General features: G+C 65.5%; 48 protein-coding genes (2 of these 48 running past the window's edge). 22 read left to right on the top strand and 26 right to left on the bottom strand.

Annotated features, from left to right (window positions below):
* A protein-coding gene (locus ABIC17_RS15380; protein ID WP_354283209.1) for an ATP-binding protein crosses the window boundary here: on the bottom strand, nt 1-306 show its 5' portion. Its footprint begins 510 nt before the window's first position; only the first 306 of its 816 coding nucleotides appear in the window; it begins with the start codon at nt 304-306; its stop codon lies off the left edge, out of view.
* A gap of 253 nt (nt 307-559) precedes the next feature.
* On the opposite strand from ABIC17_RS15380, the gene ABIC17_RS15375 reads away from it, so the two are divergent.
* On the top strand, nt 560-1621 hold the full coding sequence (locus ABIC17_RS15375) for a mannose-1-phosphate guanylyltransferase/mannose-6-phosphate isomerase (protein WP_354283207.1): 1062 nt from the start codon (nt 560-562) through the stop codon (nt 1619-1621).
* A gap of 45 nt (nt 1622-1666) precedes the next feature.
* On the opposite strand, the gene ABIC17_RS15370 is transcribed toward ABIC17_RS15375, so the two are convergent.
* From ABIC17_RS15370 to groES, 3 genes are all read right to left on the bottom strand, one after another.
* A complete protein-coding gene (locus ABIC17_RS15370; protein ID WP_354283205.1) occupies nt 1667-4447 on the bottom strand; it encodes a TonB-dependent receptor in 2781 nt (926 codons plus the stop codon).
* A 255-nt stretch (nt 4448-4702) separates the two neighbouring features.
* Complete coding sequence (groL, locus tag ABIC17_RS15365) at nt 4703-6349, bottom strand: chaperonin GroEL (RefSeq protein ID WP_354283203.1); 1647 nt, start codon at nt 6347-6349, stop codon at nt 4703-4705.
* 53 nt (nt 6350-6402) lie between these two features.
* Nucleotides 6403-6690, bottom strand: coding sequence for a co-chaperone GroES (gene groES, locus ABIC17_RS15360; protein WP_010162031.1), 288 nt, complete (start codon nt 6688-6690; stop codon nt 6403-6405).
* 251 nt (nt 6691-6941) lie between these two features.
* On the opposite strand from groES, the gene sppA reads away from it, so the two are divergent.
* From sppA to ABIC17_RS15330, 6 genes are all read left to right on the top strand, one after another.
* On the top strand, nt 6942-8837 hold the full coding sequence (gene sppA, locus ABIC17_RS15355) for a signal peptide peptidase SppA (RefSeq protein ID WP_354283200.1): 1896 nt from the start codon (nt 6942-6944) through the stop codon (nt 8835-8837).
* On the top strand, nt 8834-9433 hold the full coding sequence (locus ABIC17_RS15350) for a GNAT family N-acetyltransferase (RefSeq protein ID WP_354283198.1): 600 nt from the start codon (nt 8834-8836) through the stop codon (nt 9431-9433). Before sppA ends, ABIC17_RS15350 begins: the two co-directional genes overlap by 4 nt.
* A gap of 105 nt (nt 9434-9538) precedes the next feature.
* The gene (locus tag ABIC17_RS15345; RefSeq protein ID WP_354283196.1) at nt 9539-9895 is read left to right on the top strand and encodes an endonuclease domain-containing protein; all 357 of its coding nucleotides are present in this window, start codon (nt 9539-9541) and stop codon (nt 9893-9895) included.
* 82 nt (nt 9896-9977) lie between these two features.
* Nucleotides 9978-12914 carry an isoleucine--tRNA ligase gene (ileS, locus tag ABIC17_RS15340; RefSeq protein WP_354283195.1) on the top strand — a complete coding sequence of 979 codons (2937 nt, stop codon included), beginning with the start codon at nt 9978-9980 and terminating at the stop codon, nt 12912-12914.
* Nucleotides 12911-13495, top strand: coding sequence for a signal peptidase II (lspA, locus tag ABIC17_RS15335; protein ID WP_354283193.1), 585 nt, complete (start codon nt 12911-12913; stop codon nt 13493-13495). The genes ileS and lspA overlap by 4 nt, the downstream gene beginning before the upstream one ends.
* Entirely contained in the window at nt 13488-13898 is a 411-nt protein-coding gene (locus ABIC17_RS15330) for a DUF3035 domain-containing protein (protein WP_354283191.1), read from the top strand. The genes lspA and ABIC17_RS15330 overlap by 8 nt, the downstream gene beginning before the upstream one ends.
* 165 nt (nt 13899-14063) lie before the next feature.
* Here ABIC17_RS15330 and ABIC17_RS15325 read toward each other — a convergent pair whose 3' ends face one another.
* The 4 genes from ABIC17_RS15325 to ABIC17_RS15310 all read right to left on the bottom strand — a co-directional run bounded on the left by ABIC17_RS15325 (nt 14064) and on the right by ABIC17_RS15310 (nt 18872).
* Nucleotides 14064-14855 (bottom strand): TorF family putative porin, encoded by a 792-nt coding sequence (locus ABIC17_RS15325; RefSeq protein ID WP_354283189.1) that lies wholly within the window; start codon nt 14853-14855, stop codon nt 14064-14066.
* Nucleotides 14856-15052: 197 nt separating this feature from the next.
* Nucleotides 15053-16246, bottom strand: a complete 1194-nt coding sequence (gene metC / locus ABIC17_RS15320; protein ID WP_354283187.1) for a cystathionine beta-lyase — start codon at nt 16244-16246, stop codon at nt 15053-15055.
* A 201-nt stretch (nt 16247-16447) separates the two neighbouring features.
* On the bottom strand, nt 16448-17287 hold the full coding sequence (sseA, locus tag ABIC17_RS15315; protein WP_354283185.1) for a 3-mercaptopyruvate sulfurtransferase: 840 nt from the start codon (nt 17285-17287) through the stop codon (nt 16448-16450).
* Nucleotides 17288-17318: 31 nt separating this feature from the next.
* The gene (locus tag ABIC17_RS15310) at nt 17319-18872 is read right to left on the bottom strand and encodes a cryptochrome/photolyase family protein (protein WP_354283183.1); all 1554 of its coding nucleotides are present in this window, start codon (nt 18870-18872) and stop codon (nt 17319-17321) included.
* A 29-nt stretch (nt 18873-18901) separates the two neighbouring features.
* On the opposite strand from ABIC17_RS15310, the gene queF reads away from it, so the two are divergent.
* The 3 genes from queF (at nt 18902) to ABIC17_RS15295 (ending at nt 23101) form a co-directional block, all read left to right on the top strand.
* The gene (gene queF / locus ABIC17_RS15305) at nt 18902-19348 is read left to right on the top strand and encodes a preQ(1) synthase (RefSeq protein ID WP_354283181.1); all 447 of its coding nucleotides are present in this window, start codon (nt 18902-18904) and stop codon (nt 19346-19348) included.
* A 153-nt stretch (nt 19349-19501) separates the two neighbouring features.
* The gene (locus ABIC17_RS15300; RefSeq protein WP_354283179.1) at nt 19502-21775 is read left to right on the top strand and encodes a glycosyltransferase family 4 protein; all 2274 of its coding nucleotides are present in this window, start codon (nt 19502-19504) and stop codon (nt 21773-21775) included.
* Nucleotides 21776-21820: 45 nt separating this feature from the next.
* Nucleotides 21821-23101: a glycoside hydrolase family 130 protein gene (locus ABIC17_RS15295; protein WP_354283177.1), complete on the top strand. Its 1281-nt coding sequence runs from the start codon at nt 21821-21823 to the stop codon at nt 23099-23101.
* Nucleotides 23102-23146: 45 nt separating this feature from the next.
* On the opposite strand, the gene ABIC17_RS15290 is transcribed toward ABIC17_RS15295, so the two are convergent.
* The 3 genes from ABIC17_RS15290 to ABIC17_RS15280 all read right to left on the bottom strand — a co-directional run bounded on the left by ABIC17_RS15290 (nt 23147) and on the right by ABIC17_RS15280 (nt 26022).
* On the bottom strand, nt 23147-23515 hold the full coding sequence (locus ABIC17_RS15290; protein ID WP_354283380.1) for a VOC family protein: 369 nt from the start codon (nt 23513-23515) through the stop codon (nt 23147-23149).
* A 123-nt stretch (nt 23516-23638) separates the two neighbouring features.
* A complete protein-coding gene (locus tag ABIC17_RS15285) occupies nt 23639-23851 on the bottom strand; it encodes a hypothetical protein (protein WP_354283175.1) in 213 nt (70 codons plus the stop codon).
* Nucleotides 23852-24030: 179 nt separating this feature from the next.
* Entirely contained in the window at nt 24031-26022 is a 1992-nt protein-coding gene (locus ABIC17_RS15280; protein ID WP_354283173.1) for an OPT family oligopeptide transporter, read from the bottom strand.
* Between the two features lie 105 nt (nt 26023-26127).
* Here ABIC17_RS15280 and ABIC17_RS15275 point away from each other — a divergent pair, with 105 nt between their 5' ends.
* Complete coding sequence (locus ABIC17_RS15275) at nt 26128-26973, top strand: diacylglycerol/lipid kinase family protein (protein WP_354283171.1); 846 nt, start codon at nt 26128-26130, stop codon at nt 26971-26973.
* Nucleotides 26970-27734 carry a metallophosphoesterase family protein gene (locus tag ABIC17_RS15270; protein ID WP_354283169.1) on the top strand — a complete coding sequence of 255 codons (765 nt, stop codon included), beginning with the start codon at nt 26970-26972 and terminating at the stop codon, nt 27732-27734. The genes ABIC17_RS15275 and ABIC17_RS15270 overlap by 4 nt, the downstream gene beginning before the upstream one ends.
* 128 nt (nt 27735-27862) lie before the next feature.
* Here the strand turns inward: ABIC17_RS15270 and ABIC17_RS15265 are convergent, their stop codons facing one another.
* The 4 genes from ABIC17_RS15265 to ABIC17_RS15250 all read right to left on the bottom strand — a co-directional run bounded on the left by ABIC17_RS15265 (nt 27863) and on the right by ABIC17_RS15250 (nt 31602).
* Nucleotides 27863-29137 (bottom strand): sensor histidine kinase, encoded by a 1275-nt coding sequence (locus ABIC17_RS15265; protein ID WP_354283167.1) that lies wholly within the window; start codon nt 29135-29137, stop codon nt 27863-27865.
* A gap of 238 nt (nt 29138-29375) precedes the next feature.
* Entirely contained in the window at nt 29376-29939 is a 564-nt protein-coding gene (gene rpsI, locus ABIC17_RS15260; RefSeq protein ID WP_354283165.1) for a 30S ribosomal protein S9, read from the bottom strand.
* Nucleotides 29939-30418, bottom strand: a complete 480-nt coding sequence (rplM, locus tag ABIC17_RS15255) for a 50S ribosomal protein L13 (RefSeq protein ID WP_010162051.1) — start codon at nt 30416-30418, stop codon at nt 29939-29941. The genes rpsI and rplM overlap by 1 nt, the downstream gene beginning before the upstream one ends.
* Nucleotides 30419-30564: 146 nt before the next feature.
* Nucleotides 30565-31602, bottom strand: a complete 1038-nt coding sequence (locus tag ABIC17_RS15250) for a COX15/CtaA family protein (protein WP_354283163.1) — start codon at nt 31600-31602, stop codon at nt 30565-30567.
* A 119-nt stretch (nt 31603-31721) separates the two neighbouring features.
* On the opposite strand from ABIC17_RS15250, the gene ABIC17_RS15245 reads away from it, so the two are divergent.
* Both ABIC17_RS15245 and ABIC17_RS15240 read left to right on the top strand, forming a co-directional pair.
* Entirely contained in the window at nt 31722-32114 is a 393-nt protein-coding gene (locus ABIC17_RS15245) for a MerC domain-containing protein (RefSeq protein ID WP_354283161.1), read from the top strand.
* A 65-nt stretch (nt 32115-32179) separates the two neighbouring features.
* Nucleotides 32180-32656, top strand: a complete 477-nt coding sequence (locus ABIC17_RS15240; protein WP_354283159.1) for a Fur family transcriptional regulator — start codon at nt 32180-32182, stop codon at nt 32654-32656.
* 217 nt (nt 32657-32873) lie between these two features.
* Here ABIC17_RS15240 and ABIC17_RS15235 read toward each other — a convergent pair whose 3' ends face one another.
* On the bottom strand, nt 32874-33413 hold the full coding sequence (locus ABIC17_RS15235) for a GNAT family N-acetyltransferase (protein ID WP_354283157.1): 540 nt from the start codon (nt 33411-33413) through the stop codon (nt 32874-32876).
* Between the two features lie 108 nt (nt 33414-33521).
* Between ABIC17_RS15235 and dxs the strand changes: the two genes are divergently transcribed.
* Nucleotides 33522-35447 (top strand): 1-deoxy-D-xylulose-5-phosphate synthase, encoded by a 1926-nt coding sequence (gene dxs, locus ABIC17_RS15230; RefSeq protein ID WP_354283155.1) that lies wholly within the window; start codon nt 33522-33524, stop codon nt 35445-35447.
* Between the two features lie 195 nt (nt 35448-35642).
* Nucleotides 35643-36338 carry a DUF6629 family protein gene (locus ABIC17_RS15225; RefSeq protein ID WP_354283153.1) on the top strand — a complete coding sequence of 232 codons (696 nt, stop codon included), beginning with the start codon at nt 35643-35645 and terminating at the stop codon, nt 36336-36338.
* 298 nt (nt 36339-36636) lie between these two features.
* Here ABIC17_RS15225 and ABIC17_RS15220 read toward each other — a convergent pair whose 3' ends face one another.
* The 3 genes from ABIC17_RS15220 to ABIC17_RS15210 form a co-directional block, all read right to left on the bottom strand.
* The gene (locus tag ABIC17_RS15220; RefSeq protein WP_354283151.1) at nt 36637-37701 is read right to left on the bottom strand and encodes a ribonucleotide-diphosphate reductase subunit beta; all 1065 of its coding nucleotides are present in this window, start codon (nt 37699-37701) and stop codon (nt 36637-36639) included.
* A 44-nt stretch (nt 37702-37745) separates the two neighbouring features.
* Nucleotides 37746-38708, bottom strand: coding sequence for an acyltransferase family protein (locus ABIC17_RS15215; RefSeq protein WP_354283378.1), 963 nt, complete (start codon nt 38706-38708; stop codon nt 37746-37748).
* Nucleotides 38709-38770: 62 nt separating this feature from the next.
* Complete coding sequence (locus ABIC17_RS15210) at nt 38771-38968, bottom strand: hypothetical protein (protein ID WP_354283149.1); 198 nt, start codon at nt 38966-38968, stop codon at nt 38771-38773.
* Nucleotides 38969-39042: 74 nt separating this feature from the next.
* Between ABIC17_RS15210 and ABIC17_RS15205 the strand changes: the two genes are divergently transcribed.
* A complete protein-coding gene (locus ABIC17_RS15205; RefSeq protein ID WP_354283147.1) occupies nt 39043-39303 on the top strand; it encodes a DUF2171 domain-containing protein in 261 nt (86 codons plus the stop codon).
* Between the two features lie 53 nt (nt 39304-39356).
* Here the strand turns inward: ABIC17_RS15205 and ABIC17_RS15200 are convergent, their stop codons facing one another.
* Nucleotides 39357-40058 carry a class I SAM-dependent methyltransferase gene (locus ABIC17_RS15200; RefSeq protein ID WP_354283145.1) on the bottom strand — a complete coding sequence of 234 codons (702 nt, stop codon included), beginning with the start codon at nt 40056-40058 and terminating at the stop codon, nt 39357-39359.
* 624 nt (nt 40059-40682) lie between these two features.
* On the opposite strand from ABIC17_RS15200, the gene ABIC17_RS15195 reads away from it, so the two are divergent.
* Nucleotides 40683-41390 carry a hypothetical protein gene (locus ABIC17_RS15195; protein ID WP_354283143.1) on the top strand — a complete coding sequence of 236 codons (708 nt, stop codon included), beginning with the start codon at nt 40683-40685 and terminating at the stop codon, nt 41388-41390.
* 26 nt (nt 41391-41416) lie between these two features.
* On the opposite strand, the gene ABIC17_RS15190 is transcribed toward ABIC17_RS15195, so the two are convergent.
* Nucleotides 41417-43570 (bottom strand): hybrid sensor histidine kinase/response regulator, encoded by a 2154-nt coding sequence (locus tag ABIC17_RS15190; protein ID WP_354283141.1) that lies wholly within the window; start codon nt 43568-43570, stop codon nt 41417-41419.
* Between ABIC17_RS15190 and ABIC17_RS15185 the strand changes: the two genes are divergently transcribed.
* Nucleotides 43557-44453, top strand: a complete 897-nt coding sequence (locus ABIC17_RS15185) for an exonuclease domain-containing protein (protein ID WP_354283139.1) — start codon at nt 43557-43559, stop codon at nt 44451-44453. The two genes, ABIC17_RS15190 and ABIC17_RS15185, sit on opposite strands and share 14 nt — an antisense overlap.
* Nucleotides 44454-44516: 63 nt before the next feature.
* On the opposite strand, the gene ABIC17_RS15180 is transcribed toward ABIC17_RS15185, so the two are convergent.
* The 3 genes from ABIC17_RS15180 to ABIC17_RS15170 form a co-directional block, all read right to left on the bottom strand.
* Nucleotides 44517-46460, bottom strand: coding sequence for a ribonucleoside-diphosphate reductase subunit alpha (locus tag ABIC17_RS15180; RefSeq protein ID WP_354283137.1), 1944 nt, complete (start codon nt 46458-46460; stop codon nt 44517-44519).
* 411 nt (nt 46461-46871) lie between these two features.
* Nucleotides 46872-48254, bottom strand: coding sequence for a sensor histidine kinase (locus ABIC17_RS15175; protein ID WP_354283135.1), 1383 nt, complete (start codon nt 48252-48254; stop codon nt 46872-46874).
* A 169-nt stretch (nt 48255-48423) separates the two neighbouring features.
* Nucleotides 48424-49083, bottom strand: coding sequence for a response regulator (locus ABIC17_RS15170; protein ID WP_354283133.1), 660 nt, complete (start codon nt 49081-49083; stop codon nt 48424-48426).
* Nucleotides 49084-49233: 150 nt separating this feature from the next.
* On the opposite strand from ABIC17_RS15170, the gene ABIC17_RS15165 reads away from it, so the two are divergent.
* The gene (locus ABIC17_RS15165) at nt 49234-49872 is read left to right on the top strand and encodes a hypothetical protein (protein ID WP_354283131.1); all 639 of its coding nucleotides are present in this window, start codon (nt 49234-49236) and stop codon (nt 49870-49872) included.
* A 62-nt stretch (nt 49873-49934) separates the two neighbouring features.
* Here the strand turns inward: ABIC17_RS15165 and ABIC17_RS15160 are convergent, their stop codons facing one another.
* On the bottom strand, nt 49935-52583 hold the full coding sequence (locus tag ABIC17_RS15160; RefSeq protein ID WP_354283129.1) for a putative bifunctional diguanylate cyclase/phosphodiesterase: 2649 nt from the start codon (nt 52581-52583) through the stop codon (nt 49935-49937).
* 137 nt (nt 52584-52720) lie between these two features.
* Here ABIC17_RS15160 and ABIC17_RS15155 point away from each other — a divergent pair, with 137 nt between their 5' ends.
* On the top strand, nt 52721-54244 hold the full coding sequence (locus ABIC17_RS15155) for a fumarate hydratase (protein ID WP_354283127.1): 1524 nt from the start codon (nt 52721-52723) through the stop codon (nt 54242-54244).
* Between the two features lie 536 nt (nt 54245-54780).
* Here the strand turns inward: ABIC17_RS15155 and topA are convergent.
* The gene (gene topA, locus ABIC17_RS15150) at nt 54781-57429 is read right to left on the bottom strand and encodes a type I DNA topoisomerase (protein ID WP_354283125.1); all 2649 of its coding nucleotides are present in this window, start codon (nt 57427-57429) and stop codon (nt 54781-54783) included.
* 106 nt (nt 57430-57535) lie between these two features.
* Here topA and ABIC17_RS15145 point away from each other — a divergent pair, with 106 nt between their 5' ends.
* On the top strand, nt 57536-57671 hold the 5' portion of the coding sequence (locus ABIC17_RS15145) for a hypothetical protein (protein WP_354283123.1). Its footprint extends 131 nt past the window's final position; 136 of the gene's 267 nt are visible here — the first part of the coding sequence; its start codon is at nt 57536-57538; its stop codon lies off the right edge, out of view.

Genomic DNA, 57671 nt, shown 5'->3' with positions numbered 1-57671 from the left:
AGCGGCCTGCACCGCTCCGGTCACGCTCTTGACCAGCGCGGACTTGCCCGACCCGCGCGCGCCCCACAGCAGGACGTCGTGTGCGGCGGCACCGTCCGCCAGACGCTCCGCCGTTGCGAGCAGCGCGGCCTTTTGAGCATCGATGCCATGCAGCCGGTCGAGCGGCAGCGGGCGAAACGCACGCACCGGTTCGAGCGCCACGCCACGCCAGACATAAGCCTGGTGCGCGGACGGATCCGCCGACTCTGCCTGGGGCGGGGACAGGCGTTCGAGCGCGGCGGCGATACGGGCGAGCGGTTTGGTCATCGCCGGAGTGCTACACGCCGCGGCGGGGTATCGCCAGCAGGAGCACGGCATTGGGGATTGTAATGCCCGAACAGTCTGATGATCTTGCGGATACCCTGCTTGCCTCGACGGAAGCCCGACAGGGACTCTGTCGGCGATGGAGGCCGATCTGGCGGAAATCGACAAAGAAGGGTTGAAGGCGGGAGCCCGCGCGGGCATCGCGGGTTATCAGATGTAAGCGCGCGTTATAGCGAGCGGAGAAGAGGAATTTTGTATGTCGCAGTCCACGTCGATCGTTCCGGTTATCCTGTCGGGCGGATCGGGGACTAGACTGTGGCCGATGTCGACGCCCGAGATGCCCAAGCAGATGCTGGCACTGACGGCGGACGAAACGATGCTCCAGCTGACTGCGCTGCGCGCACAGGGGGAGACGTTCGCCGCGCCGATCGTCGTGGCGAATGCACGCCATGTGGACATGGTGGAAGCACAGCTGGAGGCGATTTCCGCTGCACCGCAGGCGCTTATTCTCGAACCGGCCGGGCGCAACACGGCACCCGCGATCGCGTTGGCGGCGTTGGTGGCGGCAGGCGATGCGCCGCTGCTCGTGACGCCGTCGGACCACGTGATCCTCGACGTGCCCGCCTTTCATGCGGCGATCCAGGCGGCGTTGCCGCTGGTCGAGCAGGGGTGGCTGGTGACCTTCGGGATCGATCCGCAAGCGCCTGAGACGGGCTATGGCTGGATCCGTATCGGCGAGGAGATTTCGGGGGGCGTCCACCGCGTCGCCAACTTCGTCGAAAAGCCGCCGCGTGATGCCGCCGAGGCAATGCTGGCGGCGGGCGATCACGCCTGGAACGGCGGGATCTTCCTGTTCCGCGCCGATGCGTATCTCGCCGCACTCGCGACCCACGCGCCCGAGATGCTCGCCGCCTGCGAGAAGGCGATGACGAGCGCGCGCCGCGAGGGAACGCGCGTGTTCCCCGATGCGGCGGCGTTCGCTGCGGCACCGTCCGATTCGATCGATTATGCGGTGATGGAAAAGGCCGAGCGCGTCGCGGTCGTCCCCGTCAGCATGGGGTGGAGCGATCTCGGCAGCTGGGATGCGCTCCACGAAATCAGCGAGCGCGATGCCGACGGCAACGCGCACGGTGGGCAGGGCGACGGCGAAGTCATCGCGATCGACACGAAGAACTGCCTGGTCCGCAGCGACGGCGCGCGGATCGCGCTGGTCGGGGTCGAGGACCTGATCGTCGTCGCCAGCGGCAAGGACATCCTGATCCTCCCGCGCGGGCGGAGCCAGGAGGTCAAGGCGCTGATCGAGGCGATGAAGCGCTGATACGAAAGCGATCCCCCCGCCGCGGGTGCGGCGGGGGGATGGGCATCAGAAGGCCAGCTGGACGCCGACGCGGAAGCTCTGGCGATACCGTTCGTTCTCGATCACCTGGGTCTTGACCGCCTGATACCGGCGCCAAGGGGAATCGAGCAGATTGCTCGCCTCGACGAACAGCGTGTACGCCTTGACCGGCGAGAAGCCGATCCGCGCGTCGAGTGAGTTGTTCTCACCCGTATATTGATCGGTCGCGATCGAATCCCCCAGCGTGTCGAGATAGGCCGATCGATAGGTATAGGCGAGCCGCGCGGTCAGGCCGTATTTCTCGTAGAAGATCTGCGCGGTGCCGATGTATTTCGACTGAAGAAAGTTGGGCACCTTGTCCGCGCGATTGGGGACGCCGCGCGCGGACCCGTCGGTATAGGTGAAGTTGCCCGACACGCCGAGGCCATCGAGCGGCGATGGCAGGAAGTGCAGCTGGGTCTGCAGGTTCGCCTCGACCCCGTAGAGCTCGGCGCTCTGCGCGTTGATCGGCTGCGTCACCAGCGCGTTGCTGAAGGTGACGCCGCCGAACGTCCCCGCGCGGTTGACCCCTGCGGTAAAGATCGGATCGTCGAGATGCTTGTAGAAGGCGGCGACCGACAGAATGCCCTGGCCCGGCAGGTAATATTCCGCCGACAGATCCCCCGCGACCGCCTTGTACGGCTTGAGCGCGGGGTTGCCGAGCGCGACCACGCCCTTGTTGTTCGTCGTGTCCGATACGCTCGTATAAGGCGCGAGATCGGCATAATTGGGCCGGCCGATCGCGGTGGTCGCTGCCGCACGCAGCACCAGCCTGTCGGTCGCGTCGAAGCGGACGTTCAGGTCGGGGAAGGCGTCGGTGTAGCGCCGCGTATTGACGACGTTGAAGCCCTGGCTCGCGGTCGAGGCGGTGGTGAAGGACTTGCCCTTGTACGTGCCGTCGGTGTGCTCGACCCGGACGCCCGGGATGATGGTGAGCGCGTCGAGTTTGAACGTGCCCATGACGTAACCGGCGAAGACCTTCTCGCTGAGGTCGTAATCGTTGACCAATGAGTTGGCGAGGCTGCCCGCCGCGTCGAGCGTCCGTGCGCCGGGGTTGGTGACGGTGTAATAGGTCTGCGCGCGATCGTAATCGATCCGCGGACCGACCGCATAGCGACCGTCGTAGATCGTGCTGCCATCATTGGTCGACGCGCCGGTCGTCGAAAGATTGCCCGCGGTCAGATTATACTGCTGGAAATCGCGGTTGTTGGTCTTGTCGGTCTGCTGGAACTTGCCGCCGAGCTTGATCGTGCTGTCGCTGCCGAGCCCGATCGGGACGGTCAAATCGGCGCGGCCCTGGTACAGATCCTCCGCAGCGCGACGCCGGTCGTAATTGACGCGGTAGCCGCTGAAGAGGGCGGGGTTGGTCGGCGTCGCATTGGCGGTGTTGACGGTGAACAAAGGATCGCTGCGATCGAGCGACAGGCCGGTAAGCGCGGTGCTGCCGGTGCGGAACGAATATTCCGAGCGGAGCGGATCCTTCTTGAGCGCCTTGCTGTAGGTGCCGCTGACTTCGAGCTGTGACCCGCCGAACCCGAACTTGCCGCCCAACTGGCCGGTAAAGGTCGAATCGTCCTCGTTGCGCAGCCGCAGGAAGCGCGTCCCGCGCGAACTGAACGTGCCCCCCGCCGCGACCGTCGCGGTCTGCGGGATCTCGATGCGGAACTGGTCGCGCGTTTCGTGATCCTTGAACGCCGAATAGAGCGTGCGGAGATAGACACTGGTGGTCGCGTTCGGGCGCCAGTCAAAATTGCCGACCGCGCCGTAGCGGGTGCGCGTGAGGTTGTAATCGCGGACGCGGAAATCGTCGGGGACCGCGACGCCGTTGACCGTCTTCCAGTTGGACGATCCCTGGAAATTCTCGGATTCGATCGGGCGGCGCGAATAGTTGGCCGACAGCACGACCCCGAAGGTCTTGTCCGCGCCGAAGCGCGAGCCAGCGGTGATGTCGCCCTCATACGGGCTGCGGCTGTTGAGGTTGTTGTAGCCGTTGACCAGCCGCGCGTTGGCGAACGCCTTGGTCCGGTCGAATGCGGTCAGCGTGTCGATGTCGACTTGTCCGGCGATCGCATTGGCGTCGCGATCGGGGGTGAGCGATTTGATGACGGTGACCGAGCCGATCAGCGACGACGGGATATCGTCGAGCTTGACCTGGCGTCCCTCGGGCTCGGGGGCAGGCGCAGTCTGGCCGTTGATCGTCACGTTGGCGAGGTTGGGGTTGGCGCCGCGGATGATGACGTAGCGGCCTTCACCCTGATCGTTGGCGACCGAGATGCCGGGCAGGCGGCGGACCGCTTCGGCGACATTCTGGTCGGGCAGCTTGCCGACGTCGTTGGCATTGAGCGTATCCTGGATGACATTCGACGTGCGCTTCGCTTGCAGCGCGCGGCGGTCGGCGGCACGCTGGCCGGTAACGACGATGTCGTTGCCCGCGGGGTCGGCGATCGGCGCGTCGAGCCGGAATTCCACGACGGTCGGGGCATCGCTCGACACCGCCGCGCGCGTGGCGCGGGGGTAGCCCACGTAGCGGAAGGTCAGCTCGACCGGGCCGGCGGGAAGATCGCGCAGGACGAACATGCCGTCGTCGTCGGCGACCGCGCTGCGGTCGCCTGCCGTGACGGTTGCGCCCGGAAGCGCGTTGCCCGTCGCGGGATCGACGACGCGCCCGGCGATGTCTGCGGCAAAGGCCGTGGTTGCGGTCGAAGCGAGCAGGGCAGCACAAAGCGCCGCCCGTGGCGCGCACGTGCGCGCCCGGAAGTTTCCGAACATTAGCGATTTCCCCTGACAAAGGCCGGGGGTTCCCGGTCCTTCGTGATCCTGGCGCGCTACCCGATGTTCATGACGGCAGCGTGACGGTCGGGCGGATCACGTGGGAATCGTGCGCCTTTCCTGTTCCATACGAAAAGGGCCGGGGGATTGCTCCCCCGGCCCTTCGCGTTGGTCCAGCAGATGGTGGCCGGGCAGGTCCGGTTTCTCCGGATCCGTCGGGCCTGCGTGGCTTTCGCCGACGCAGGCCCTGTCGGATCAGAAGTCCATGCCGCCCATGCCGCCCATGCCGCCGCCGCCGCCCATGGGCATGGCGGGCTTGTCTTCCGGCATTTCCGACACGGCCGCTTCGGTCGTGATGAGGAGGCCTGCGACCGATGCTGCATTCTGCAGCGCGGTGCGGACGACCTTGGTCGGATCGATCACGCCGGCAGCGACGAGGTTCTCGTACGTGTCGGTCGCAGCGTTGAAGCCCATCGTGGTGTCGTTGCCGTCGAGCAGCTTGCCCGAGACGACGGCGCCGTCATGGCCCGCGTTGCTGGCGATCTGGCGAACCAGCGCGGTCAGCGACTTGCGGACGATGTCGATCCCGCGGGTCTGGTCTTCGTTCGCGCCGGTCAGGTTCTCGATCGCCTTGGTTGCGTACAGCAGAGCCGTACCGCCGCCGGGGACGATGCCTTCTTCGACGGCTGCGCGGGTTGCATGCAGCGCGTCGTCGACGCGGTCCTTGCGCTCCTTGACTTCGACTTCCGACGAACCGCCGACCTTGATGACAGCAACGCCGCCAGCAAGCTTCGCGAGACGCTCCTGGAGCTTCTCCTTGTCGTAGTCCGAGGTCGTGTTCTCGATCTGCTGACGGATCGCATCGGTGCGGCCCTTGATCGACTCATGGTCACCAGCGCCATCAACGATGACGGTGTTGTCCTTGTCGATCGTGACGCGCTTGGCGGTGCCGAGCATGCCGAGCGTGACCGACTCGAGCTTGATGCCGAGGTCTTCCGAGATCATCTCGCCCTTGGTCAGGATCGCGATATCCTCGAGCATCGCCTTGCGACGATCGCCGAAGCCGGGAGCCTTGACCGCTGCGACCTTGAGGCCGCCGCGCAGCTTGTTGACGACGAGCGTGGCGAGCGCCTCACCCTCGATGTCTTCCGCGATGATCAGGAGTGGACGACCCGACTGAACGACCGCTTCCAGGATCGGGAGCATCGCCTGCAGGTTCGACAGCTTCTTCTCGTGGATCAGGATGTAGGGATCCTGAAGCTCGACCGACATCTTCTCGGGGTTGGTGATGAAGTAGGGCGAGAGGTAGCCACGGTCGAACTGCATGCCTTCGACGACGTCGAGCTCGAATTCGAGACCCTTGGCTTCCTCGACGGTGATCACGCCTTCCTTGCCGACCTTCTCCATCGCTTCCGCGATCTTCTCGCCGACTTCCTTGTCGCCGTTGGCGGAGATGATGCCGACCTGGGCGACTTCATGCGAACCCGAAACCGGCTTCGAACGCGCCTGGAGATCCTTGACGACTTCGACGACCGCGAGGTCGATACCGCGCTTGAGGTCCATCGGGTTCATGCCGGCCGCGACCGACTTCATGCCTTCGCGAACGATCGCCTGGGCGAGAACCGTTGCGGTGGTCGTGCCGTCGCCAGCGATGTCGTTGGTCTTCGACGCGACTTCGCGCAGCATCTGCGCGCCCATGTTCTCGAACTTGTCCTTGAGCTCGATTTCCTTGGCGACGGTGACGCCGTCCTTGGTGATGCGCGGGGCACCGAAGCTCTTGTCGATCACGACGTTGCGGCCCTTTGGCCCCAGCGTGACCTTGACCGCGTCGGCGAGAATATCAACGCCGCGGAGAATGCGCTCGCGGGCGTCACGCCCGAATTTTACGTCCTTGGATGCCATGGTGGGCTACCCTTTCAGAAGTTGAAGATAGTGAAGGTCGTTTACGGAAAGACTCAGGCAACGATGCCGAGAATGTCCGATTCCTTCATGATCAGAAGGTCTTCGCCGTCGATCTTGATTTCGGTGCCGGACCATTTGCCGAACAGCACCTTGTCGCCGGCCTTGACTTCGAGCGGGTGGATTTCACCGGCTTCGTTACGCGCGCCAGTGCCGGCGGCGACGACTTCGCCTTCCTGCGGCTTTTCCTTGGCGGTTTCCGGGATGATGATCCCGCCTGCGGTCTTCTCTTCTGCCTCTACGCGGCGGACGAGGACGCGGTCGTGCAACGGACGAAAGTTCATGCGCGGAGTCCCTTATCTTGTGAACAGCTGTTGGCACTCGCCATCGGTGAGTGCCAGCACACCGCATATGCGTACGCCACCCGGCATCGTCAATACGGGCGATCCGCGATTCTCTGGTCAGCCGGTCCTATTCACAGGCAGGCCGAACCGCCCCGCAAAAGCTGTGTTGCGCCGCTAACACGCATTTACTCCGCCCGGGGGCTGCTCTAGCTGTACGCAGGATTTTTCCGCATTTGCAGGGAGCGGCGCAGGTGAAACTCGTTCGAGGCGCTTGGAAGTTACTGGTCGGGATCAAGGACGCGCTGGTGCTGGTCGCCATGCTGCTGTTCTTCGGCCTGTTATTCGGCCTGCTCGCGGCAAAACCCAATACGGGCGCGGTCAAGGACGGCGCGCTGGTGCTCAAGCTCGACGGCCCGATCGTCGAGCAGCCGTCGCCCGGCGATCCGTTCGCGACCCTCGGCGGCGGTGGGTCGACCCCCGAATATCGCCTGCGTGACGTGGTGCGTGCGCTCGACAAGGCGGCGAAGGACGACCGCGTCAAGACCGTGGTGCTCGATCTCGACTCGTTCGCGGGCGGCTATCCCGCCGCGCTGACCGAAGTCGGCGATGCGCTGCGCCGCGTGCGCGACGGTTCCGATGGGAAGGGGGGCAAGCCGGTGCTCGCCTACGCAACCGCTTATACCGACGGCGGATATCGCCTCGCCGCGAACGCCAGCGAGATCTGGATGAGCCCGATGGGGGGCACGCTGTTCATGGGGCCGGGCGGAAGCCAGCTCTATTACAAGGGCCTGATCGACAAGCTCGGGGTCAACGCGCACGTCTACCGCGTCGGCAAGTACAAGTCGTTCGTCGAGCCGTACACGCGCACCGAAGCCTCGCCCGAGGCCAAGGAAGAAGTGGTCAAATTGTACCAGGTTCTGTTCCAGCAATGGCAGGAAGTGGTCGCAAAGGCGCGACCCAAGGCCAAGTTCCAGCCGTTTTTGACCACGCCTGGCGCGGTCATCACCGCGGCGCAGGGAAATATCGCCGAGGCCAACCTCCAGGCGGGGATCGTCGACAAGCTCGGCACCCGGCTCGATTTCGGCAAGCGCGTCGCGCAGCTCGCAGGCGCGCCGGGTGGCAAGGCGCCGGGGACGTTCAACACGATCAAGCTCGCCAATTACATCGCGGCGAACCCGCTGCCGACCGCAGGTGCCAAGATCGGCGTGCTGACAATCGCGGGTGACATCATCGACGGCAAGTCCAAGGCGGGCTCGGTCGGTGGCGATACGGTCGCCAAGCTGGTGCTCGAAGGTCTCGCCAAGAAGGACCTCAAGGCGCTCGTCGTCCGCGTCGATTCGCCCGGCGGCTCGGCGCTCGCGTCCGAGGACATGCGCCGCGCGATTATCGAGGCGAAGGCGCAGAAGCTGCCGATCGTCGTGTCGATGGGCAATATGGCGGCGTCGGGTGGCTATTGGGTCGCAACCGCAGGCGATGTGATCTTCGCCGAGCCGACGACGATCACTGGTTCGATCGGCATCTTCGGGATCATCCCGACCTTCGAGAATACGCTTAAGAAGATCGGCCTGACGTCGGACGGGGTGCGCACCACGCCGCTGTCGGGGCAGCCGGACATTTACGGCGGCACCACGCCCGAGACCGACACGATCTTCCAGGCGGGAATCGAGAATGGCTATCGCCAGTTCATCACGCGTGTCGCGAATGCGCGGAAGATGACGCCCGAGCGCGTCAACGAGATCGGGCAGGGACGTGTCTGGGATGGCGGAACCGCGCGGCAGCTCGGTCTGGTCGATCGCTTCGGCGGGTTGCAGGATGCCATCGACGAAGCCGCCAAGCGCGCCGGGCTGAAGCCGGGTGACGTGCACGCCGAATATCTCGAGAGGAAGCCGGGCGCGTTCGCGATGATGATCCAGCAGATCCTGTCGTCGGGTCGCGACGATGACGATGCCTCGGCAGGCGACGCGTTCACCCGGATGGCGGCGGATCGCCGCGCGGTGTTCGCACGCGCGCTGGGCGACGTGAAGCGGATCGGCACGGGCGCGGCGATCCAGGCACGCTGCCTCGAATGCGACGGCATCGGCGGGACCGCACCGCGTCCCGGCGACGCCAAGCTGCTCGATCTGGTGCTCGCACGGTTCGCGCTGTGATCGCGCCGCGGGAGGTTCCGTCGGGCGGGCCCACCCCCGTCGCGGTGCGCCCTGCGACGCTCGACGATGCGGCGGCGATCGCCGACATATACCGGCCCTATGTCGAGCGCGGGACGGTCTCGTTCGAAACCGACGCGCCCGACACCGCGACGATGTGCGCACGGATGGCCAAGTCGAACGGGCTGTACCCGTGGCTGGTCGTGACCGAGGGCGAGGGCGGGCCGGTGCGGGGGTACGCCTATGCCTCGGCGTTCCGGGATCGGCCGGCGTATCGCTACACGATCGAGACGACGGTTTATCTCGAGATCGGCACGCAGGGGCGCGGCAACGGGCGGCAATTGTACGACGCGCTGATCGACACGGTGCGCGCGCAGGGGTTCACCCATGCGATCGGCGTGATCGCCTTGCCGAACGACCATTCGATCCGGTTGCATGAGTCGGTCGGGTTCCGGCGCGCGGGGTTCTTCCGCGAGGCGGGGTATAAGGACGGGCGCTGGATCGACGTTGGGTATTGGCAGTGCGAGCTCAATCCGGCGACGATTCCGCCGTTGGAGCCTAAACCGTTCAGCGAGACGGGGATGGTGTGGAGTTGGTGAGGCTTAGGGTGTGAGGGAGTAGGCGAGAAATAGCCCCTCCCCTTCAGGGGAGGGGTCGGGGTGGGGAAGTGATGGCCACTGAAGCGGAGCTGCTGGCTCGCGCGCATGAAGATGCGGCGGAATCCTACCGAGCCTGAGGTGAGGCTTTGGCGGGCGCTTTCCAATTCGCAGCTGAATGGCCTGAAGTTTCGCCGCCAGCATGTCGTGTTCGAGGCTCAGGCAATTCTGGACTTCTTTTGTCCGGGGATCGGGCTGGGAATCGAGGTTGACGGCGATACGCACGATGGGCCTTGCGATGCCAAACGCGACGTTCGGTTGAGGGCGCTCGGCTTCACCATCATCCGCTTTGGCAATCATGACGTCATGACGAACCTCGCGGACGTTGCTGAGATGATCGCGGCCACTGCTTCCACGCTTCCCGACCGGTGGCAGCGCACTTCCCCACCCCAACCCCTCCCCTGAAGGGGAGGGGCTATAAGTGGGCGGTGCTCTTCAAGGGGAGGGGCTTTCTACGGGGCGCGCTTCAGGCTAAGCGCTCAAGCAAATGACTGATACCCCCGCACCCGCGCGCGATTACCGCGATACCGTCTTCCTGCCGAAGACCGATTTCCCGATGAAGGCGGGCCTTCCCGCTAAGGAGCCGGGGATTCTCGCGAGATGGCAGGCGATGGGGCTGTACGAGAAGGTCCGTGCCGCGCGCGCCGGCCGCGAGAAGTTCATCCTGCATGATGGCCCGCCGTACGCGAATGGCGACATGCATATCGGCCATGCGCTCAACCACATCCTCAAGGATACGGTGTGCCGGACGCAGACTTTGCTCGGCAAGGACGCGCCCTATGTGCCCGGCTGGGACTGCCACGGCCTGCCGATCGAATGGAAGGTCGAGGAGCAATATCGCGCCAAGAAGCGCAACAAGGACGAGGTCCCGCCGCGCGAATTCCGCGCCGAGTGCCGCGCCTATGCGCAGCATTGGGTCAACGTCCAGCGCGAGCAGTTGAAGCGGCTCGGGATCAACGGCGACTGGGATCACCCCTATCTGACGATGGATTTCGCCGCCGAGGCGACGATCGTCACCGAGCTGATGAAGTTCGCGGAGAGCGGCCAGCTGTATCGTGGCGCCAAGCCAGTGATGTGGTCGCCGGTCGAGAAGACCGCGCTCGCCGAGGCCGAGGTCGAATATGAGGACGTGGTGTCGACGCAGATCGACGTCGCGTTCGAGATCGTCGATGCGCCGAACGCGCCCGAGCTGGTCGGCGCGCATGCGGTGATCTGGACGACGACGCCGTGGACGATCCCGGTCAACCAGGCGCTGAGCTATGGGCCGGAGATCGAATATCTGCTGGTGCGCTTCGACGACATGGTCGAGGGGCCGCGGACGTTGCTGGTCGCGCACGATCTGCTCGAAAGCTTCGGCGCGCGGATCGGGCATCCGGTGATCCTCAAGATCGGCGACAGTGCGGGGACGGTGAGCGCGCTGCAGTCGATCAAGGGCTCGCAGCTCGAAGGCGCGACCGCGCGGCATCCGATGCATGAACTGGGCGGGTTCTTCGCCAAGCCGCGGCCGTTCCTGCCGGGCGATTTCGTCACGACCGATGCGGGCACCGGGCTCGTCCACATGTCGCCCGACCACGGCGAGGACGATTTCCTGCTGTGCAAGCAGTACGGGATCGAGCCGGTCTTCGCGGTCGATGGCGCGGGGATGTATCGCGACGACTGGGCGTGGCTCGGCGGGCAGGGCTCGGTGATCAACAAGAAGTTCGTCAGCGCGGAGGGGCCGATCTGTGCGGACCTGCGTAGCGTCGGCGCGTTGATCGCGGCGAGCGATGATTTCGCGCACAGCTATCCGCATTCGTGGCGGTCGAAGGCGAAGGTGATTTTCCGCGCTACGCCGCAATGGTTTATCCCGATGGATGCACCGCTTGATAGCCCCTCCCCCTCGGGGGAGGGGTTGGGGTGGGGCAGTCCAGCAGAGGGGGGTCTCAGTGAGACACCGGCAGAGCTCGGTCTCGGTGAGACACCCCCCACCCCCAACCCCTCCCCTGAAGGGGAGGGGCGAAACGGGCGAACGTTGCGCCAAACCGCGCTCGCCGCCATCGAGGCGACCACCTGGTATCCCCCCAAGGGTCAGAACCGCATCACCGCGATGGTCGCGGGGCGCCCGGACTGGGTGATCAGCCGCCAGCGCGCGTGGGGCGTGCCGATCACTTTGTTCGTCGATCGCAAGACCGGCCAGTATCTCGTCGACCCCGCGGTCAACGCGCGGATCATCGCCGCCGTCAGCGCCGAGGGCGTCGATGCGTGGAGCGAGGAAGCCGCGCAGGACCTGCTCGGCCCGGACTACCGGCTCGCCGATTACGAGCGCGTCACCGACATTCTCGACGTGTGGTTCGACAGCGGCTGCACGCACGCGTTCGTGCTCGACAGCGGGCGCTGGACCGACCTGCAATGGCCCGCCGACCTGTATCTCGAAGGCTCGGACCAGCATCGCGGCTGGTTCCAGTCGTCGCTGATGGAAAGCTGCGGGACGCGCGGGCGCGCGCCGTACAAGGCGGTGCTGACCCACGGGTTCACGATGGATTCGAAGGGCATGAAAATGTCCAAGAGCCTCGGCAACACGATCAACCCGCTCGACCTGATGAAGGAATCGGGCGCGGATATCCTGCGGCTGTGGGCGCTGTCGGTCGATTTCACCGAGGATCACCGGATCGGCAAGGAGATCCTGAACGGCGTTTCGGATCAGTATCGCAAGCTGCGCAACACCTTCCGCTACCTGCTCGGCGCGCTCGAAGGGTTCGACGAGGCCGAGCGGCTCCCGGTCGCGGAGATGCCCGAGCTCGAACGCTATGTGCTCCAGTTGCTCGCCGAGCTCGACGCCAAGCTGCGCGCGGCGGTCGCGGTGTATGATTTCAACAGCTACGTCCGGCTGCTGACCGAGTTCGCGCAGGAGGACCTGTCCGCCTTCTACTTCGATATCCGCAAGGATTCGCTCTATTGCGACGGGGTCGACGATCCCAAGCGGCGCGGGTGCCGGACGGTGTTCGACACGCTGTTCCACGCGCTGGTGCGCTATGCCGCGCCGGTGTTGTGCTTCACCGCCGAGGAGACGTGGCAGGCGCGCTTCCCGAGCGAGGACGAGTCGGTGCATCTGCTGGAGTGGCCCGAGCTGCCCGCGGTCGATGGCGTCGATGTCGCGCATTGGGCGCAGGTGCGCGCGCTTCGCACGCAAGTGACCGAGGCAATCGAACCGCTGCGGCGCGAGAAGATCGTGCGCTCCAGCCTCGAGGCCGAAGTCGTCGTGCCCGAGGCGCCGATGCCGGTGGAGGCGCTGGCCGAGCTGTTCATCGTCGCCAAGGTGACGACGGGCGCGGGCGTGGCGGTCAGCCGTACCGACTATGACAAATGCGGGCGCTGCTGGCGGCTGCTGCCAGACGTCACCGAGGACGGCGCGCTGTGCGATCGGTGCGCGGAGGTGGTGGCGTGAGGCTCCCGCTTGCCGGGCTGACGACCGCCGTCGTGCTGTTCGTGGTCGATCAGGCCGCGAAGCTCGGCGTGACCGAGGGGCTCAAGCTCAACGCGATGACCGACGCGCATTATGTCACGTCGTTCTTCAACCTGCGCTTCGTCGCGAACCAAGGCGTTTCGCTCGGGTTGTTGCACGCCGACACCGATACGATGCGCTGGCTGCTGGTCGCGATGACCGGGGTGATCGCGCTCGGCGTATTGGTGTGGATGTGGCGCGAGACCAACCGTTCGGAACAGGCGGCGCTCGGGCTCGTGCTGGGCGGGGCGGCGGGGAATATCCTCGATCGCATCCGGCTCGGCTATGTCGTGGATTTCGCGGATCTTCATTTCGGTAGCTGGCAGCCGTTCCTCGTGTTCAACATCGCGGATGCCGCGATCTCGATCGGCGTGGTCATCTTGTTCGCGCGCGCGCTTCTGGTACGAGAGAAGCCGGTGCGGGGGAGTCCGGTAGCGGATGCACCAGCGAAGGGGCCCGGAACGCCACCGGGTGCGACCAATTCAGGGGCAGATCAGGGCCCAACGGAGACGTTTCATGCGTAAGTCGACGATTATTCCCGCCGCGCTGGCGCTGGTGCTGCTCGCCGGGTGCGCGCACAACAAGGTCGGCCGCAGCGGTCCCGACGAATTCACGGTCGCTCGCCAGGCTCCGCTGGTGATTCCGCCCGACTTCTCGCTGACCCCGCCCAAGCCCGGCGCGGCGCGCGCGAACGACGTCAGCGCCAATGCACAGGCGCTCGACGCATTGTTCGGCGGCGTCGCGCAGCGCAGCGCGGGTGAGGCGGCGACGATCAGCCAGGCGGGGATCGACGATGACGATCCCGGCATCCGCTCGTCGGTCGGCGATCCGGGCACGACCGTGGTCGACAAGGGTACGACGACGCGCGACATCGTCTCCGCCCCCGAAGGCGACGGGCAGGCAGCACGCGCCGCGACGCCGAAGTAAGCCGGGCCTTCTTGCCGGACGAATCGAAAAGGGGGCAGCGATGCCCCCTTTTTCACGTCTGCAGGCGGCGCCCCGCAGCGGCAGCATCCCGCCCGGTGGACTCGCCCAAGGTGACCGCAGCTGCGACAAGACCTGGAACCCGGTCCCGTCGCGGCTGCCCCCCGGTCAGAACGCTACGCCGAGCGACGCGACCACGCCTCCCTTGCTGACGTTGCGCCCGCCGCCGGTCACGAACCGGGCATCGGTGTCGACATAAGAAACGCCCAGCGTCAGGACCTTGTACGTCGCCGTCGCCCCGAGCGCCCAGTCGGTATAGCCCTTCTTCCCGGTCGAGTCGGTCGCAAGCCAGCTCGGGCCGAAACTGTGCCCGACGTGCGCGATCAGGCCGATCGGGGTCTTGGGAATGCCCGCCGAGAAGTCCCCCGCGAGATACACGTTGTCGCGTTTGCGCAGCACGCCTGAAGCGCCCTGGTCGAGGGTCAACGCCTTCTGCTTGAACGCGTAATTGACCGTCACCTTCGATGTCAGCGGACCAAAGGTGTGCGAGATGTCGGCATAGGGCTCGAGGAAGTCCGAGCTGCTCATGTCGCCCGTCGGATGCGTCTTGGGATAGACGTAATAGAGCGCACCGATATCGAAGGTCGTCCCGCCGACGACTTTCTTGTAGCCGCCGATCAGATCGATTTCCTGATGCCCGGTCCCGGCGACAGTGACGTAATCGTCGACCGAGGACCCCCATACCGAGACATAGACCCCCGATTGATGCGTGACCGTGATCGACCCCTGGATCGCGGCGTTGCGGTCGGTCTGGGAAACACCGCGGAAGCGGTAGTCGCTGACGAGTGCAGCCGTCCCATTGACCGTGATCGCGGGTGGCGGGGCGGTTTCCTGCGCAAACGCAGGTGTAGCGAAAACGACGAGCACCAGCCCGCCGAGCGTCGTTGTGGAGAAGCGCATCATTTCCCTTTCGAAAATGCGACTGTCCCCGCCTGCTTCCCCCCGATCCGGCATCTGTCGGCGGTCGCAAAGCCGCCCCGCACCGATGATCGACGAGGCCGTAACAATGCCGTGATCCGCTGCGGCGCACAAGCAGGATTGCCGGATGGTTGCGCATTCGTAAGGAAATGTTGCTGTGCCGCCACAGCCGCCGGTGTTCAGCGCGTGGCGGCGAACCGTTCCAGTCCCGCCGCGAGATCCGCGATGAGATCCGCGGGGTCTTCCAGCCCGATCTGCAACCGGACCATCGGCCCGGCATCGGTGCGCTGCGTGACCGAGCGATGGCGGTGCGGATCGACCGGAATCGCGAGGCTCTCGTATCCACCCCAGCTGTAGCCGATTCCGAAATGCGCGAGCCCGTCGATCAGCGCGGCGCGTGCGGCTTCGGTGCCGCCGTCGAGGACGAACGAGAACAGGCCGGACGAGCCGCTGAAGTCGCGCTGGAAAATGGCGTGACCCGGGCAACTCGGGAGCGCCGGATGGAGCACGGTCGCGACTTCGGGCTGGTCCTGCAGCCAGCGCGCGATCTGGAGCGCGCTCTGTTCGTGCTGGCGCAGGCGGATCGCCATCGTGCGAAGCCCGCGCGAGCCGAGCCAACAGTCATCCGGACTGGCGACTTGGCCGAGCTGGAAGCTGGTGTCGCGCAGCCGCGCGAAATGGCCGGGCGCGGCGGTGACCGAGCCGAGCATCACGTCGCTGTGGCCGACGACATATTTGGTGCAGGCGAGGATCGTCAGGTCGATCCCGTGCGCGATCGCGGGGAAGAACAAGGGCGTCGCCCACGTGTTGTCGAGCAAGGTGGTGACGCCGCGGGCCTTGGCGGCGGCGACGATCGCGGGGATGTCCTGGACCTCGAAGGTCAGGCTGCCGGGGCTTTCGAGCAGGATCGCAGCGGTCGTGTCGCCGATGAAGTCCGCCATGCCCGCACCGATCAACGGATCGTAGAAGCGCGTCGTGATCCCCATCCGCGCGAGCAGCCCGGTCGCGAGCGAGCGGGTCGGGTCATAAGCGGTGTCGGGGATCAGCACTTCGTCGCCGGGGGAGAGGACCGACAGCAACGCGGCGGCAATCGCGGCGACGCCGGACGGGTAGAGGAACGTGCCTTCGGCGCCGGGTTCGAGTTCGGTCAGCGCGTCGGCGAGGCTCCACTGGGTGGGCGTGCCGCGGCGACCGTAGAACAGGCGGTGGTGGGTGTCGCGGGCGCCTGCTGCGCGGAGGTCGGCGACGGAGTCGTAGAGGATCGTCGAGGCGCGCCATACGGGGGTGTTGACGATGCCTTGGGTCCATTCCTTGCGGCGGCCTGCGCCGACGACGCGGGTGGAATCGCCCTTGGGGGTGTCGGTTTTGTTCATGGCGGTGCTCCGGCAGTGCTGGAGACTGCAAAGCGGGCGACGCGGAAGAAGGCAAGGGTGGAGCGTGGAATCTCTAAAGCCCCTCCCCTTCAGGGGAGGGGTAGGGGGTGGGGCTGTGCCTCGCAGAGAGGTGCGTTCTGCTGGACTTCCCCACCCCAACCCCTCCCCTGAAGGGGAGGGGCTTGAGGAGGAGGAGAAGCGTTACGCTGCGCCTGTCGCCTTCGGCGTCGTGCGATCGGCACCCCATTCGGACCAGCTGCCGTCATAGACCGCCGCTTCCACCCCAAGAAGATGCGCGCCGAACGCCAGCGCCGAAGCGGTAATCCCCGACCCGCACGTCGTCACCAACGGCTTGGTCAAGTCGATCCCCGCGCCCTCGAACGCGCTGCGCAAGGCGTCGCCGGTCTTCCACGTGCCGTCTTCGTTGAAGATCTGCCCGACCGGCAAGTTCCGCGACCCCGGGATATGCCCCGGATGCGTCGCGGGGCGTGGGTCGGCTTCCTCGCCGGTGAAGCGCGCGGACGAGCGCGCGTCGAGCACCTGTTCCGCGCCGCTGTCGACGTTGGCCTTCATCTGGTCGAGCGTGCGGACGCCCTTGTCGTCGGCCCAGACGGTGAAGTGCCGATGGCGCAGCTGTTCCTTGCCGCTGGCGATCTCGCGACCCTCCGCCTGCCATTTGGCGAGACCACCATCGAGGATCGCGACGTCATGCGCGCCGAAGGTGCGGAGCATGAACCACGCGCGCGCCGCAGTATGGAAAGGCGAATTGTCGTAGAGCACGATCCGGCTGCCGTCACCGAGCCCGAGCGACTGCATCCGGCTCGCGAACTTTTCGGGAGTAGGGAGCATCGAGGGCAGATCGTTCGACGTGTCCGCGATCTCGCCCAAGTCCATGAACACCGCGCCGGGAATATGCGCCGACTCATATTCGGCGGCGGCGTTGCGGTCGCCGAACCCGGCGAAATAGGTCGCGTCGACGATCCTCAGGTCGTTCGCGCCAAGTTCGTTCGCGAGCCAATCGGTGGTCACCAGCGAGTCCATGTCCCGTCTCCTTTTACGCGTTTTGGCGAGCCTAATACGCCGTCGGGGCGGCGTCGAGACGGTCGAGAAAGGCTTTCGCAGAGTCGCGGATCTCGCTTTGGGTCGCTTCGTCCATCTTCGCCCAGGTGCGATAGGGCATCGCCATGCGCGGATTGCGCGCGAGCTTGTCCTCGTGGCGGACGACGAAATCCCAGTAGAGCGCGTTGAACGGGCAGGCGTCGGGCCCGGTCCGCTGGCGGACGTCGTAGCGGCAATGCCCGCAATAATCGGACATCTTGTTGATGTACGCGCCGCTCGCGGCATAGGGTTTGGACCCGAGCAGACCGCCGTCGGCGAACTGGCTCATACCGAGCGTGTTGGGCAATTCGACCCATTCGTAGGCATCGATATAGATTTCGAGATACCACAAATGGACGAGGTGCGGATCCGCGCCGATCAGCAGCGCAAAGGTGCCCGTGACCATCAATCGCTGGATGTGATGCGCGTGCGCATTCTCGAGCGTCTGCCCGATCGACTCGGCGAGGCAGTGCATGTCGGTCTCGCCGGTCCAGTAGAAGGCGGGGAGTGCACGCGTCGCTTCGAGCGCGTTGCGGTGCGCGTAATCGGGGCCTTCGCGCCAATAGATCCCGCGGACATATTCGCGCCAGCCGATGATCTGGCGGATGAAGCCTTCCGCCGCGTTGATCGGCACCTTGCCCGCGCGATATCGCTTCTCGACCGCGCGGCACAGCGCCAGCGGATCGAGCAGCCCGACGTTGAGATAGGGCGAGAGCAGCGAGTGCCACAAGGCGGGCTCGCCGGTCAGCATCGCGTCCTGATAATCGCCGAAGCCAGCGAGCGCATGATCGAGGAACTGCTTCTGCTGGCGTTCGGCGTCGTGCGCGGTCACCGCCCAGGCAAAGCTGTCGAGGCTGCCGGGATGGTCCGCGAACCGCTCCGCGACGAGCGCCATCACCGCCTGCGTGATAGCATCGGGCGCGAAGCGTAACGGGCGCGGCATCAGCAGGTCGGCCTTTGCCGGCTTGCGATTGTCGTGGTCGAAATTCCACTGGCCGCCGACGGGGTCCTTGCCGTCCATCAGCAAACCGGTCTTGCGACGCATGTCGCGGTAGAAATACTCCATGCGCAACTGCTTGCGCTCCTCCGCCCAAGTGCCGAACTCGGCGTGGGTGGCGAGGAAGCGGTCGTCGTCGCGGATCTCGACGGGGATGCCGAACAGCGTTTCCCATGCGTCGAGCATCGCGCGCACGCGCCATTCGCCCGCTTCGGTGACGACGATCCGCACAGGGTCATGCCGCCCGACCGCGCGCGCGACTTCGCCGGTGAAGCTGCCGGTCGAATCGGGATCGTCGAGCGTGATATAGTCCACGGTCCAGCCCTCGGCGCGCAGCAGCTCGGCATGGTGGCGCATTGCGGAGAGGATGAAGGCGATCTTCTGCTTGTGGTGCCGGACGTAGGTGGTCTCGTCGGCGACCTCCATCAGCAACAGGCGCGACGTGGCGGGATCGGCACCCTGCAGCGACGACAGGCCGAGCGACAGCTGGTCGCCAAGGATCGGGATCAGCGTCAGGTGCGGCGGTTCCATTTCGGCGTGTGCTCCCCTATCTCTGGCGCATGACCCCATTACATCTTGGCCAGACGAGTGCGCTCCCCGCATCCCCAGAAGCGGCGGTGCTCGATTACGTTCCCAACCCACGTGCAGGATCGCTGTATCTGGTGCGGTTTGCGGTTCCCGAATTCACCTCGCTGTGCCCGGTGACCGGCCAGCCCGATTTCGCGCATCTGGTGATCGACTATGCGCCGGGCGACACGATCGTCGAGTCCAAATCGCTCAAATTGTTCCTAGGGGCTTTCCGCAATCATCAGGGATTTCACGAGGATTGCACGGTCGGCATCGGCCAGCGATTGTTTGACGAGATGCAGCCGCGCTGGCTGCGAATCGGAGGCTATTGGTACCCGCGTGGTGGAATCCCGATCGACGTGTTCTGGCAGTCGGGACCGCCGCCCGAACACCTCTGGCTTCCGGCGCAGGACGTTCCGGGATATCGCGGGCGCGGCTGACATGCATCATCGCGTTCAGCTCACCGCAAGATTCCACAGGGCGGGCGCGAATCTTTTGTTGCGACGCAACATTTCTGCAACCATTTATTAACTTGGCCGTTCGTTTCGTGACAGCTGAGGGAAATTCCCTCTTTCACTCTTAGGATTACGAACATGGTGCACTTGGCAGATGTCGTGACCCCGATCGATCACCTTGCACTGATCGGCAATTTCCTGCCTCGGAAATGCGGCCTTGCAACATATACGACGGACACGTTCACCGCATTGAAGGGTCGGTTTCCCGACCTCGACATCGATATCTACGCGATGGACGATCATCCCGGTCGGTACGAGTATCCGCCCGAAGTGACGCGCAGCATTCCCGACCAGGACCGTGGCGCGTATCTCGATGCAGCGCGTGCGATCGAGGCGAGCGGGGCGCAGGCGATCTGGCTGCAGCACGAATATGGCATCTTCGGCGGCGTCGCCGGCGAGCATATCCTCGCGCTGCTCGACCGCGTTTCGCTGCCGGTCATCGTCACCTTGCATACGATTCTCGAGAAGCCCGACGCGGATCAGCGCCGGGTCATGGAAGGTTTGCTGCAGCGTTGCTCGCGCGTCGTCGTGATGGCGGAACGTGGCCGCGAGATTCTCGAGCGCGTTTATGGTGCCAGTGGCCGGTCGATCGTGATGATCCCGCACGGCGTGCCGGATCGCGATTTCGTCCAGCCCGATTCGCTCAAGCCGCGCTTTGGCTGGGAAGGCCGCAAGGTCGTGCTGACCTTCGGGTTGCTCGCGCCGGGCAAGGGTATCGAAGTGATGATCGAGGCACTGCCCAAGATCGTCGCGGCGCATCCCGAGACGCTGTATACGGTGCTGGGCGCGACCCATCCGAACCTCGTCGCCTATGAGGGCGAGAAGTATCGCGACGGCCTCAAGGCGCTCGCCGAGAAGCTCGGCGTGTCGGACAACATCCAGTTCATCGATGCCTTCCTCGAGCATGACGAGCTGATCGACTATCTGCAGGCGGCCGACATCTACGCGACGCCGTATTTGAACCCGGCACAGATCACGTCGGGTACGCTCAGCTATGCGGTCGGGGTCGGCAAGGCGGTCGTATCGACGCCTTATGTCCATGCGACCGAAATCCTCGCCGACGGGCATGGTGTCATTGTCGACTTCAGCGATTCCGACGCCTTCGCGCGCGAAATCATTGCGCTGCTCGGTAACGATCGTGCCCGCACCGAATTGCAGGAGCGCGCCTATGCGCGGGGTCGCACGATGATCTGGCCGCGTCTCGCCGAAGTCGCGATGCGCGAGATCTCGGCGATGGTTGCTGCAAAGCCACGTCGGTTACATGGGTCCAGCATGTCCTACACGCCGTTGACCCCGGATTTCGCGGCGGTCGAGCGGATGAGCGATTCGACCGGCATGCTCCAGCATTCGATCTATTCGGTCCCCGATCGTCGTCACGGCTATTGCATCGATGACAATGCGCGTGCGCTGATGCTCGTCAGCCACATGCCCGAGATGGACGAGGTCCAGCGCGACAAGTGGATGACGATCTACGCATCGTTCGTCCAATATGCCTGGAACCCGGATCTGCGGCGCTTCCGCAATTTCATGAACTTCGACCGGACCTGGTGCGAGGACACGGGGTCGGAAGATTCGAACGGTCGCGCCTTGTGGTCGCTTGGTGTCACCGCGCGCGATGCGCAGTCGTCCAAGCACCGCGACTGGGCGGTGCGCATGTTCGACATGACCGCATCGATCACGATGGAGCTAGGCTCCCCGCGTGCGCATGGCTTTGCGATGCTCGGGGCGGCGGCGATGCTCGATGCGCATCCGGGCCATGCTTTGTCCAGGCAGATCCTTGCGCGTTATGGCGACGAGCTTTGCGCGCTGCTCGAAGTCGCGCGGCGGCCCGAGTGGGAATGGTTCGAGATCGTCCTCGCCTACGACAATGCGCGTCTGCCCGAGGCGTTGATCCGCGCCGGGATCGCGCTCGGTCGGCCCGAGTTCGTCAAGTGCGGCCTGACCACGCTCGACTGGATCGTCGGCAAGCAGACCTCGCCCGAGGGCCGCTTCCGCGCGGTCGGCAGCGAGAGCTTCGGTCGCGTCTATGCCGAACCGCTCCAGTTCGACCAGCAGCCGCTCGAAGCACAGGCGACGATCGACGCCTGTCATGCGGCCTATCTCGCATCGGACGATCTGCGCTGGGTAGAAGAAGCCGGGAAGGCGTATCGCTGGTATCTTGGTGGCAACGATCTCGACTTGCCGTTGGCGACGTCGCAGGATGGCGGATGTTTCGACGGATTGATGCCGACCGGATTGAACCGAAATCAGGGGGCAGAGTCGATCTTGGCGCTACAAATGGCGAATTGCACGATTTCGGGGCTGGCAAAGCGTACGGAAAGCGTGGCAGGACCCCATAGCGCCGTCGCGTAGCCTCGCTCGCGACGCCGCCGAAGGCGTTGAACGAGGCTATTACGTGTGATTGAGCTCTTCCAGCATGCCCTGCGGTTGCACGCAGATCCATCGCGAGTGGTCGTCCGGCCATTCCACCTTGCGTGGTCACGCAACGGTGGAAGCCGGACGGAGCGGATCGTAGCGGCGGTCATGTCGCTCGACGCGGCCCAGACCCGCGCCGAGCTCGAACTGGTGCTCAAGGACTTCGAGGCGCGGCACTGGCAGACGCGTCGCGTGTTTATGACCCGCTACGACGAGATCGAGGATATGCTCGGGATCGACGGCAGCGAGATCGGTGACGAGAAGCGTCAGCTGATCGGCGCCTATTTCTGCCACGAATACAGTTATGCCGCCGCCGCGCTGATGAACCCTAGTGCGGTGCCGCATTTCGATCAGTCGGGGATGCCCGCGGGATCGCAGCGCATCCTGATGTCGCTGCGCGCGGTGGGCGAGGGGCACATCTCCTCGGTCGCGTTCCGCGAAGGCATCATCACCGACGGCAATCAGCTGAAGCTCGCACCCGAGCCGCCGTTCGCGACCGCGACCGATGCGGTCGGGATCGACGAGGAAACACTCCCCGAAGGGCCGATCACGGTGTTCCGGCATCGCGACTCCACGCTGTCGGGCACGGTGATCTTCCCGATCACCGCAGCGCAGTCGAAGGGGCTCGAGGATCTCCGCCTCGTCCACTTCACGCATGACGACGGCACGGTCGAATGGCTCGGCACCTACACCGCCTATAACGGCTCGGTGATCCAGTCCGAGCTGATGCGCACCCGTGACTTCCGCGCGTTCGACCTGGTGCCGATGACCGGCCCGGCCGCACGCAACAAGGGTATGGCGCTGTTCCCGCGCAAGGTCGGCGGCAAGTATCTGATGATCGGTCGGCAGGACGGCGAGAATCTGTTCCTGCTCAAGTCCGACACGCTGACGCATTGGGACGAAGGGCAGAAGCTGCTGACCCCGGCGTTCCCGTGGGAGCTTGTGCAGATCGGCAATTGCGGGCCGCCGATCGAGCTCGACGAGGGCTGGTTGCTGCTGACGCATGGCGTGGGGGCGATGCGCAAATACGCGATCGGTGCGGTGCTGTTGGACAAGGTCGATCCGTCGAAGGTGATCGGGCGCACGCGCGAGCCGATCCTGGCGGCGGCGAACCAGGACCGCGAGGGGTATGTCCCCAACGTGGTCTACACGTGCGGCGCGATCCGGCATGGGGATACGCTGTTCGTGCCGTATGGCGTGGCGGACAGCTCGGTGGCGTTTGCGTTCATTCCGATCGGGTCGTTGCTCGAGGCGATGGCGTAAGGGTTTCCTCGGGGCGCCGGTGTGATCATTGTCGAGAGCGGACGGTCACGCCATCAAGGCTGATGGCCATCCCACTCGCACGAGCAAGCCATCCGGGCCTGCAATACCGACTTCGTAGAGTCCCCATTCGCGATGCCGGAGGAGACCGCCGGGCCGGATGACCAGATCGTCCACCCGCGCTGCTATCGCCGCAACGTCGGGCGTTCGAATGAAGACGCCGAAAGGATTGTGGGCTTCGGGAACCCGCCATTCCCCTTGGCCCGCCTGGGTCAGATGCAACTCGCAACTCCAACCCGACATGATTATATAATCTTCGGTGCCGCCAGCACGTTCAAACCCTAACCGCTCCCAAAAAGGTATTGCGGCCATAAGGTCGTTACTCGGGATGATCGCGAATGCGCCTACTGCAGGCATCTCTGTCAATTTACGCCTCCCCCGTTTCACCGCGAGGATGCCGTCGATCGACTATGTCCGCAAGAGGACGCTAGTTGAACGGTCGGTTCGAAAGATAGCTGTCGTCTGCGAAGGCAAGATCAATCAATCAGCGCCCAGTCGGATCGGTCGCGGTTCATGCGAGAACGTTTCCTGTCGGCAGGAGACAGCCTCCATGCATTCGCGAAAGACCGCAATCGCATCACTTTTCTTGGCGACAGCGTCGGGGTCTTTCGCGGCGATGTGCTCAAACAGGGCAAAGGCGACGGCGGTGTCTCCAGCAGCAGCAGCTTGCAGGCGCATATCGGGATCGAGCATGTCCAACCTTGTCGTTATGTGTGGCACACGGTGACTTCGCGCCGAGAAATGCGCAAGCGGCTCGATAGCGGGGCAAGTCGGCTGATCGTCGGTTTCGGAAGGCAAGGCGTGCGGCTTGCGCTTGTCATGGGCCACTCTTGCCGCCGGGGTTAAGGGCTAAGGTCGGGCCCCGAGGACCGTCACACCCCCTGTGCAACCACCCGCCGCATCGTCGCCCGGTACAAGATCGCAACCATCGCCGCGAACAGCACCGTGCCCCCGATCAACGCCGGCGTCGCGAACCCGGCCCCCACCACCGCGAGCGGTGCATCCGTCCCCGACCCTGCGACGACGAACGCGAACAACACGCCGAACAGGCTCTCGCCGACGATCAGCCCGGTCGCGGTGAGCACGCCGAAGCGGCGTGCGCGTTCGGGGTTGGCGGTGCGGTCGGCCCAGCGATCGTAGCACCAGCCGACCACTGCGCCGATCACCGTCGGCAGGATCACGCTCATCGGCAGGTAGATCCCGATCCCAATCGCGAGCGGCGGCAAGCGCAGCAGCTTCGCGCGGCCGAGCAGCATGTCGACCACGATCGCGACCACGCCCGCGGCGATCCCCCAGTTGAGCATCGTCCAGTTGAGGTTGCCGCCGAGCACGCCCTGCGCGAGCGTCGAGATTAGCCCTGCTTGCGGGGCGGCGAGAGCGTTCGGCCCGGCCCCCGGCGCGCCGACGAACCCGAACGCGCTGTTGAGCACGTTGAGCACCGGCGGCACCACCAACGACCCGAACACCACGCCGATGATCAGCGCGACCTGCTGCTTCCACGGCGTCGCGCCGACCAGCTGGCCGGTCTTGAGATCCTGCAGATTGTCGTTCGAGATCGTCGCGACGCCGAACACGATTCCGGTGACGATCAGCGCATAGGCGATCAGCGCCTGCGTCGTTTCCGGGGGCGTGCCGCGCCCGAACAGCCCGACCAGCATCAGCGACGAGGCGATGACCGCGAGGATGCCGATCCCCGACACCGGCGAATTGGATGCGCCGATCAGGCCCGCCATATAGCCGCACACCGCCGCGATCATCAGCCCGATGACGAGGATGAAGACGAGCGCGCCGCCGATTAGCGCAAGCGCCGCGGGCGCGAGCGGCCCGCCCGCGATCACGCTCCACAACAGCCACGCGATCGGCAGGAGCAGCGCGACCGAGCCGCCGAACACGATCCCGATCGGCAAGTCGCGCTCCTCGAGCGCGAGCGTATCGCCAGCGCCGCGCGCGCGCGATGCCGCGAGCGCCGAGCGGATCCCGCCGATGACGGGCCGCGCGATGCTGATCAGCGTCCACACCGCCGCCACGCCGATCACGCCCGCGCCGAAGAAGCGGACGTCCGAACGGAAGACGGTGTTCGCCCAGGTCTCCGCGTCACCCGCGACCGGATGGATCGCGGTGAGATAGGGCAGCAGGATCCACCAGCCGATCACCATGCCGAGCCCTTGCGCCATGCCGACCGAGATGCCGACGAGATGCCCGACTCCGAGCAGCGCGAACGACAGGCCACCGGAAATGCCGGTCGCACCGGCACCGGCACGGAACCACACCGACGCTTCGGCAAGAGCGAGCTTCATCTGCGTGAGCAGCGCGAACCCGGCGGCGGCGAGCGCATTGACGATGATGATGCGCAGCCCCGTCGCGCTTTCGGCAGCACCGGCGGCATCGCCATCCCCGCGTACGCCCGACCCGACTTGCAGCACTTCGGCGGCGGCGCGGCCTTCGGGGTACGGCAGGTCGGTATCGACGACGAGCGCACGCCGCAGCGGGACCGAGAACATCACGCCGAGGATACCCCCGGTCATCGTGATCGCCGCGGTCGTCACGAACGGGAAGCCCTGCCACCAGCCGATCATGATCAGCCCCGGCAACACGAAGATGATCGCGGCGAGCGTCCCCGCCGCGCTTGCGATCGTCTGGACGATGTTGTTTTCGAGGATGGATGCGTTCTTGAAGCCGCTCAGCACCGCCATCGAGATGACCGCCGCCGGGATCGACGTTGCGAAGGTCAGCCCGACCTTAAGCCCGAGATAGACGTTGGCGGCGGTGAACAGCAGCGTGATGAGCCCGCCGAGCAGGATTCCGCGCAGCGTGAGTTCGGTCAGCGGTGCCGCGGTCGGCACGGAAAGGCGGGCATCGTCCATGCGGCATCGTTGCACAAAGCGAGCGGGACCGGACAGGGTTTTCTGGGATTTCATGTCGGACACGGATCGACGTGACTTTTCGCGCGGTTGCGCGTTGGCGGGGGCATGAAGACACTGTGGTTCATCACCAACCCCAAATCGGGGACCGCGACGCCTGCCAAGGCGGAGGCGCTCGAAGCGATCTGCAGCGAACGCGGGCTGCATCTGGCGGGGCGGACGGCGTTTCCAAACCAGTCGCTGCCGACGCCCAGGGCGCTCGATGCTGCCGGGGTCGATACGGTGGTGCTGTTCGCGGGCGACGGCACGATCAATGCCGCAGTGACCGCCTTGCTCGAGTGGAAGGGCGCGATCCTGATCCTGCCGGGGGGGACGATGAACCTGCTCGCCAAGCTGCTCCACGGCGAGACCGATCCCGCCAGAATCATCCACGCCGCGCACGACCGGGCGCGCAGGACCGCGCTGCCGTTCATCCGCGTGGGCGAGCATCGTGCGTTCGTCGGGTTGATCCTCGGGCCAGCGGCGACATGGGTGCGCGCGCGCGAAATTGTCCGCAGCGGGAGCCTTCGTGGGCTGCTGCGGGCGCTCAAACATGCGTGGGGCAGGACGTTCGGCAAGGGGATACGTCTGGTCGGTGTGCCGGGGCTCAAGCAGGGCGCACAGGCGGTGCTGGTGCGCGCCGAGGACGACCGGCTCGATATCGCGGCGATCGATGCGCGCGACTTTCGCGGGATCACGGCGCTTGGCTGGGAATGGCTGACCGGCGACTGGGTCGCCGCATCCGAAGTGACGCAATGCCATGCCACCAGCTTCCGCACCGGCGGGCACAAGCCTGCGCTCGCTTTGTTCGACGGGGAGCCGGTCATGCTCGATCCCGGCAGCGAGGTTGGCTTGAGCCGGACTCGCGACCTGTTTCTTACCACGCTCGATCGCCAGGGGGGCCTTTCGCGATGATCCGTCTATTTCATGTGAGCGACGTTCATTTCGGGCGCGAGGATAGCGCGGCGGTGTCGTGGTTCGACGCGCTGGTCAACGCCGAGCGGCCTGATGCGGTGATCATGACGGGCGACCTTACGATGCGCGCGCGGCGAAGCGAATTCGACGCGGGGCTGGCGTGGTTGCAGCGGTTGCCCGTCCCGGTGACGGTCGAGGTCGGCAATCACGACTTGCCGTACTTCAATTTGTTCGACCGGTTCTTCCGCCCGTATCGGCGGATGGGGAAGGTCGAGAAGCTGGTCGAGCGTCCGCTCGATCTGCCGGGCGTGGCGATCGTGCCGCTGGTGACGACCGCACGTGCGCAATGGCGGCTCAACTGGTCGAAGGGCTATGTCAGCCGTGGGGCTTTGCGGCGGACGCTCGACCTGATCGCGGCGGTGCCCGAGAACCGGCTGATCTTCATCGCCGCGCACCATCCGTTGGTCGAGGCGGGGACGCATGCGTCAGCGCAAACCCGGCGCGGGCCAGAGGCTCTGGCGACGCTTGCCGCAGCGGGCGCGGATGCGGTGCTGACCGGGCATGTCCATGATCCCTTCGACATCGCGCAGGATGTCGAGGGGCGCGTGATCCGGACAATCGGCGCGGGCACTCTGTCCGAACGCACGCGGACGACCCCGCCATCGTTCAACGAGATCCGCATCGCGGACGGGCGGTTCGACGTGGTGTGCCGGACGATGTCGTCGCAGCCGGACGCGGTGCTGACGCGCGAGCGGGCCTAACGCTCTTTCGCTTCCCCGGCGAAGGCCGGGGCCCAGTCGAGGAGCGGAAGATTGCAGGCGACTGCGCACCGTTACTGCCGCCATCGCTCCTGGGCCCCGGCCTTCGCCGGGGAAGCGGTGACAGGGGGTTAGGCCTTCCGCACTTCTGCCGGGAAGGTGACGATGAAATGCGCGCCGCCGTCCGACTTGGCATCGACGCTGCCCTGGAGGCTGCGCGCCAGCGTGCGGATCAGTTGCAGGCCGAGGCTGGTCGATGACCCTGCGCGCACGTCGAACGTGTCCGGCAATCCCGCGCCGTAGTCGCGCACCGTCAGGCACACCGACTCGTCCTTCACCGTCGCGGAGACCGAAACCTTGCCGCCATCCTCGCCATAAGCATGCTTGGCCGCGTTGGTGACGAGTTCGGTGATGAGCAGCCCGACCGCGACCGCCTGGTCGGCATCGATCGAGATCGCGTCCGACGTGCAATCCAGCGTCAGCCCCGGCAATTGTCCCGACAGGCTTGCGCAGAGATCGTCGAGCAGCGCAGGCATTTCGACCCGGCCGGTGCCCTGCCGCCACAATTGGTCGTGCGTCCGCGCGATCGCGATGACGTGGCCCGATGCCTCGTTGAGCGCGCTTGATACTTCCGGCAGCGGGTTGCTGCGCGATTGCAGGTGGAGGATGCTCGACAGCATCGTCAGGCTGTTCTTGACGCGGTGGCTTGCCTCCTGGACCAGCACCTTCTGGTAATCGAGTGCCTCCGCCAGGCGTCGTTCGTTTTCCTGCCGCTCCATCGCGACGCCGAGCAGATTGGCGAAGCCTTGCAGGAACGCGATGTCGGCCGCCTCGAACTGGCCCGCGCTCGGGCTGTCGACCTCGAGCACGCCCCATGCCCCCGCGGTGGTGGAGATCAGCACGTTGATCGCGCGGCGGACGCCGTGTTCCACCATGATCTGCGGGGTGCGGAAGCGGTCCTCGCCTTCGAGATGGTTGGAGATGACCGGGGTGCCGTTGCGGAAGGCGAACCCGGCGGGGGAATTCTCGTCCGCCGCCAGACTGGCGTTGCCGATCACCCCGGTTTTCCACCCGACGCCCGCGCGGAACAGCAGGTCGTCCTGATCCGACCGATACTCCAGCACCTTGCACAGGCCGGTGCGCATTCCGTCCGCCGCCATCTCGGCGGCCCTGGTTAGCAATGCGTCATTGTCGCGGCACTGAAGCGCGAACAGCCCGAAGTCCGACAGGATCGCCTGCTGTTGGAGCCGATAGCCGAGCAACGACCCCGCCCCGACCTGCTCGATCGCCTCGGTGAAGGAGGTCGGTTCGTTCGACGTGCCCTCGGCCACCTCGACGACGTCGTCGGAAGGCCCGTCCATCAGGGCGGTCTGCGTCGTGGCGTTCGGGGTGGGGTCGTCGGTCACTGGGCTGGGTCCTGTGGTGGAAGGAAAGGAAGGGGCACTCTTCCCGACCGCTCAAAACGAACGGTCGGCGTGTCGTTCGTGCGCCTTGAGGTTCGGTCCGGCTTTCCACCCGGCAGCGGAGCGCTTCAAGCATCATCGGTCATCAATAGGAATGACGGTGTACGCGCGTTCCCGCCAAACGCCAAAAAGGCGGCCCGTCGCCGGACCGCCCTTTCGTAAGCACCGAAGATCTGGAAGCTTAGCGCTTCGAGAACTGGAAGCTACGACGTGCCTTCGCACGGCCGTACTTCTTACGCTCGACGGTACGGCTGTCGCGCGTCAGGAAGCCTGCTGCCTTGACGGGCGCACGCAAGATCGGCTCGAACTTGGTCAGTGCCTGGCTGATGCCATGCTTGACTGCGCCGGCCTGACCCGAAAGGCCACCACCCTTGACGGTGCAGACGACGTCATACGCACCTTCGCGCTCGGTCACGCCGAACACCTGGTTGATGACGAGACGCAGCGTCGGACGTGCGAAATACACTTCCTGGTCACGACCGTTGATCGTGATCTTGCCCGAGCCGGGCTTGATCCAGACGCGTGCAACCGCGTCCTTACGACGACCGGTCGCATAAGCGCGGCCGTACTGGTCGAGGATCTGCTCACGCAGCGGCATCGTCGGAGCAGCAGGCTCCTCGATCTTGCCGGCCATGTAATCCTCGGCCTGGGCGTCGGACTGGGTTGCTGCAGCCGGAGCGGCAGCAGGCGCGGGGGTGTTGGTCAGAGCGGCGAGATCAGCCAGCGACTGGCGGTTGTCGGACATTATGCGCCCACCTTGTTCTTGCGGTTCATGCTGGCGATGTCGAGAACCTCGGGGTTCTGCGCCTCATGCGGATGCTCCGTGCCGGCGAAGACGCGCAGGTTGCGCATCTGCTGACGGCCGAGCGGGCCGCGCGGAATCATCCGCTCGATGGCCTTTTCGATCACGCGCTCGGGGAAACGACCTTCGAGCACCTTGCCCGCGGTGATTCCCTTGATGCCGCCGGCATAACCGGTGTGCTTGTAATAGACCTTGTCCTTGAGCTTGTTGCCCGTGAACCGCACCTTGTCCGCGTTGATGATGATGACATTGTCACCGCAATCGACGTGGGGCGTGAAGCTCGGCTTGTGCTTGCCGCGCAGGATGTTCGCGATGATCGAGGCCATGCGGCCAACGACCAGACCATCGGCATCGACGATGATCCATTTCTTCTCCACCTCATACGGCAATGCCGGCTTGGTGGTCTTCATCAGCGCCTTCATGGGGCTTGTGACCTTACATAGCTAAAATGACGGATGCCGCCCCGGGGGACGGCATCGTTGGAGCGGCTATTGCTGCGCGCGGGCCTGAAAGTCAAGGTTTCGGCGGGTTTCCCGACAGGTATCGGGATACCGCCCGCAATCCTACGTCAGATCGTTCGGCGTCCGACCGCATGCGCCGCGGCGATCGCTGCGATCAGTAGCAGGGCGGCATTTGCCTGATGCGCGACGGCGACGACGATCTCGACGCCGGTGAGCAGCGTGGCGATCCCGAGCAGGATCTGTCCCGCGACCAGCGCGATCGCGATTCCGCCGATTCGCGGCGCGCCCGCCCGGATCGCGCGCCAGCCGAGCGCGACGATTCCTGCCGCCGCGATAAAGGCGAGCCAGCGGTGGATGAACTGAACGACGATCGGATTGTCGATCGCGTTGCGCCACATCGGATCCGTCATCGGCGTGGCGGCGGGGAAGATCTCGTCCCCCATCAACGGCCAGCTCGAGAAGGCATAGCCCGCGTCCAGTCCCGCGGTGAACGCGCCGAACAGGATCTGCGTGAACAGCAGCACCAGCGCCGCCGCGGCGAAGGCGCGTAGCCGGGCGGGACGGGCAAGGCGAGTCGCGGCGAGATCACGTAGGTCGAGCGCGGTCCACACCGTTCCCGCCAGCAGCGTTAGCGCGGTGACGAGATGGATCGCGAGCCGGATATGGCTGACGTCGGTGCGCTTGGTCAGCCCCGACGACACCATCCACCAGCCGATCGCGCCCTGCAGTACGATCAGCGCGACCAGCGCGCCGAGCCGCGGCGCGTAACCGCGCGGCAAGCGTCCGCGCACCCAGAAATAAAGGAACGGCAGCAGGTACACCATGCCGACGACGCGCCCGAGCAGTCGGTGGACATATTCCCAGAAGAAGATCGCCTGGAACCCGGCCAGCGTCATCCCGCGGTTGAGCTGCTGATATTCCGGGATGCGTTTGTAATTGTCGAACTCGGCCTGCCACTGCACCGGATTGAGCGGCGGGATGATCCCGGTGAGCGGTTTCCACTGGGTGATCGACAGTCCCGATTCGGTCAGACGGGTAATCCCGCCGATGATCACCATTGCGACGACGAGTGCCGCCGCCACGAACAGCCAGATCGACAGCGTGGCGGGCCGGACGCGAGCGGGAAGCGAGGAGGCCTGAAGCATCGTAAAGCCTTACGCCTCGGCCGGGCGCGCGTCGATTGTTGAATGGTGCGGCAGGCCTGCAAAAAAGATAGGCATGATATGTTGTAACTTGGCGTGCGCCATGCCACATGCCGCTCAGCATGACGGCGCTCGTTTCCTCTCCTGCCTATCGGTGGATCGAACAGCGGTTCGACAATATGGCGATCGGCCTGTCGGGGCTGTGCGTCGTGCATTGCATCGCGAGTTCGATCTTCCTTGCGCTCGCGGCATCCGCCGGAGGGCTGTTGCTCAATCCGCTGTTCCACGAGATCGGCCTGACGATCGCGATCGGTTTCGGCGTAATCGCGTTGGGACGTGGCATCTTTACGCACGGCTATATGATGCCCGCGGTGGTCGGATCGGCCGGGCTGGGCATGATGGCGGGGGCGATCTCGCTACCGCATGACGTTAATGGGCTGGAGACGGTGTGGACGCTGATCGGCGTCGCCACGCTCGCGCTCGGGCATGACCTCAACCGGCGCGCCGCCGCCTGACGGTCGCTTCGCCCACGTTGCGGCATATCGTTGCAGCAGGCCCCGGCAACGCCTATCTCTACGCCATGGCAACGCATCGACATTACGCACCACAGGACGCCGATCTTGCGCTGGCCGCCCAGGCGACGCTCGAGCGATCGGGCGAGCAATGGACCGTGATGCGCGCCAATATCTTCCGCGCGCTTGCCGGGTTCGACAAGCCGGCCTCCGCCTATGACATTGCCGAGGCGGTATCGAAAAGCGAGGGGCGGCGCGTCGCGGCCAACAGCGTGTATCGCATCCTCGACCTGTTCGTGACCGCCAACCTTGCGCGGCGAGTCGAGAGTTCGAACGCCTATATCGCCAACGCGCATCCCGATTGTTTGCACGATTGCATCTTCCTGGTGTGCGATGGGTGCGGGCAGATCGTCCATCTGGACGACGACCGGCTGACCAAGGGCGTGCGCGGCGCGGCCGAGGCCGCGGGTTTTGCGCCGGAACGCCCGGTGATCGAGGTTCGTGGCAAATGTGCGGCGTGTGTGGCGACTGCGAAGGCGGCGTAACGGCGGGGGGCGTTTCGCGCGACCTGTACACTTAACTGCTTCCCCGGCGAAGGCCGGGGCCCAGTGGCGAAGGTCGTTGTTAGAGAGCGGAGCGCCAGATGATTGGCCGGTCGCTCCTGGGCCCCGGCCTTCGCCGGGGAAGCAGTAGTAGCGGGGAAGCAGTAGTAGCGGGGAAGCAGTAGCAGCGGGGAAGCCGTGGTGACAGCGCAGCCCCGAACTACCCCAGCGTCTTCCCCATCCGCACTCCCGGCACCGGCGGCCCGGTCGGTGCCATCCGCGCGACCCGTTCTATCTCTTCATAACCGCACGCGCGGTACAGCGGTTCGCCCGCCAGCGTCGCCATCATCTCCAGCCGCTTGAACCCGGCAGACCGCGCGGCGTCCTCGCATAGCGCGAGCATCTGTCGCCCGACCCCGCGGCGGATGAAATCGGGGTTGGTGTACATCGCGCGGATTCGCGCGGCATCGTGTGCCGGATCGAGCAGGCGGACATCACGCGCGACCGCGCTCGCATCCCCGCCGAACAGCGTCGCGCGGAAGCTCCAGCCGCCGCAGCCGGCCAGCACGCCCGCCTGTTCGATCAGGAAATAGGTCCGATCGGCAATCAGTTGCGTGTCGAGTCCCATGCTCAGGCGACTCGCCGCGATTTCGTCCGGGCTGAGGTATCCCGCCTGCAGTGCCGCGATCGCACGGTCCATCAGCGCCGCGATCGCAGGAATGTCGGTTTCGGTGGCGAGGCGATGGGTGAAGGCGGGCATCGCCCGAAGTGTCGGGCCGCGCTGTCCCGCTCGCAAGAAAATTCGCACAACGCGCAGAAGCGATCTGGAGCAATCGACACAGTGCAGTAGCGGCGCTAAACAGGCCTGATGGTTGACGCTCTTAAGACACCGTTACTCGATACGGTCACTGTCCCCGCAGACCTGCGGGCCCTCCCTGCCACCGAGTTGCGCGCGCTTGCCGACGAGCTTCGACAGGAAACGATTGCCGCCGTCGGCGTGACCGGGGGGCACCTCGGTTCGGGGCTCGGCGTGGTCGAGCTGACGGTCGCGATCCATTACGTGTTCGATACCCCGCGCGACCGCCTCGTGTGGGACGTCGGGCATCAATGCTACCCGCACAAGATTCTCACCGGTCGTCGCGACCGGATTCGCACGCTGCGCATGGGTGGCGGCCTGTCGGGCTTCACTAAGCGCTCCGAGAGCGAGTACGACCCGTTCGGCGCGGCGCACAGCTCGACCTCGATCTCGGCGTCGCTCGGCTTCGCGATCGCCAACAAGATCGCGGACAAGCCCGGCAAGGCGATCGCGGTGATCGGCGACGGCGCGATGTCCGCGGGCATGGCGTATGAAGCGATGAACAATGCGGCGCAGGCGGGCAACCGGCTGGTCGTGATCCTCAACGACAACGACATGTCGATCGCGCCGCCGGTCGGCGGGCTTTCCGCTTATCTCTCGCGCATCGTGTCGAGCCGCGAATTCCTGGGTTTCCGCGAACTCGCCAAGAAGCTTGCCAAGAAGCTCCCGCGGCCGTTCGCCTCCAGCCTGAGCAAGGCGGACGAATTCGCGCGTGGCCTCGCGATGGGCGGGACTTTGTTCGAGGAACTCGGCTTTTATTACGTCGGTCCGATCGACGGGCATAATCTCGAGCAGCTGATCCCTGTGCTCGAGAACGTCCGCGATGCGGAGGAGGGCCCGATCCTCGTCCATGTCGTGACCAAGAAGGGCAAGGGCTATGCCCCGGCCGAGGCGGCGGCGGACAAATATCACGGCGTCCAGAAGTTCGACGTGATCTCGGGCGTCCAGACCAAGGCCCCCCCCGGGCCGCCGCAGTATCAGAACGTGTTCGGCGCGCAGCTTCTGAAGGAAGCCGAGAGCGACCCGACGATCTGCGCGATCACCGCGGCGATGCCGTCGGGGACCGGGCTCGACGGCTTCTCCAAGGCCTATCCCGACCGTTTCTTCGACGTCGGCATCGCCGAGCAGCACGCCGTTACCTTCGCCGCGGGCCTCGCCGCGCAGGGGATGCGGCCGTTCTGCGCGATCTATTCGACCTTCCTCCAGCGTGCGTACGACCAGGTCGTCCACGACGTCTGCATCCAGAACCTGCCGGTCCGCTTCGCGATCGACCGCGCCGGGCTGGTCGGCGCGGATGGCGCGACGCATGCCGGGTCGTTCGACGTGACCTATCTCGCGACGCTCCCCAACATGGTGGTGATGGCGCCGTCGGACGAAGCCGAGCTGGTCCACATGACCCACACCGCGGCATTGCACGACAGTGGGCCGATCGCGGTGCGCTACCCGCGTGGCAACGGCACGGGCGTCGCGATGCCGGAAGTTCCCGAGCGGCTCGAGATCGGCAAGGGGCGGATCGTCCGGCAAGGGCACAAGGTCGCGATCATGGCCTTGGGGACTCGTCTCGGCGAGGCCTTGAAGGCAGCGGACGCGCTGGAAGCCAAGGGATTGTCGACCACGGTCGCCGATCTGCGCTTCGCCAAGCCGCTCGACGAGGAATTGATCCGCAAGCTGCTGACCAGCCATGAGGTTGCGGTGACGATTGAGGAATCGTCGGTCGGGGGCTTGGGCGCGCATGTGCTGACCTTTGCGAGCGACACTGGGTTGATCGACGCAGGGCTCAAGCTGCGTACGCTGCGGTTGCCCGACACGTTCCAGGATCAGGACAAGCCCGAGGCGCAATATGCCGAAGCGGGTCTGGATGCGGATGCGATCGTCGAGACGGTGCTCAAGGCGCTGCGGCATAATTCCGGCGGCGTGGTCGAAGGCGCGCGGGCCTGATTTTACTTAAGCCCCTCCCCTTCAGGGGAGGGGTTGGGGGTGGGGCCGTGCCTGTTCCGCGACCGTAGTTCTGCTGGACTGCCCCATCCCAACCCCTCCCCTAAAGGGGAGGGGCTTTAAGACTAGGTCGCCCTTCCCACCCAACCCAAATCCCCCCACACAGGCCCCGGCGGCTCCGCGCCCGAGGGACCGACCATGTGCTTCTCTGCCACCGCCAGCTTCACCGCCGCCGCCGTGCTCGCCACGATCGGCGTCGCCACGTTGCGCCATGTCCGCGAACCGCGCGCGTTGCTGTTCGCGAGCGTGCCGCTGCTGTTCGCGTTTCACCAGTTTTCCGAAGGGCTGGTGTGGCTGTCGCTCGCGGGGCGGCTTGGGCGCTATGCGGTCGATCACAGCGTGTTCCTGTTCAGCCTTTACGCGATCGGCATCCTCCCGCTGCTGATGCCGACCGCGGTCGCGCTGATGGAGCCGCCGGGGTGGCGGCGGCGCGGGATCCTCATGCTGACCGGCGTGGGCGCGCTGGTGTTCGCGTGGGACATGGCGGGGCTGGTGATCGCGCCGACCTGCGCGGTGATCGACCAGCATTCGATCGCCTATAGCAACCCGGTGACGAGCCGCCTGTGGGTGTCGCTGCTCTACATCCTCGCGACGTGCGGCGCGCTGCTGCTATCATCGCACCGCGTGGTGCGCGGGTATGGCGTGCTCAACGTGGTCGGGCTGGCGATCGTCCATCTGGTGAAGGGCTATGCCTTCGCTTCGGTGTGGTGCTTCTATGCCGCGGTGCTGAGCGTGGTGCTGTACCGGCAGTTCCACCGGCAGGACATCGATGTGGCGGTGCCGAACGGGACGAGCGGGGTGCCGCGACCGTTCGTTTTGGCGTGGTTGCGGTGAGGGTGAACCGCTCGTGGTGCGCGCTGGCACCGCGGACCGATGCCATGGCGATTGCCGTAGACCAACTTATCTTGCTTCCCCGACGCGTGTCAGGATAACCGCCAACCCCGCGGACAGCAGCCGGTTGTAGCGACACGGCCGCGCCACTCGCTTCCGACTTTGGCGTAATCCTCGATCCTTTGAACTTCCTGGACCGGGCACGGGCAAAGCCCGCGTCGTCGGTCGGCGCTGGAGCGCCGCCGGCCGGTCGCGCCTCGAGGCGGGGATTAGCTTGCGCTAATCCCGCGCCCGGCGCTTCTTATTCCGCCGCAACCCCAGCCCGCGAGAACATATCCCCCGCGTCCGAATCCTCATTCGCGAACGCCATGCCCGACGGCCCGATCTTCGCCTTCTGGCGCTTGTCGAACCCGTCCCACACTTCGTTCCAGTTGCCGCGCGTCGCTGCCTTCGAATATTCCGTCGCGCGCTGTTCGAAGAAGTTGGCGTGCTCGACGCCGTTGAGCATCGGCGCGAGCCACGGCAGCGGGTGTTCGTCGATCATGTAGATCGGCTTCATGCCGAGCTGCCCCAGCCGCCAGTCGGCGATGTAGCGGATGTACTTCTTGATTTCCTTGGGCGTCATGCCGTTGACCGGGCCCATTTCGAACGCGAGGTCAATGAAATTGTCCTCGAGCCGGACGGTGTGCTGGCACATGTCGGCAATGTCGTCGCGGACCGATTTGGTCAGGCAGTTCCGCTCCGCGCAGAAGGCGTGGAACAGCTTGATGATGCCCTCGCAATGCAGCGATTCGTCGCGGATCGACCAGGTGACGATCTGCCCCATGCCCTTCATCTTGTTGAAGCGCGGGAAGTTCATCAGCATCGCGAACGACGCGAACAGCTGCAGCCCCTCGGTGAAGCCACCGAACATCGCGAGCGTCTTGGCGATGTCCTCGTCGCTGTCGACGCCGAACGTCTGCAGGTAATCGTGCTTGTCCTTCATCTCGCTATATTCGAGGAAGGCGCCATACTCGCTCTCGGGCATGCCGATCGTGTCGAGCAGATGGCTGTAGGCGGCGATGTGCACCGTCTCCATGTTGCTGAACGCCGCCAGCATCATCTTGATCTCGGTCGGCTTGAAGATGCGGCCGTACTTTTCGTGATAGCAATCCTGCACCTCGACGTCCGCCTGGGTGAAGAAGCGGAAGATCTGGGTCAGCAGGTTGCGCTCATGGTCGCTGAGCTTCTGCGCCCAGTCGCGGCAATCTTCGCCCAACGGCACTTCCTCGGGCATCCAGTGGATCTGCTGCTGGCGCTTCCAGAAATCGAACGCCCAGGGGTATTCGAACGGCTTGTACTGCTTGCGGGCTTCGGTGAGGGACATGGGTTACTCCGTTGAGTACAAGAATCAGAAACTGGCGATAGAAACTAGGCGGGGGCCCTGATGGCAACGCCACGCGTAAGGCGCTTGGCCAGCGCGATGCAGGGCTGTTCGAATCGGAAGGTGGAAACATGCGCCAAGGCGAATGTCACCGCCAGCAAAAGCGGTCTCTTGGCATATTTTACGACTTTTGATCCGGAGCCAAGCCATCCAGCGTTTAGCGCCCCATGGAAAATATAGAGTGCGTAAGAGATTTCGGCAATGTAGCGCGCCGGTCGGGATTCGAGCAGGTGCCCAAGGCGGACCGGCCCGTTGAACAATGTCGCCCCCACCAGCGCTGCCGCAAGATACGGTCGCGCGTAGTTGAGCATTCCGGCGGCTGGATGCGCCGACAGCAGTACCAGCGGCAGTAGCCAATAGGGGCTGATGGACGCGAGCACGGACTGCGGTTTGCTACCGTACCATCTCCCATGGACCAGCGCGAGGATGCCGCCTGCGAGGATCTCATCGATACGAAACCAGGTGATGATGTTGATATATTGATGATCGACGATCCGCAGCAGCGTGATTCCCAGCGTGATCAACGGGAGCAGGATCAGACCCCGATGGCGCGCGATCATGACGAACAGCGTGATCCCGAGATAGAATTGTACCTCGACGCACAAGCTCCACAAATGTCCGCCGCCCGGCACAAGATAGTAGGGCGGGAGGTTTGCGTAGAACAACAGGTTTGCGACCCAAGCCTTCGCGGGTGACTGGTTCATGATCAGCAGCACAATCATTACGACCCACGCCAGCGGCGCGATTCGAAAGAAGCGGCGAATGATGAACACGCGCAGATCCGCGCCGCGTGAAAGGAAGCTGGTGATCAGGAAGCCGGAAAGAGTGAAGAAGATCACCATTCCCATAGCAGCGACGGCTTCGTTCATTTCCCAGCGTGACGGACCCAACGGTAGCAGATGCCCCGCCAGAACCAGGAGGATACTCACTGCACGCCATCCGTCGAGCACTGACAGCCGTTCTGCTGGAGCTGCGTGTGTCGTATTGCGGGCAGGGTCGGTCGCGAGAACAGTCACGCGACACTCCAATGCCACATCGCGCTGGCAGACATGATCAGCACGATTCCGAGCGACAACGCCATGATGCCGATCATCCGAAACGCATACACCTTGCCCGTGCTCGCAGGACGCAGCAGCGCGAGGAGCAGACCGGCACCGATCAGCGTGAACAGCGCCGCCACCGCAAACATGATCGCGATCGAACTGGTCATTGGTGGGGCTTCCGTGCATCGTTTGGGGCGGGCGTGCGTTGGGCATCCGTAATCGCAACGAAGGAGCTACCACCATGGTCGACGTATCGCAGATTCAGGAACATGCCGAAGTCATCGGCGCCGACGGCGTCCATGTCGGCACGGTCGACCGAGTCGAGGGCGGCCGCATCAAGCTGACCAAGAAGGACTCGGGCGCGCAGGTCAACGAAGGCACGACGAGTCATGAAGGGCATCACCACTACATCTCGCTCGGCTTGGTCGCCGATGTCGAGGACGGCAAGGTCCGCCTCAGCGCGAACGGCGACGTCGCAGTGACGTTCGAGGAAGAAGCCTGAAACCGACTCCGCGGTGCGATCCGCACCGTGGACCGTAGCAAAGAGGGCGTCGCTCATGCGGCGCCCTCTTTTTTGCGCAGGACGACCGTGAGGTTGGGGCCTAGCGGGGCGCGGATCCCGTACAGCCGGCACAGCATCGTCTCGAAACCCTGCCGTGCGACGCCGCGCACTTTCCGGGCGATACCATGGTTTGGCATCGCACTGCTGTCCGCGCGGATGATCTCGAGCACTGTGCCGGACACGAATTGCGACATGATCGATGCCGACAACGTGGAGACATGCGTATAATCCCCGGACTGGTGCAGTCCGGACAGCAGGCCCTGCCCGTTGGGGAAACGCACGACGCAATAGCCCCCCGTGCGCAGCAGCGTGGCGATGTGATCCAGCATCGTACGAATCGCATCGAACGACAGATGTTCGAGCACGTCGAACGCCGCGATCACGCCGAAACGCGCGCGGTGGGTGTCTAGCGATTGCGCGAGATCGATCGGCAGGACGACCACGTCGTGCGCCGCGGCAAACGTCCTGCCTTGTTCCGACAGTTCGGTTCCGTACACCTGCGCGCCGCGTGCCTTGGCCCAGCCGAGAAACCGCCCGTTGCCGAAGCCGATTTCGAGGACATGCTCTCCCGACACGGGAATAGCGCGCATCTCGAGATCAAAATAAACGTTGTCCATCGGGGTGGGGACCATGAAACTGGTCTCGCTCCAACCCTTCCAGGATTCATAGCCGTCATAGGCGGTGGCATCGGTCATCGCTCGGCTCCTCGGTCTTGCAAGCGCGACGACCGTCGTGGACGGAGCGGGCGACGTGCACGGGGTTTGTGTCGTGCCGACACAAGGATACGCGCGTCGTTGCAGATCCGGCACGGAAGGGCCGGTACAGTGCAGTTGCAGGCTTGTTCGACGGGTACCGACCCGTCCCGGTCGCGGGCAACGAGCCCAGGATCGCACCGGCGGAGTCGACCCGCAAGGTCGATGTGACGGCGCAGGCGACCGGTTGCGATCGTGCCCTTCGTCCTTCGCCCTGTGGATTTGAACGTCGAGCACGGTAACCGTTTCCTATCGGGTTGATGCAAATAGTACGCCGAGATTAGAGACAGATACCGACGACCAGAACGCGGCGTTCGGACGGGTCCGCCGCGGCCCCTAGCTCGATATTCGATTAGCGGACGGCAGGGGTTTTAGCCATCGAAATCTCCGCGCCGTTTACGGATTTTGCGCAAGGGATGGTGTCTTGATCTCGGCAACGGCGCTACATCTTGTTTGCAATGTGGCCCTTGCCCGGACATCCTGTCACCGGCGAGACAGGCGTGTCGCGCCCGCCGGAACGGCATCTTCCCGGCCTGCGTTGCAGCAGAACGCTTTGAGGATTCCCGATTGAGAAACATCGATTTCAGCTCGTGGCAGAGTTTGCTCGCCACGGTGTTAGGCCTGACGCTGGTGACCCTGCTCGGCGTCGGTATCCGGTTGCTCACGATGATGGTGTTCCAGCAGCGCCGGGAGCGGATGAATCGCCAGATCAACGAGCGTCTGCGCACGCTGATCGCGGCGTACAAGACATTGGGGGGCTCGTTCACCGGCGATCTCATGGTCGATCCTGCGCACAAGCGCGATCTTCACCGCCCGAATCAGGCAACGGCGGGCCAGCAACCGGATGTGGCGCTGGATCTCAGCGCCGAGACCGTGGCTCGATCCGACCGGTCCCGGCGGATTCGCGATGCGGTCGAAGCGGCGCTTTCCGACATCATCCTGCTGGGAACCGAAGAGCACGTCCGCCTTGCCGATCGCGCGGTGCATGAATTGGTGGCGGGGCATCCGGTCCATGTCCACGACCTGGTCGTGTCGCTGCGGGCCTTCGTGCGTGCGGCGCTCGATCTCGATCCGATCCCCGCGGATCTTGTGCTTCCGATGCAGGGACCTGCCCGTCCGTCGGGCTCGGGCGGCGGGGGCAAGGGGGCAGGCGGGCGCGATGAGGGCGGCAAGGGTGGCGGCGGCGGCGGCGGCGGGATGGGCGGCGGCGGTGGGATGGGTGGCGTCGATACGGCAGCATATGACGTCCACCACACGCCGCAGCGCGGGGTTTGATCCGCCTCAGCCAATTGCAGCGCTAATCAGCTGGTCGCCGTTGCGCTCGCGTCGGGGTGCAGGCTGGCCAGACGTTCCGCCAGTTCCGCATGGCGAAACGGCTTGGTGAGACGGGGAATGTCCGGGCTCACGCCCTCGGCTTCGGCATAGCCCGACACGATTAGCACCGGAAGCCTGGGGCGCCGCGCGCGCATGTTGCGGGCGAGCGTTTCCCCGCTCATGCCGGGCATGAGATGGTCGGTCACCAGGATATCGGGGGTGATCCCGCCGTCGACCAGCTGCAATGCCTCCTCGGCCGATCCCGCCTCGACCACTTCATAGCCGAGACCGTTCAACATGTCGGCGGTGCTCATCCGCACGAGTTCCTCGTCATCGACGAGCAGCGCGATCCCGCGTGCCATCGCATGGCCCGCAGCCGCCGGCATCGGCGCGTCGGCGTCGATCGCCTCGAAACTGATCGGGAGCCACAGATCGACCGTCGTCCCCGCGCCGGGAACACTGTGGATCGACAGACCCCCGCCGAGCTGCGCCGCAAGACCATGCGCCATCGACAGGCCAAGGCCGGTGCCCTTGCCGATCCCCTTGGTCGAGAAGAACGGCTCGATCGCGCGTATCCGGGTCGCCTCGTCCATCCCCATGCCCGTGTCGCGGACCGACAGGCGGACATAATGACCGGTCCGCAGCCCTGCGTCGTGCCGAGTCCGCACAGTCTCGCGCGATGCCGTAATCGTGAGGTCTCCCCCATCCGGCATGGCATCGCGCGCGTTCACGCTGAGATTGAGGATCGCCATCTCGAGCTGGTTCGGATCGGCTCTGGCGGGGGGCAAGTCGTCCGCCATCAGCACACGGATGCTGATCTTCGGCCCAAGCGTACTGCCGATCAGCCCGGTCATGCCCTTGACCAGTTCGGCCACGTCGACCGCGGTGGGTTGCAGCGGTTGCCGGCGTGCGAAGGCGAGCAGCCGCTGGACGAGCGTCTTGGCGCGTTCGGCGGACTGGAGCGCACCGTCGATCAGGCGACGCTCGCGATCGTTGCCGATCCCGCGGCGCAGCAGCATGTCCAGCGCGCCGATGATCGGCGTGAGCAGGTTGTTGAAGTCGTGTGCCACGCCGCCGGTCAACTGGCCCATCGATTCGAGTTTCTGCGACTGTCGCAGCGCCTCCTGCGTCTGCACGAGTTCCGCTTCTCGCGCCTTGTCCTCGGTCAGATCGCGACCGATGGCGATGAAGTTGGTTCCGTCCGGCTCGGGTGAGACGGTCCATCCGATCGGCGTCCAGCTGCCGGTGCTGGTTGCGATGCGGTTCTGGAAGCGGGTGGGGAGTCCCGTGCGCCCCATCTCCTCGATCGCGGCAAGTGTTACGCCGGCGTCATCGGGATGCATGAATTCCGAATAGGGCGTCGCCAGCAGGTGTTGCTCGGGCCAACCGAGCACCGCGGTCCAGGCCGGATTGACCGCGGACATCCGCCCCTCGAAATCAGCGCGCGCCAGCATGTCCTCCGACAGCACCCACAGCCGGTTGCGTTCCGACGCTTCCGCCGCGCGCCGCGCGCGTTCGGCCAGAACCTGTTCGGTTGTTTCGGTGCAGGGGCAGAACAGCCCGACGACACTGCCGTCATTGTCCCGGACGGGGGTATAGGAGAAGGCGAAGTGCGCTTCCCGTGGGCGGCCGGGGCGATCGAGCATAAGCGTGATGTCGCCCATATGGACTGGCTCGCCCGACCTGACTCGCTCGACCAGCGGCGTCAGTTCGGTGCGCACCTCCGGCCAGACGTCGAAGAATGCGCGGCCGAGCGCGGTTGGATGACGATTAGCGAGCATGTGCGCGTAGCGATCGTTGTACAGCAGGATATGGTCCGCGCCCCAGCCGACGAACATCGGCTGGTCTGCGGCGAGCAGGAGCCCCACCAGCGTCTTGAGTGGTTGCGGCCAGCCCGCCGGTGCACCGAGCGATGTCGTCGGCCAGTCCTTTGCCCGGATCAGCGCGCCCATCTCGCCGCCGCCCGCCAGGAAGTGTTCGTCATGCCTGTGTTCGGTAGCGATGGTAGGTTCCCAACGGGTTTCGTATGTCGTGACATTAGCCGGGTCGGCGCAGACCTGCCAGCATTCTACCGCGGGCGTGGTCGCGGCCCCGTAATCGAGGGTGCGCTTGCTTGCGGGACCCATTATGTTCCGTACCATGCATTCGATCCTGCCGCCGCGTGTTCCACTTCCGTCGACGCCCCCGGTCGTCGCTGCGCCTGACTTCGTCGTCGTCGACGTCGAGACGGCGTGCTCAAGCGTCAGCAGCATCTGCCAGATCGGGATCGTCGGGTTCCGGGACGGGGTCGAGGTCTTCGAATATGAGACGCTGATCGATCCGCTCGACCGTTTTTCGTCGTTCAACACGCGGATTCACGGGCTCACCAGCGACCACGTCATCGGCGCGCCGACGTTCGCCGCGGTCCACGCCACGATCGACGCGCATCTCGCCGGACGCATCACCGTCGCGCACTCGAATTTCGACAAGGGGGCGCTCGGCGCGGCGTGCCGGGTGCATGACCGGACGACGATCGAGACGACGTGGCTCGACAGTGTCCGCGTCGCCAGACGCGCGTGGCCCGAATTGCCGAGCCATCGGCTCAACGTACTGAGCAAGTTTTTGGGGGTTCGCCACAAGCATCACGACGCGCTCAGCGATGCGCGCGCGGCGGGCATGGTGATCGTGCGCGCGATCGAGCATACCGGGATCGATCTGGCCGGTTGGCTGGCCCCCTATCGGACGCGCGGCGGAGCGGCACCCAAGGCTGCGTCGGCGGGCCCGTTGAAGGGGGAGCGAGTCGCCATCCTAGGCGCCCCGCGCGACGGGGCGCTCGCGCAGAGCCTGGCCGCTGCGGGCGCGCGCATCGTCGCGTCGGTCGGCGTGACCACGACGAAGCTGGTCATCGGCAACGACCAGCCGTTCGGACGCTATGTGACCGCGCATGCCGACCACAAACGCGCCGATGCGCTGCGCCGGGACGGCTACGCGATCGAGATCGTGTCCGAGGACGAAATGGTGCTGCGTCTGGCGCGGGCGGCCTGAAGCGGCACCGCGGGAATTACACTCCCGACGCCGCCAAAAGGACGGCGTCGGAAGCAATGCGCATCACTGGCAGGCGAGACACTCGTCGTAATCGGTCGTCTCGAACTCGTATTGCGGCTTCTCGATCGTGTTGTCGTTCTCAACGCCGCCGGCGAACCCTGCCCGCTGCACCGACTTGGAGCGGAGGTAATAGAGCGACTTGATCCCCAGTTCCCATGCGCGGAAGTGGAGCATCAACAGGTCCCACTTCTCGACGTCAGCAGGGATGAACAGGTTGAGCGAGGTCGACTGGTCGATATAGGGCGTGCGGTCCGCCTGGAGCTCGAGCAGCCAGCGCTGGTCGATCTCGAAGCTAGTCTTGAAGCAGTCCTTTTCCTCGACATCGAGGAACTCGAGATGCTGGACCGACCCACCCTGTTCGAGGATCGAGTTCCAGATCGCGTCCGAATTCTTCGACTTGGCGATCAGCAGCTTTTCCAGATACGGATTCTTGATCGAGAACGAGCCGCTGAGCGTCTTGTGCGTGTAGATGTTCGCCGGGATCGGCTCGATGCACGCCGAGGTGCCGCCGCAGATGATGCTGATCGACGCGGTCGGCGCGATCGCCATCTTGCAGCTGAACCGCTCCATCACGCCGCGATCCGCCGCATCCGGGCAGGGCCCGCGCTCGACCGCGAGGTGCATCGACGCTTCGTCGACCTGCGCCTTGATGTGCTTGAACATGCGCAGATTCCACGACTTCGCCATCGCGCCCTCGAACGCCAGACCGCGTGCCTGGAGGAACGAGTGATAGCCCATCACGCCCAGGCCGACCGACCGCTCGCGCATCGCGGAATAAGCGGCGCGTTCCATGCCGGGTTCGGCGCGGTCGATAAAGTCCTGCAGGACATTGTCGAGGAAGCGCATAACGTCCTCGATGAAGCCCTTCTCGTCCTTCCACTGGTCCCACGTCTCGAGGTTGAGCGAGGACAGGCAGCACACCGCGGTGCGCTCGTTACCGAGATGGTCGGTGCCCGTCGGCAGCGTGATCTCACTGCACAGGTTGGACGTCGACACCTTGAGCCCGAGCTCGCGGTGGTGGCGCGGCATGCCCTTGTTCACGTGATCCGCGAAGACGATGTACGGCTCGCCAGTGGCAAGCCGCGTCTCGACCAGCTTCTGGAACAGCGAGCGCGCGTCGACCGTCGCGCGCGCCGAGCCGTCCTTGGGGCTGACCAAAGTCCATTCGCTGCCCTCGCGGACCGCTTCCATGAACGCGTCGGTGATCAGCACGCCGTGGTGGAGGTTGAGCGCCTTGCGGTTGAAATCGCCCGAGGGTTTACGGATCTCGAGGAATTCCTCGATCTCCGGGTGCGACACGTCGAGATAGCAGGCGGCCGAACCACGGCGCAGCGAGCCCTGGCTGATCGCGAGCGTGAGCGAATCCATCACGCGGACGAAGGGAATGATCCCCGAGGTCTTGCCGTTGAGGCCGACCGGCTCGCCGATCCCGCGGACGTTGCCCCAATAGGTGCCGATCCCGCCGCCGCGCGACGCGAGCCAGACGTTCTCGTTCCACGTGTCGACGATCCCGCCGAGGCTGTCGGGGACCGAATTGAGGAAGCACGAGATCGGCAGGCCGCGCCCGGTGCCGCCGTTCGACAGCACCGGCGTCGCGGGCATGAACCAGAGGCGCGAGATATAGCCGTAGAGCCGCTGCGCATGCGCTTCGTTATCGGCGTAGGCCGACGCCACGCGGACGAACAGGTCCTGGAACGTCTCGCCCGGGAGCAGGTAGCGGTCGCGCAACGTTTCCTTGCCGAAATCGGTCAGCAGCGCATCGCGCGAATGGTCGACCTCGACCGGGTACAGCTGGACGTGGACTTCCTTGGAATCCCCGCGCGCCGCAAGCTTGCGATCCGCGCCGTTGCGATCCGTTTCCTGGGGAGCCTGAACGCTTGCCGCGAGCGCCTCGATCATGTCGGTTGCCATATCCGTCTTCACTTCCTCGGTATCCCGAAAATCCATTGTCTCGCCCCTCGGTCCGGTTCGCGAACACGCGGCAGTCACGCCATCATGTTCCCGACTCGTTCAATCTTTGTTCGATTCGGGAGACAGGCTCCCTAGCTAGCATTTCGGAAGCGATCGGCGAGACCAAAATGCAATCGCGACCGCTTGCGAGCCGCTGATCCATCGTCCGCACGATATGGGGTCGTGCGGTTCACTCTACCAGTTGTTGCGCTCGCTCCCGAACCTGACCCCTACAGATTGTGCCCATATCGGCCAACAGGCAATATCATAAATGACAGATACAAGACTCGGTTCGTCGCACTTCCACGCCTTCTGACGGAGCGGCGGCCGGGTGCAGCGCGCGCGACGCGCGGTCAAAGCTGGGGTTGCGGAAAGGCAAGAGGCCGAACCGGGAACGTGACATTTATTTCACGTCGGGCCGGCAAAGCCGACCGGCAAGGTGACATGGACCGCCAGCCCCCCAAGCGATGCCGTATCGAGCATCAGGGTGCCGCCGTACAGATTCGCCAGTTCGGTCGCGATCGACAGGCCAAAGCCGTGCCCATCGCCGCGTTCGTCGAGCCGTTGCCCCGCAGAAAGCGCGGCGGCGCGAGTCGATTCGGGTATACCGGGGCCGTCGTCCGCGATCGTTAGCACGGCGAATCGGTCGTCCGCGCTGCGGGTCGCACTGACCGCGATTCGGGTGGCGGCCCAGCACCATGCATTGTCGAGCAGATTGCCGACCAGCTCGTCGAGATCCTGCCGGTCGACCGCGACCGCGAGCGCCGGGTCGATCGCGATATCGGCAGCAATGCCCCGCTCTGCGTGGATCCGCGCAAGTGCGTCGGCCAGATCTTCCACGACTGGGGCGAGCGGAGTCGCGACGCGCGAGGCCACGCCCGGGGTGGCAGCGCGGGCGCGACCGAGGTGATGGCGTACCGCCTGATCGATCCGCGCGATCTGTGCGCCGAGCGTGCCGTCCGGGTCGAGTGGGCGGACCGACAGCGCGAGTGTCGCGAGCGGGGTCTTGAGGCCGTGCGCGAGATTCGCGACATGCCCGCGCGCGTTGGCGAGTGCAGCGGCATTTTCGGCGAGCAGCGCGTTGATTTCGGTTGCCAGCGGGGCAAGTTCACGCGGCTGGTCGTCGGGGATGGCGGTGGCGCGACCACCGCGCACCGCTGCCAATGCCGTGCGCATCCGTCCAAGCGGCGCGAGGCCCACGCGCAACTGCACCAGCGTCGCGATGCCCAGCGCGAGACCCAGCAGCAGCAGCGAGCCGAGCAGTGGTGCCATCGCCGCGCGCAACGGGCGATCGACGATCGCACGCGGCGCGGCGGCGGTGATGCGGACCTGACCCGCAGGGGTGGCGAGCGTCAGGCTGCGCGCATGCCGTGCGCCGCGCGCGTCCTGCCAGTCGAGTGCGCGGGTGCGGTCCCCGGGGCCATGCCGCAGCGCCCGATCCTCGATCGGCGGTGGAGGAAGCGCGGTCCACGGCGTGCGCATCGCGTCCAGATCGGGCGAGGCGGGGGATGCGATGGTCCGGCCCCCCGCATCGATCCGCCATCCCCATCCGTTCGCGGCGTCGTCATAAGGTGCGGCGAGAATGACGCGATTGCGATCAACACTGCCGTCGGGACGGACCGCCTGCGCAAGGATCGCGATCTGCGCATCGAGCCGCTCGTCCAGCCCGTGCATCACGAACCGGTCGAGCACCGCGCCGATCGCGAAGGCGGCGAACGCGAGCGCGGCAAGCGTGGTGAGTAGCGCGGTCACGAGCAGGCGACCGTAGAGCGAGCGCGGGAGGAGCGTCATGCGGCTGCCCGGCCGAGGCGGGCGGGCGGGGCGGCGTTTCCACCATATCCGGCGTCACCCTGAACTGGTTTCAGGATCCACCGTGCCACACCGGCTGTCCGCCATTGTTGCGGGGTAGATGCTGAAACGAGTTCAGCCTGACGGAGGGTGGGAAGCCATGCCACGCTCCTCATGCCGCGATGATCCGATACCCGCGGCCGCGCACCGTCTCGATCAGGTCCGCGCCGATCTTCTTGCGCAACCGCCCGACGATCACCTCGAGCGAGTTCGAATCGGGATCCGCATCGCCCTCGTAGATATGCTCCATCAGGTCGAGCCGCTCAACCACCACACCCTTGCGCAGCATCAGCGTCGACAGCACGCGCCATTCGAGCGCGGTGAGGCGCAGCGGAAGCCCGTCGCGCTCGACCTGCCCGGTCTGCGCATCGAACGTGATCGGCCCACACACGATTCGCGCTGCCGCATGCCCTGCCGAGCGCCGTACCAGCGCGCGCAGCCGCATGACGAGTTCCTCGATCCGGAACGGCTTGGTCAGATAATCATCCGCGCCTGCGCGAAACCCTGCGACCTTTTCTGACCAGCCATCGCGTGCGGTGAGGATCAGCACGGGCAACGCGCGTCCGGCGGCGCGCCATTCCTCGAGCACGGTGATCCCCGATTTGCGCGGCAATCCGAGGTCGAGCACCGCCGCGTCATAGCTTTCGGTATCGCCGAGATGCGCGCCGTCCTCGCCATTCGCGGCGACATCCACCGCGAAATGTTCGGCACGCAATGCTTTGGCGGTCGCCTCGGCCAGCGCGGCGTCGTCCTCGACCAGCAGGATACGCATAAGGCGGCTCTTTCGTTCGCGGCGGCGGGGCGGGATGCCGCGGCAATAATCCGGCTAACTTGCCGATCTAAACCCAAACTGAACCGCAAGGTTCAGTGGGCCGGGGGCACGACTCGGTAAAAGGCTGCATACCAACCAAGGAGCTTACCGATGACCGAAGACACAACCACTCCCTCGCGCCGCAAGATTTCGACCCGCGGCGCGCTGATCGCGGCAGCCTTGCTCGCGGTCGGCGTCGGCGGCGGCGCGACCGTCGCGCAGATGACCGCACCGTCGGTCGAAATGGCCCCGATCAAGCCCGTCGCGATCCGCTCGCTCAGCGACACCGGCAACGTCGTCACCGTGCGCGGCAAGGTCGCCGAAATCTACGGGCCGATGTTCATCCTGTCCGACGGTAGCGGGCGCGCGCTGGTCGAGGGTGGACGCCAGACCGACGGCACCAGCCTGATCGGCGTCGGGCAGACGGTGAGCATCCAGGGCCGGTACGGCCGCGGGATGTTCCACGCGTCGTTCCTCGTCGGCGCTGACGGCAAGGTGACCGCGCTCCGCCCGATGCCGCCGCGTGGCGGGCGTGGTGGTCCGCATGGCCCTGGTGGACCCGGCGGTCCGGGCGGACCCGGTGGCCCTGGCGGTCCTGACGGCCCCGATGGTCCGGACGGCGCCGGCATGGCCCCCCCGCCGCCACCGCCCGCCGCCGCCGGGACGACGGCACCGGCTGCCACCACCGGCAGCGCGCCGGTCGCGGCTCCTGCGGCCGCCCCCGCGGCAACCGGCAACACCGCCGCATAAACACGAAAGGCCGCGCGGACGTGTCCGCGCGGCCTTCTGCCCTGATGCCTTGACCCGGTTTGCTATCCCGCCTTGCGCGCGACATTGGGGACGCTCGGCGCGGCGAGGCGTTCGAGGTTGAACATCTCGGCAAATTCGAGCCCAGCGCGTCCGTCCGCCGCCCAGCGCAATTTGGCGGGGAACATCTGGTCCTCGACCAGTTCGATCAGCACGTCGAGATCGACCGCGCTTGCGTCAATCTCGATCCCCTCGACCATCACGCCCGTCGACGAGATGTTGCGGATTCGCACGTCGCCGCTCGCCCCGCCCGCCTGCAGCCGCGCGTTGCGCAGCATCGCGGTGCGCGGGTTGCGCGTGATCTGATAGCCGCTCGCGGTCGCCATCCCGCCGCCGACCTTCAATTGCAGCAAAACATCCGCAGCGCGCGTCGGCTTGCCATAGACATACCCCTGGATGTGGCTGCATCCGAGGTCGCGGATCAGCGTGATCTCGTCGCGATTCTCGACTCCTTCCGCGGTCGTATCCATGCCGAGCGCATCCGCCAGCGAGACGATCGCACGGATAATTGCGGCATTGCGATTGCCCGCGATCGTCGCGCCCTTGACGAAGCTCTGGTCGATCTTGATCTTGTCGAACGGCGCTTTCTTCAGATAGCCGAGCGACGAATAACCCGTCCCGAAATCGTCGAGCGCGAGCCGCACCCCACAGCCTTTCAGCGTCTTGAACATCTGTTCGGACGCTGCGCTCTCGTCGAGGAAGACGCCTTCGGTAATTTCGAGTTCGAGCCGGTGCGGCGCGATCCCGGATTTCGCGAGCGCCGAGGTGACGAGCGACGGCAGGATCGGATTGGCGAACTGAATCGGCGAGACGTTGACCGCGACGCGAACGTCGCCCGGCCAGCCTGCTGCCTCGGTGCACGCAGTGCGCAGCACCCATTCGCCGATGCTCTCGATCAACCCGCAATCCTCCGCCACGGGGACGAATTCGGCAGGGCTGACCAACCCGCGCGTCGGATGTTCCCAGCGCAGCAACGCCTCATAGCCGACGATCCGTTCGGATCGCGTGTCGACCACGGGTTGATAGGCGAGATAGAACTGGTTGCCGACGAGCGCCTGGCGGAGATCGTCCTCGAGCTGTTTGCGGCTTTGCGCACCGACCAGCAGTTCTTCGCGGAAGAAGCGGTGGATGCCGCGGCCGTCGCCCTTGGCGGCATAGAGCGCGAGATCGGCGTTGCGGATCAGCGTTTCCGACGCTGCGCCGTCCTGCGGTGCGATCGCCACCCCGATCGAACAGCCGATGCTGATCGCCGACCCTTCGATCGAATAGGGTTGCGACAGGTCGAAGATCACGCGCCGCGCCAGTTCGCCCAGCTTCTCGCGGTCGGCATGGCCGGGCATGATCACCTGGAATTCGTCGCCGCCGAGCCGCCCGACCAGCCCCGCATCGCCGATCGCGCGTTGCAGCCGCTGCGCGACCTTCTTCAGCAACGCATCGCCGATCTGATGGCCGAGCGTGTCGTTGACGGTCTTGAAGCGATCGAGGTCGAGCAGGAACAGGCTGGTCATCCGCTGCGATGTCGCGGGTTGCGCAAGCATCTGGTCGAGCGCGAGGCGCAACCGCTGGCGATTGGCGAGGCCGGTGAGCCCGTCGAACAGCGCGAGCCGCGTGATCTCGGCATCGGCACGGCGGCGCTCGGTCAGGTCGGTCCCGCTGCCGACGAAGCCGAGGAAGATCCCGTCCTCATCAAAGATCGGGCGCCCCGACATCGACCACCAGCGTTCGAGCTTTGCGCGGCTTGCGGGGCGCACCGAATAATTGGAAAACGCGGTGCGCGAGGAGAGATGGAAGGCGATCGTCCGCTCGGTCTCGGTCAGCGCGCCGTCCATCCGGAACAGTTGCGACAACGGCTCGCCGATCGCGGGGGTGTCGGGCAGGTCGAGTTCCGTTGCGACCCGGTGGGTGAGATAGGTCACTTCGCCGTCCGCATTGGTCTGCCAGAACCAGCCGCTCGAATGCGTCTCGAATTCCGCGACCAGCCGGGTCGCCATCCGGCCCTGCGCATGATCGAGATCGCGCTGCTCGACCGCGTGGCGCTCGAAACGGGCGAGCCGGTAGGCGATGCTGGTCAGCATCAGCAACACGCCGATTCCGATCCACAAGCCCAGCCCGAAGCGATCCTCGACCGCGAGCGTCGCGAGCAGGCCCGCGCCAAGTCCGATCGAGGCGGCACGAACCGGATATAGCGCGACGATCATCACGATCATCGCCGCGAACGTCATGACGTAGCTGGCGAGCCGGGTGGGCCCCGGCGGGAGCATCCCGGTCGCGAACACCAAAGCAAGGATGGTCGCGCCGCCGACCATGCCCGAGACGGTCGCCAGCCGAACCTTGACGTGCGGTGGCCAGCGTCGGGCGGTGCCGTGTCGCAGCGTGGCGAGCAGCAGCGTGCCGGAGATGGCGGTGACCAGTGCGCCGGCGGCTGCGGCGATCAGCACGCCCGTCGCACCGCTGGCAAAGGCGGTCCATCCGATCAGCAACGGTGCCGCGATCGCGACCGTCAGCGCGTAGGGCCATGTCGCGGAAAGCAGCCGCAACTGTCGACGGAGCGCATCGCGGTGCGCCTCGGACGTCGACGCGCTGGCAGACAGGTCGGTCCTCAGGGCGGCGAAGGCAACCCGAAGCGCGCGAAACGGGGTTAAACGGATCTGCATGGGGATGCCCATAGCGCACGACCCCTCCATTTTGCCTTGCGGGAGGTGGTTAACGCGGCGGTGGTTCCGGCCCGCCGTGACTTGGCGTGACGGCGCGGGGGGCATAAGGCAGGGGAAACGCCAGTACGGGAAGCGCCATGACCACGATTATCCGCGAAGCCGATCTGATCGAGAGCGTCGCCGACGCGCTGCAATTCATCAGTTTCTATCACCCGATGGATTATATCCGCGCGCTCGGCGCGGCCTATGAGGCCGAACAGGGCCCCGCCGCCAAGGACGCGATCGCGCAGATCCTGACCAACTCGCGGATGTGCGCCGAGGGGCATCGCCCGATCTGCCAGGATACGGGAATCGTCAACGTCTTCATCAAATGGGGGATGGACTGCCGGCTCGACGACACCAGCCGCTCGCTCCAGCAGGTCGTCGACGAAGGCGTGCGGCTCGCCTATCTCAACCCCGAGAACAAGCTGCGCGCCTCGATCCTCGCGGACCCCGCCTTCACGCGCCGCAACACCAAGGACAATACGCCGTCGGTGCTCCACGTCGAAATGGTGCCGGGATCGCGCGTCTCGGTCGATGTCGCGGCGAAGGGCGGCGGGAGCGAGAACAAGTCCAAGTTCAAGATGATGAACCCGAGCGATTCGATCGTCGACTGGGTGCTCGAGATGCTCCCGCAGATGGGCGCGGGCTGGTGCCCGCCGGGGATGCTGGGGATCGGCATCGGCGGCACCGCGGAGCATTGCATGCTGCTTGCGAAGCAGGCGCTGATGGAGCCGATCGACATGGGGCCATTGAAGGCTCGTGGTCCGAAGAATGACATCGAGGCGCTGCGGATCGAGATCTTCGACAAGGTCAACGCGCTCGGCATCGGCGCGCAGGGGCTGGGCGGGCTGTCGACCATCCTCGACGTCAAGATCATGGACGCGCCGTGCCACGCCGCGGGCAAGCCGGTCGCGATGATCCCCAATTGCGCCGCGACCCGCCACGCGCATTTCACGCTCGACGGCAGCGGGCCGGCGTATCTCGAGACGCCCAAGCTCGACGAGTGGCCCGACGTCCACTGGGTGCCCGATCAGGCCGCGATCCGGGTTGATCTCGACACGCTGACCCCCGCCGACGTGCAGGGCTGGAAACAGGGTGACCGGCTGCTGCTCAACGGCAAGATGCTGACGGGCCGCGATGCCGCGCACAAGCGGATCAAGGACATGCTCGACGCGGGCGAGCCGCTGCCAGTCGAGTTCAAGGGCCGCGTGATCTATTATGTCGGGCCGGTCGATCCGGTCGGCGAGGAAGTGGTCGGCCCGGCGGGGCCGACGACGGCGACGCGGATGGACAAGTTCACGCGGATGATGCTCGACCAGGGGCTGCTCGCGATGGTCGGCAAGGCCGAGCGCGGGCCGGATGCGACCAAGGCGATCGCCGAGGGCAAGAGCGCCTATCTGATGGCGGTCGGTGGCGCGGCCTATCTCGTCGCGCGCGCGATCAAGGGCTCGAAGGTCGTTGGGTTCGAGGATCTCGGGATGGAAGCGATCTACGAGTTCGAGGTGGTCGATTTCCCCGTGACGGTCGCGGTCGATTCGTCAGGCGCGAACGTCCACCAGCTCGCGCCATTGGTGTGGAAGGACAAGATCGCGCGCGAAGGGTTGCTGGTCGGCGCCTGAGGGGTAGGGGGCTGATGCGTCACCGCGTATCCGCCCCCCATACACTTCCCGCTCCCTACACGCTTCCCCCCTCAACTCGCTTCCCCCACCAATCGCTTCCCCGGCGGAGGCCGGGGCCCAGTTGAAGTGGCCGAGGTAACGGAGCGCAGCGTCTCGGCTTCCACCGTTCCGCTCCTAAGCCCCGGCCTTCGCCGGGGAAGCGGGCTAAGGGATAGGCGCTATTCGGTCGCCGTCCTGGCTGGCGGCGCGGTTTCGGCCTCCCCTCTATTCGCTTCCCCGGCGGAGGCCGGGGCCCAGTCGCGATGGCTGAGGTAACGGAGCGCAGCTCTCACCTTCGACCGTTCCGCTCCTGGGCCCCGGCCTTCGCCGGGGAAGCGTGTTGAGGATGGACTTCTGTGCTTTGATTCCCTCAACCCGTTCGGGCTGAGCGAAGTCGAAGCCCCCGCATCACAGGCTGAACCAATGTTGCGAGGAGCCCTTCGACGGCGCTCAGGGCGAACGGGAGATAGGCGATCGGGCTCAACCGAGCCTTGGCGCTAATCTGCGGCTTTCTTGGCAGTCGGCTTCTTCGCGGCGGGTTTCTTGGCCGCAAGCTTCTTGGCGGGAGCCTTCTTGACCGGTGCCGCGGTTTCGGCGTCGGCCGCGTCGCTTGTCTTCGCCGCGACCTTCTTCGCCGGTGCCTTTTTAGCCGCCGGTTTCTTCGCCGCCGGCTTCTTCTTCCCCTTGGTCGGCGGAGCCGCCGCCGCGCGCGCGTCGATCAGCTGCGCGGCTTCTTCCAGCGTCAGCGCATCCTTCTCGATCGACTTGGGCAGCGTCGCATTAGTCGTCCCGTCGGTGACGTAGGCGCCGTAGCGGCCCTCCATCAGCTTGATCTCAGCCTCGCTGCGCGGATGCAGGCCGAGCACCTTGAGCGGTGCCTGCGCGCCGCGTTGCGGACGCCCGCCGCCTGCGGCGGCTTCGGCGAGTTTCACCACCGCCGCGTTCATCCCCGTCTCGAACACGTCGTCGGTCGAGGTCAGCCGCGCATATTTGCCCGCGTGTTTCAGATATGGGCCATAGCGGCCGATCGCCGCCGTGATCGGTTCGCCGGTTTCGGGATGTGTGCCGATCGTCCGCGGCAGTGACAGCAATTTGAGCGCCCATTGCAGATCGAGCTCGCCGATATCCTTCGGGATCGACGCCATCTTGCGCGTCTCGCCCTCGCCGATCTGGATATACGGCCCGAACCGCCCCGATTTGCGCTCGACCGGCAGGCCGCTGTCAGGATCGTTGCCGAGCGTCTCGGGGCCGGTATCGACACCCTCGCCGTCCGCACCCGGCTGGCCGAAGCGGCGGGTGTATTTGCATTCGGGATAGTTGGAGCACGCCACGAACGCGCCGAACTTGCCGCCGCGCAAGGCGAGCTGCCCCTGGCCGCAATTCGGGCACAGCCGCGGGTCGCTGCCGTCCGCCATCGGCGGGAAGAGATAGGGCGCGAGGAATTTGTCGAGCTCGGCGGTCACTTCGGACGGCTTCTGCTCCATCACCTCGGTGGTGCGCGGCTTGAAGTCCTTCCAGAACGCTTCGAGCACCGCCTGCCATTCGGCGCGCCCGCCCGACACTTCGTCGAGCTCGTCCTCGAGCCCCGAGGTGAAGTCGTAACTCACATATTTCTCGAAGAACCGTTCGAGGAACGCGGTCACCAGACGCCCCGATTCCTCCGCGAAGAAGCGGTTCTTCTCGACCCGAACATACTCGCGGTCCTTGAGCGTCTTGATGATCGACGCATAGGTCGACGGACGCCCGATCCCGAGCTCTTCCAGACGCTTGACCAGCGACGCTTCCGAGAAGCGCGGCGGCGGCTGGGTGAAGTGCTGCTCGGCGGTGACGCCCTTCTTGGCGGGCGCGTCGCCTTCGCGCAGGCGCGGCAGGCGCTTGGCGTCCTCGTCCTGCGTATCGTCCGAGCCTTCCTCGTACAAGGCGAGATAGCCCGGGAAGAGCATCACCTGCCCGGTCGCGCGCAAGGCGGTGTGGCCGGTGCCGTCCGCCATCTCGACCGTGGTGCGCTCCATCCGCGCGCTCGCCATCTGGCTCGCGAGCGCACGCTTCCAGATCAAATCGTACAGCCGCGCATGATCGCCGCCGCCGGCCTTGTCTTTGGAGAAATCGGTCGGGCGGATCGCCTCGTGCGCTTCCTGCGCGTTCTTCGCCTTGGTCTGGTAGACGCGCGGCTTGTCCGGGACATAGCTCGCGTCATAGCGGTTCGCGACCGCGTGGCGCGCGGCCGAGATCGCGCTCGAATCCATCTGCACGCCGTCGGTCCGCATGTAGGTGATCGCGCCGTCCTCATAGAGGCCCTGTGCGATCCGCATCGTGTGATCCGCCGAGAAACCGAGCTTGCGCGACGCTTCCTGCTGGAGCGTCGAGGTGGTGAAGGGCGGCGGCGGGTTGCGCGTCGCGGGCTTCACCTCGACCGACTGGACTGTGAAATGCCCTTGCTCGACCGCGGCCTTGGCGCGGTTGGCCACGCCTTCCTCGCCGATCGACAGGCGATCGAGCTTCTTGCCCTCGAACGTCACGAGCCGCGCCTGGAACGGCGTGCCGTCCTGCTCCATGTCGGCGATGACTGACCAATATTCCTGCGGCCGGAACGCCTCGATCTCGCGCTCTCTGGAGACGATCAGACGCAGCGCGACCGATTGCACGCGGCCTGCCGACTTGGCACCAGGCAGCTTGCGCCACAGCACCGGCGAGAGCGTGAAGCCGACGAGATAATCGAGCGCGCGGCGCGCACGATAGGCGTCGATCAGATCGGTATCGAGCTCGCGCGGATGCTTCATCGCATCGGTGACGGTCGCCTTGGTGATCGCGTTGAAGGTAACGCGCTGGACGTCCTTGGGGAGCGCCTTGCGGCCCCGCAGCACTTCCTGGACGTGCCAGCTGATCGCCTCGCCCTCGCGATCCGGATCGGTCGCGAGGATCAGGCGGTCGGCGGTCTTGGCGAGATCGGTGATCGCCTTGAGCTGCTTGGTCTTGTCCGCGTAATTCTCCCACTCCATCGCGAACCCCTCGTCGGGGTTCACCGATCCGTCCTTGGGCGGCAGGTCGCGGACGTGGCCGTAGCTCGCGAGCACGCGGTAATCCGAACCGAGGTATTTCTCGATGGTCTTCGCCTTGGCGGGCGATTCGACGATGACAAGCTGCATGGGGGTCTATTGCGTCCTTACGTGTACGCGCGAGGGTGACGGGGTGTCGGCAGGCTCGTCAAGCGTCGGGTGGCGTTTTTGGCCGGATTGGCGTATTGCTGAAGTCATGAACGCGATGATCGATACGCTTAAGGCAGCCAAGTCGTTCGAAGGCGCTGGCTTTGCCAAGGCACAGGCTAAGTCGCTTGCGACCACGATCGCCGAGGCAACCAGCGCATCGCGTGAAGATATGGTCACCAAGG

Origin of the sequence: Sphingomonas sp. PvP056 (assembly GCF_040549155.1) — a bacterium.
In the GTDB taxonomy this organism is placed as follows: domain Bacteria; phylum Pseudomonadota; class Alphaproteobacteria; order Sphingomonadales; family Sphingomonadaceae; genus Sphingomonas.
This window is presented reverse-complemented; position numbering and strand designations above follow the sequence as displayed.

Excerpts from the sequence above, each read along its gene's own strand:
- ileS (WP_354283195.1), top strand. The coding sequence starts at position 9,978 with ATGACTGATACCCCCGCACCCGCGCGCGATTACCGCGATACCGTCTTC.
- ABIC17_RS15160 (WP_354283129.1), bottom strand. The coding sequence starts at position 52,583 with ATGCAGATCCGTTTAACCCCGTTTCGCGCGCTTCGGGTTGCCTTCGCC.
- ABIC17_RS15190 (WP_354283141.1), bottom strand. The coding sequence starts at position 43,570 with ATGGTACGGAACATAATGGGTCCCGCAAGCAAGCGCACCCTCGATTAC.
- ABIC17_RS15165 (WP_354283131.1), top strand. The coding sequence starts at position 49,234 with ATGACCGAAGACACAACCACTCCCTCGCGCCGCAAGATTTCGACCCGC.
- ABIC17_RS15330 (WP_354283191.1), top strand. The coding sequence starts at position 13,488 with ATGCGTAAGTCGACGATTATTCCCGCCGCGCTGGCGCTGGTGCTGCTC.
- ABIC17_RS15175 (WP_354283135.1), bottom strand. The coding sequence starts at position 48,254 with ATGACGCTCCTCCCGCGCTCGCTCTACGGTCGCCTGCTCGTGACCGCG.
- ABIC17_RS15170 (WP_354283133.1), bottom strand. The coding sequence starts at position 49,083 with ATGCGTATCCTGCTGGTCGAGGACGACGCCGCGCTGGCCGAGGCGACC.
- ABIC17_RS15290 (WP_354283380.1), bottom strand. The coding sequence starts at position 23,515 with ATGCCTGCAGTAGGCGCATTCGCGATCATCCCGAGTAACGACCTTATG.
- ABIC17_RS15300 (WP_354283179.1), top strand. The coding sequence starts at position 19,502 with ATGGTGCACTTGGCAGATGTCGTGACCCCGATCGATCACCTTGCACTG.
- ABIC17_RS15235 (WP_354283157.1), bottom strand. The coding sequence starts at position 33,413 with ATGCCCGCCTTCACCCATCGCCTCGCCACCGAAACCGACATTCCTGCG.
- sseA (WP_354283185.1), bottom strand. The coding sequence starts at position 17,287 with ATGGACTCGCTGGTGACCACCGATTGGCTCGCGAACGAACTTGGCGCG.
- ABIC17_RS15225 (WP_354283153.1), top strand. The coding sequence starts at position 35,643 with ATGTGCTTCTCTGCCACCGCCAGCTTCACCGCCGCCGCCGTGCTCGCC.
- ABIC17_RS15205 (WP_354283147.1), top strand. The coding sequence starts at position 39,043 with ATGGTCGACGTATCGCAGATTCAGGAACATGCCGAAGTCATCGGCGCC.
- dxs (WP_354283155.1), top strand. The coding sequence starts at position 33,522 with ATGGTTGACGCTCTTAAGACACCGTTACTCGATACGGTCACTGTCCCC.
- ABIC17_RS15180 (WP_354283137.1), bottom strand. The coding sequence starts at position 46,460 with ATGGATTTTCGGGATACCGAGGAAGTGAAGACGGATATGGCAACCGAC.
- ABIC17_RS15325 (WP_354283189.1), bottom strand. The coding sequence starts at position 14,855 with ATGCGCTTCTCCACAACGACGCTCGGCGGGCTGGTGCTCGTCGTTTTC.
- ABIC17_RS15220 (WP_354283151.1), bottom strand. The coding sequence starts at position 37,701 with ATGTCCCTCACCGAAGCCCGCAAGCAGTACAAGCCGTTCGAATACCCC.
- metC (WP_354283187.1), bottom strand. The coding sequence starts at position 16,246 with ATGAACAAAACCGACACCCCCAAGGGCGATTCCACCCGCGTCGTCGGC.
- ABIC17_RS15280 (WP_354283173.1), bottom strand. The coding sequence starts at position 26,022 with ATGGACGATGCCCGCCTTTCCGTGCCGACCGCGGCACCGCTGACCGAA.
- groES (WP_010162031.1), bottom strand. The coding sequence starts at position 6,690 with ATGAACTTTCGTCCGTTGCACGACCGCGTCCTCGTCCGCCGCGTAGAG.
- ABIC17_RS15210 (WP_354283149.1), bottom strand. The coding sequence starts at position 38,968 with ATGACCAGTTCGATCGCGATCATGTTTGCGGTGGCGGCGCTGTTCACG.
- ABIC17_RS15370 (WP_354283205.1), bottom strand. The coding sequence starts at position 4,447 with ATGTTCGGAAACTTCCGGGCGCGCACGTGCGCGCCACGGGCGGCGCTT.
- ABIC17_RS15240 (WP_354283159.1), top strand. The coding sequence starts at position 32,180 with ATGGCAACGCATCGACATTACGCACCACAGGACGCCGATCTTGCGCTG.
- topA (WP_354283125.1), bottom strand. The coding sequence starts at position 57,429 with ATGCAGCTTGTCATCGTCGAATCGCCCGCCAAGGCGAAGACCATCGAG.
- rpsI (WP_354283165.1), bottom strand. The coding sequence starts at position 29,939 with ATGTCCGACAACCGCCAGTCGCTGGCTGATCTCGCCGCTCTGACCAAC.
- ABIC17_RS15375 (WP_354283207.1), top strand. The coding sequence starts at position 560 with ATGTCGCAGTCCACGTCGATCGTTCCGGTTATCCTGTCGGGCGGATCG.
- ABIC17_RS15155 (WP_354283127.1), top strand. The coding sequence starts at position 52,721 with ATGACCACGATTATCCGCGAAGCCGATCTGATCGAGAGCGTCGCCGAC.
- ABIC17_RS15270 (WP_354283169.1), top strand. The coding sequence starts at position 26,970 with ATGATCCGTCTATTTCATGTGAGCGACGTTCATTTCGGGCGCGAGGAT.
- ABIC17_RS15275 (WP_354283171.1), top strand. The coding sequence starts at position 26,128 with ATGAAGACACTGTGGTTCATCACCAACCCCAAATCGGGGACCGCGACG.
- rplM (WP_010162051.1), bottom strand. The coding sequence starts at position 30,418 with ATGAAGGCGCTGATGAAGACCACCAAGCCGGCATTGCCGTATGAGGTG.
- ABIC17_RS15245 (WP_354283161.1), top strand. The coding sequence starts at position 31,722 with ATGACGGCGCTCGTTTCCTCTCCTGCCTATCGGTGGATCGAACAGCGG.
- ABIC17_RS15250 (WP_354283163.1), bottom strand. The coding sequence starts at position 31,602 with ATGCTTCAGGCCTCCTCGCTTCCCGCTCGCGTCCGGCCCGCCACGCTG.
- ABIC17_RS15345 (WP_354283196.1), top strand. The coding sequence starts at position 9,539 with ATGAAGATGCGGCGGAATCCTACCGAGCCTGAGGTGAGGCTTTGGCGG.
- ABIC17_RS15285 (WP_354283175.1), bottom strand. The coding sequence starts at position 23,851 with ATGCTCGATCCCGATATGCGCCTGCAAGCTGCTGCTGCTGGAGACACC.
- ABIC17_RS15185 (WP_354283139.1), top strand. The coding sequence starts at position 43,557 with ATGTTCCGTACCATGCATTCGATCCTGCCGCCGCGTGTTCCACTTCCG.
- ABIC17_RS15310 (WP_354283183.1), bottom strand. The coding sequence starts at position 18,872 with ATGGAACCGCCGCACCTGACGCTGATCCCGATCCTTGGCGACCAGCTG.
- ABIC17_RS15200 (WP_354283145.1), bottom strand. The coding sequence starts at position 40,058 with ATGACCGATGCCACCGCCTATGACGGCTATGAATCCTGGAAGGGTTGG.
- groL (WP_354283203.1), bottom strand. The coding sequence starts at position 6,349 with ATGGCATCCAAGGACGTAAAATTCGGGCGTGACGCCCGCGAGCGCATT.
- queF (WP_354283181.1), top strand. The coding sequence starts at position 18,902 with ATGACCCCATTACATCTTGGCCAGACGAGTGCGCTCCCCGCATCCCCA.